The sequence below is a fragment of the Methylobacterium sp. J-030 genome (assembly GCF_022829545.1).
In the GTDB taxonomy this organism is placed as follows: domain Bacteria; phylum Pseudomonadota; class Alphaproteobacteria; order Rhizobiales; family Beijerinckiaceae; genus Methylobacterium.
The window spans coordinates 1-52,387 of record NZ_JAKSYM010000260.1 but is presented as its reverse complement, the minus strand read 5'-3'; the positions used below and the strand labels follow the sequence as shown (position 1 = coordinate 52,387).

The following is a 52,387-nucleotide window of genomic DNA, read 5'->3' as shown; positions in this document are numbered from 1 at the left end:
CCAGGCCGTGTCAAAACGCCGGGAATGGGCTTTGTGCTGGGGTGCCGCCCCACTCTTGCGAGAATAGGCCTTCCACCGCTTGGAGCGGCCTTTTGTGGTCGAGCGGCGGTCCGTTTGAGTTGAAGGCGCTGCTGGACGGCTTTTCAGCCCCTCAGTGAACGATCAAAGGCCTTTGCTCAGGCGGGGATCGCTGCCAAGAGCTTCCGGCTTCCCATGATGTTGAGAGCTCGCGTCAGATTGTAGGCCAGGACCTGGAGTGCCATCTCGGTCGAGACGCGCGGCAAGGTCTTGGTCAAGAAGTGCGTCGCCCCCATCCGCGCCTTCAGCGTGCCAAAGGGGTGCTCGACCGTCTCGCGCCGGACCCGCATGGCCCGCGGATCGCCGTCCAACCGGCGCTGCACGGCCTCCAGCACGTCCTCGTGCTCCCACCGGGTCACCCGGCGCTCCTTGCCCGTCGTGCAGGCTCCCTTCATCGCGCAGGTCGAGCAGACATTCGTCCAGTACCGATGCAGGGTCAGGCCATTCTCCACCGAGGTGTACCGATGGGACAGCGTCTGACCCGCCGGACGGTGTTGCCCTGACGACGGTAGAGGAAGTCATCCTTGCCGAAGCGCCCGACGGCCTTTGCGCCCGAGGTCATCGGCCGGGGCAGCGTCACGGCGATGCCGGCGCGTTCGCAAGCCAGGATCTGTTCGCTGGAATAGTAACCCCGGTCAGCCACCGCATCGAGCGTGTCCGCTTCCAGAGCCTCCTTGGCCCGCGCGGCCATGCCGCTGAGCTGCGCCCGGTCCGAGCCGGCATTGGTGACCGCGTGCGCGACGATCAGGTGATGCTCGGTCTCGACCGCCACCTGGACGTTGTAACCCACCACGCCCGATCCACGGCCGCTGGTGGCCATGGACCGCGCATCGGGATCGGTCAGCGAGACCTGCCGGTCGGGCGCTGCCTTCATCTGCTCCTCCAACCCCGCCAGCCGCTCCATCTCCTGCCCGAGGCGGGCGACCTTCTCCTTCAGCCGCTCCACCTTGGCTGCCAGTTCCGGCGTGGGATCCTGACGATCGGCCGTGTCGAGCTGCGAGAGGTAGCGTGACACGCTCTCCTCGATCTGCTGGCGGCGCCGGTCGAGCTTGCCTTGCGTGAAGTTGCGGTCACGATTGTTGACCGCCTTGAACTTCGAGCCGTCGATCGCGACGCAACGTCCCCGTCAGAAGGCCCATCGTGCGGCACAGGGCGACAAAGCGGGCACAGACGCGTCCGATGGCGGGGCCGTTCTGCCGGCGGAACTCGGCAATGGTCTTATGATCGGGCGACAGCTGGCCGGTCAGCCACATGACCTCGACGTTGCGGCCCGCCTCGCGCTCCAGGCATCGGCTCGACGGGACCCGGTTGAGATAGCCGTAGACGTCAGCTTCAGCAGGGCGGCCGGATGGTAGCCCGGTCGACCCGTGCGTGCCGCATCGACGCCCGCAAAGCCGAGCGCGCCGAGTTCCAGGGCCTCCACGAAGGCATCGACGACGCGGACAGGGTTGTCCTCGGCGATCCAGTCTTCCAGGCAAGGGGGAAATAGCGTCGTCTGATCGCGTTCGGCACCGACAACGAACCGTCCCATGCCGTCCTCCGGTCGTGCAGAGGAAAGCTACCACCATCAGGGTTTTGACACAGCCAGGGTCGGATGCGGGCACGACTGCAATCACGCGACGTGCGCCCACGCCGACCATGCGAAACGAAGAAGCCTCGGCGCTCGCGCTCCAGCGCTTTATGGTAAGGCTCTCAGTCGATCCGGTTCTTGCGGAACCACCGATACCAGAACACGCTACCCACCAGGAGAAACGTGATCCAGTAGAAGAACTCGGCGGCATGTCCGTATCTGGCTGGGAAGATCAAAGCCCCGATCCAAGCAAGACCAAAATAAAACAGGATCGTTGAGATCATCGCTTGATGGCTGCGGGCTTCGGGGCTTCAAAGTCTGGTGTTGAGAAGGAACGGTCCTCAGTCGATCCGGTAATTGCCGCCCCACCGATACAAGATTGCGCTACTCACCACGAGAAACATGAGCGAGAATAGAACCCCAGCATACACGGGCATCACCCAAGGGTGGAAGATGACCCATACAGCGTTGCAGATAATCAGGACAGTCCAGAACACGATCGTTAGGATCATGACTCTATGTTGCCCAGATGGCGGCAGTTTGCAACTTGGCACAATCCATATTCAGAGTTGGCCGTAGAGCGGCCGAAGCTCGTCCCAGCTACCGGTGGTGAGATGACGGGCCGGGGGGATGCGGTCGCCCGGCCATAGCCTTTGCCGAGCTTGCTTCTGTTGAAAACGCAACGTCCGCTCCGAGGCGAAGCGTCAGGGTCCGGTTTCCACCCACCCCGGACATGGGGCACCCTCGATAAAGCTGCCGGAAAGCGGACCTTCCGAGGGTCTGAGAAGGGTCGTGAGCGGGCACGGAGGCGATGTCGGCTTCTATCGATTGCTGCCCGAAAGCAGACCGGCGGAAAACCACCCCGAGCAGCCATACGGCTTCCGACGCATTGCAGACGCCCGTCCCGTTTGCCGGTAGGACGGCTCGTATGACGGATCACGTGAACATCCAGGTGCAGCGTGCCGACCATGTCGGCTTCGCGGTCGCCGTCCTCGATGATGCGCTTCGGTTCTGGGTCGATGGGCTCGGCGCGCAGCTCGTGCGGACGGGCGAGATGGGGGGCGAGTTCCTTGGTCAGGTGACCGGAGCACATGGGGCGAAGGTGCGCTTGGCGATCGTTTCGCTGGCGGGGCAGACCATCGAACTCCTGGAGTATCAGGGTTCGGACCGACCAAGCGTGCCAGCCAAGCCGTTCGACCCGGGCTTCGCGCACCTGGCCCTCGTGGTCGATGACATCGACGCGCTCCTCGTGCGGATCGCCGTCTACGGCTGGAAGGTGCAAGGCACGCCGCAGCCGATCGCGAGCGGTGCACGGGCTGGAACGCGGGTGATCTACGCCGTTGGCCCTGACGGTGCGACGATCGAGTTCATGCAGCCGCCAGCGGCATCTCAGGGTCACTGATCCCGCAGGGCAAGGGTCCGCTTTCCACCCATCTGAGACGTTCAGGCGGGCGCTTCGTGGTGGCAGTTGCTGGCCGAAAGCTGACGATCTACTTCGGAGAAAATTGCTTGGAAAAGCGGACGGCCCCCTATCGACCCGCACCAGTCGTTTGGCCTGCCGTCAGCGTCTCCAGGAAGCAGTCATCCGTCGACTGTCCGAATCATTTGGTCCGGCATGGCGGGACGTGCAATGGACGTAGGTAAACCGATCGCTAAAACCGGGTATGCAAATGCCACGCATTCCTGAGCGCGGCGACCAACTATAACCCATCATATTCTTCCATAACCATTTTGGTTAGAGGGTCAGTCATCCGGAAATACTAGTGATGAAGCAACCTCGATCGTTCATATAGGTTGTATCGGTGACAAATTGCAATCTTCGATACCGGTCCCTGTTGGCTGGGACCCTTGTGCTATCGGCCGCCTTACTCGCGCTCGGTCCCGCGCAAGCCCACCTGTCTGGCGCTATCCGAATCGTGCTGCAGAAGGGACGGCACTATGATCCCGGTGACCTTTTCCTGCACCGGGGGGATACGATCACCCTCATCAACGGCGACGAGAACGCCGTGCATCACGCCTTCATCGAGGCTGATCGGTTCGCCTTCGATGCCGGCGATCAGGAACCCGGCAGACAGGCGACCCTGATCCTTAAAGACGCTGGCGATTTCGTCATACAGTGTGGGATCCATCCGAAGATGAAGCTAACCCTTCACGTCCAGTAACTGCGCGGATCGAAAATAAATTGCAATTTCAAGATGTGTTTTTGCTTGTATCGCGCGCCATCAATCGAGAGATCGATGTCAGCTGCGGTGTGATGCATTCACGGGTGCTAGAAGAGATTAAGGCGTCATCAGCCATCTGCGCTTATGACGGCAACAGGGATGAGGGTACTAGACACATGTCGATTCGCCTCTTGGATGCACTGATGTGTTGGGCCATGAATTCGCCGGCCTACGGATGGCTGGGGAGCAGGGTGGTCGTTGTGATGGCGGGGAAGCCATCGCGTCGCGGCGAGGCGGACGACGCGGCCAGTGCGCGGGCATGGGTCCGGTAGTCAGAGGATTTGCCGGAGCTCGTTTCAAGCCGCCCGGGCAAGGTCTCCCTGGATCGAGGCGAGCGCCCGCTCCAATGCCGCGAAGCAGGCCGGGTCGAATGCTGTGCCGAGGTCCGCACGCATGATGCCCAGCGCCTTCTCAAGCGACATGGCTGATCGATAGGGTCGGTCGGCGGTCAGCGCGTCGAAGACGTCGGCCACGGAGACGATGCGGGTCTCGGGTGCGATCGCATCACCACTCAACCCACGCGGATAGCCTCGGCCGTCCAACCGCTCATGGTGACCGCCACCGATGCTGGCCATCTCGTGGAACACAGCGACGCGGGTCAGGATGGTCTCCGACAGAGCTGCGTGGTTGCGCATATCGCGCCACTCCGCATCGTTCAACTTGCCGTTCTTGTCGAGGATGGCGTTCGAAACACCGAGTTTCCCGACATCGTGGAGGAGCGCGGCACGCTTCAGCCAGCGACGTCGCTCCAACGAATAGCCGAGTTCCGCCGCGATCATATCGGCGTAGACCGCGACGCGCTCGGAGTGACCGGAGGTGAACGGGCTCTTGGCATCGATGATCTGTGCGAAAGCACGGGCGATGTCGTCGAGGTAATCCTCGTCCACGATGATCGGGCTGTCCGGCGCCAACGCGAACACCGCCGCCTCGACCGCATCTGAGGTCAAGGTGTCCCAGAATTCGGGTTTGGAAGCGATTGCCTCGAAGCAGGCGACGACCTCAGGATCGAACCAAGTGCCCGAGCGCGCCCGCACCTCGGCAATCGCGGCTGCGGGACCGGCTGCGGTGTGGAAGACGTCCACGACCTGGGCGAGCAGCGCGACGCGTGCGAAGAGCGGGATCGCGGGACCAGCGAGACGGTCCGGCCGACCGTTGCCGTTCCAGTGCTCGTCCAGGGCGTGGATGGCTTCGCAGACGCTCACCGGAAAGCGAAGCTGACGGGCGATCTGTGCACCACGTTGGCATCGCGTCTGGATGAGGTCGTCGACGATCGCGCCGCCGTTCTGCAGGATGTTGAGCACGGCGCGGAAGCGTTCGGCCAGACCGGCCTTGAGGCCCGTATGGGCGAACACGAAGCCGAGCACCTTCGGCAAGCTGTCGCTAACCGTCTTGAAGTCACGTTTGAAGCTGAGATCGTCGGATAGGTAGAGTTCGCAGATGCGCGCGGCGTTGCTGGAGCAACCAAGGTCCTTCAGCATCACCGTGTGGTAGAGTTCCCAGAGCTGCGAGTCCGACAGGCCCATCTCCCGGCCGATGTGAACGCCGATCCAGGTCGCACGCACGCAATGCCCGACCGGCTGACCTTCCGTCAGGTCGAGGGCGTGGCTCAGGGCGCCGAGCACCTCCGATAGATGGATTGTCCTGGCTTCCTCTTCCCTGACCGTCACGATCTGCACCGTTTTTGCCCAGTTTCTTGCCTTATAGGCCTCTATAAGGCGGTAAGACTGACGGAAGAACCTAAGCAAAGCGTTGCGCTGCCTCTCCCTCGCTATCCAGCCCCAAGCGGGCGTTTCCAGCATCCGCAAGGGGTCGGGAGTAAGCGCGACGGCGATGTCGGCTTCACCGCGCAGTCGCCCGAAACCGGCCCGGCAGAAAACCACCCGTATGCGACGCCTGCGGGTGATGACCAGGTGTTCCGTACGATGGTTTTGCAAGCTGGACGTCGCTGGGAACCGTTCATCACGGCGAGTTTACCCTACAGTGGCGCGATTGGCCCGATCTGCCGCTGCTGATGCGCCGGCGCGATGGAGATGGCCTTGCTACACCCGAACGCCGCTGCGGCGGCCGAAGCCTGATCTAACGCGAATGTGCATACTGTTCGGCAAGGCCTCTAGCTTTGCCGGCCGCCGACAACGGTGGCTCAGGGCGGATTGAGAAAGTTGAGGCGCTGCCCGCAAGCAGACATTCTGCAAATCGCCCATTGCGGACGGCACGATAGGATCTCAGCGCTCCCGGAAGCAGACAATAGTTTCGAGATACTGTTAGGTTGCGCCCTCACCTCAGACCAGCTTCGAACCGGAGACGCGGCTCCGCAAGAATTTTATTTTGCCGGCGCAGGAACTTGGTTATCGTCGCGCGAGTCTGCGGAGCCTGCCGGATCGCCTCCGCCCCGAGGGTGGTGGCCAGGTAGCCGCTTGCCCTGGCGACTTGGTATGACGGTGTCAGGTCGTGCGCAGCTTAACATCAGGATCAAGGGGAACGACGGAGGCACCACTACGAGTTCGGCCAGCTGGGCGGCGATCAGATCGTTCTTCGAGGCGAAGCATCTGTAGAAGTCGCCGTGGTGAGCCGGGCAGCCTTCATCGCCGCCGCGACGCTTCACGGCCTCGAAGCCGCGCTCGCGGCGCAGACGGCCCGCCGCCCAAGGATCCTCCGGTGGTTCTCCGCACCTTATTCCCGGCGACCTCAATGTGCGTAATCTCACCCACGCCCACGAAATTCGCCTTGACCGCAATCATGATGCTCACCATCTCAAAAATACATGATGACAATCATGTTTAGCAGATGGGACTTCCGACCATGAGCGATACGTCCACCGTCCTGATCACCGGCGCCTCCTCCGGCATCGGCGCCACCTATGCTGATCGTTTTGCCCGCCGCGGGTACGACCTCGTCCTCGTCGCGCGGGACAAAGCACGTCTCACTGCGTTGGCGGACCGGCTGCGCTCGGAGATGGGCGTCACCATCGATGTGCTCCCGGCCGATCTCACGGTCGAGGCCGATCTTCTGCGGGTCGAGGCACGGCTCCGGGAGGACGCGCGCATCGGCGTGCTGGTGAACAATGCCGGCGCTGCCGGCCACGGAGGATTTCTGGATCAGGATCCGGCGGCAGCGGCGGCGCTCGTCGCGCTCAACGTCACTGCGCCGACGCGACTCGCGAGCGCCGTCGCGCCGCGCTTCGTCCAGGCGGGGTCGGGGTGCATCGTGAATATCGGGTCCGTCGTCGGCCTTGCTCCCGAATTCGGCATGGCGGTGTACGGGGCGACCAAATCCTACGTGCTGTTCTTGAGCCAGGGGCTTCAGCGCGAGCTCGGTCCGAAGGGCGTCTACGTTCAGGCCGTCCTGCCGGCGGCAACCCGAACCGAAATCTGGGAGCGCTCCGGGCGGGACGTGAATGCCCTGCAGGGCGTGATGGAGGTTGGCGAACTCGTCGATGCAGCACTCCAGGGCTTCGACCGCCACGAGGACGTGACGATCCCGCCCCTTCCCGATGCCGGCCTGTGGCAGGCGTTCGAGGCGGCGCGGATCACGATGGTCCCGAATTTCGCCCAGTCCCATGCCGCGGAACGCTACCGCGCCTCCGCATGACACGGAACCAGGGCGTCGCGTCCTTTCACGCCGAGTTACTTGCATCATGCAAGCGACTCGGCCATGATGATCTGATGCAGCGCACGCCCTTCGACCAGATGCCCTGTCCCGTCGCCCGCTCCTTGGAGCGGGTCGGCGAGTGGTGGAGCATCCTCATCCTGCGGGACGCCTTCTACGGGCTGACCCGGTTCGATCAGTTCGAGCAGAGCCTTGGCATCGCGCCAAACATGCTGACGCGCCGGCTCAAGGCTCTGTGCGAAGCCGGGCTTCTGGAGCGGCGGCCCTATCAGGAGCGGCCACCCCGGTACGAATACGTCCTGACGGAGAAGGGCCGGGATTTCCGGCCGGTACTCTGGACGCTGTTCGCCTGGGGCAACAGGCATTTAGCCCCTGAGGGGGAGAGCGTCATCCTGACCGATCCGGCCACAGGCCTGCCCGTCGATCCCGTCGTGGTGGACCGACGGACGGGGCGCCCTCTGGAGGAGGGGGTCCGCGTGACGGCCGGTCCGGCCGCCAACGACAGGCTCCGGCACCGCTTCGAGCGCAAGACCACGATCTGATACGGGAGGCACGGGAATGGGCGAGGCCGCGACAGCCGATGCGTTTGTAGGGGGCGACGGCAGGGAGGGCCTCGCGGCTCCGAAACAGCGCCTGACGCGCAAGCGGGCTGCCCTCTCGGGCCTCGCCCTCCTGGCCCTGGCCGGCGGCGGCCTCTACGGCCGGTACTGGTGGGAGACCGGCCGGTTCATCGAGAGCACCGACGACGCCTATGTCGGCGGCGACGTCACGGTGATCGCGCCGCGCGTCTCCGGTTTCGTCGCCGAGGTGCTGGTCCGGGACAACCAGCGCGTCCGGACCGGCGATCTCCTCATCCGCCTCGACGACCGGGATTACCGCGCGGCGCTGGCGAAGGCGGACGCATCGGTGGCGGGCCAGGACGCCACGCTCCTCAACCTCGCCGCCACGCGGCGCCTGCAGGAAGCGGTGATCGCGCAGAACCGCGCCGAGCTGGCCGGGGTCGAGGCCGAGGCCGCCCGCACCCGGTTCGACGTCGACCGCTACCGCCAGCTCTCGGCCAAGAGCTACGCCTCCGAGCAGCGCTTCCAGCAGGCCGATGCGGACGACAAGAAGGCCGTCTCCGCCGTCGCCAAGGCCCGGGCGAGCCTCGAGGCCGCCGAGCGGCAGATCGCCGTCATCGACACGCGGAGCCGGCAGGCCGAGGCCGCCCGCGCGCAGGCCGTGGCCGAGCGCGACGCGGCCCGGCTCAACCTCGGCTACACGGAGATCCGCGCGCCGGCCGACGGCGTGGTCGGCAACCGGAGCGCGCGGACGGGCTCCTACGCCACGCCCGGCGCCGGGCTGATCGCCCTCGTGCCGACGGACGGCCTCTGGGTCGACGCGAACTTCAAGGAGAGCCAGCTCGCCGCCATGCGTCCGGGCCAGAGCGTCGGCATCGTGGCGGACGTGCTGCCGGGCGAGACCTTCACGGGCCATGTCGAGAGCCTCGCCCCGGCGACCGGCGCGCAGTTCAGCGTGCTGCCGCCCGAGAACGCCACCGGCAACTTCACCAAGATCGTCCAGCGGGTGCCCGTGCGGATCCGGCTCGACGGCGCGGGCGGGCGCCTCGGGCGCCTGCGCCCGGGCCTGTCGGTGATCGCCTCGGTCGACCGCCGGGGCGGCGCGCCGGAGGGCGACGCGCCCACGCCGGGCGATTCCGTCGTCGTCGGGGCGCTGATCCGGTGAGCGCCGCCGGCCGCACGCCGCTGAGCGAGACGCAGAAGGTCTTCGCCTTCGCGGTGATGTGCGTCGGCTTCTTCATCGCGCTCCTCGACATCCAGATCGTCTCGGCCTCCCTCAAGGAGATCGGCGGCGGCCTCTCGGCGAGCCCCGACGAGGTCGCCTGGGTGCAGACCAGCTACCTCATCGCCGAGATCATCGTGATCCCGCTGTCGGGTTTCCTAGCCCGGGTGATGTCGACCCGCTGGCTGTTCTGCGTCTCGGCGGCCGGCTTCACCGCCACCAGCCTGCTCTGCGGCTGGGCCTGGGACATCGAGAGCATGATCGCCTTCCGGGCGCTCCAGGGCTTTCTGGGCGGCTCGATGATCCCGACCGTGTTCACCACGGCCTTCGCGTTCTTCCCCGGGAAGAAGATGGTGGTGGCCGCCGCGACCATCGGGGCGCTCTCCTCGCTGGCCCCGACACTGGGGCCGACGGTGGGCGGCTGGATCACCGACAATTACTCCTGGCACTGGCTGTTCTTCGTGAACCTCGCGCCGGGGATCTTCGTCGCGATCGTGGTGCCGCTGATGGTGCGGGTCGACGAGCCCGAGCCGGCCCTCATCAGGACCGCCGACTGGCTCGGCATCGCCCTGATGGCGCTGTTCCTCGGCTGCCTCGAATACACCCTGGAAGAGGGGCCGCGCTGGAACTGGACCGAGGATGCCACGATCCGCACCACGGCGTGGATCTCGGGACTGGCCGGGCTCGGCTTCCTCTGGCGCAGCCTGACCTACGCCCACCCGATCGTCGATCTCACGGCCCTGAAGAGCCGCAACTTCGCGCTGGGCTGCCTGTTCTCCTTCGTCACCGGCATCGGCATCTTCGCCACGATCTACCTGACGCCGCTGTTCCTCGGCCGGGTGCGCGGCTTCTCGGCCCTGCAGATCGGGCTCGCCGTGTTCTCGACCGGCGTGTTTCAGGTGATGGCGATCCCGGTCTACGCGATCCTCGCCTGGCGCGTGGACCTGCGCTGGCTGATGATGTTCGGGCTCGGCCTGTTCGGCGTGAGCATGTGGTCGTTCACGCCGATCACCCACGACTGGGGCTGGCGCGAGCTGCTCTGGCCGCAGGCGATGCGGGGCTTCGCGCAGCAATTCGCCGTGGCGCCGACGGTGACGCTGACGCTCGGCGGCCTCGCCCCGGCCAAGCTGAAGCTCGCCTCCGGCCTGTTCAACCTGATGCGCAACTTGGGCGGCGCCATCGGCATCGCGGCCTGCGCGACGCTCCTCAACGACCGCACCAACCTGCATTTCCTCCGGCTCGCCGAGCACCTCAACCCGGCCAACCTGGCGATGCGCGCGAGCCTGCGCGGGATGGAAGCGCGGATGGCGACCAGCTTCGCCGGGGACCCGGCCCACGGGCACGCGGCGGCGCTCAGGCAGCTCTGGTCGCTGACCTACCGGGAGGCGCAGACCATGACCTACGCCGACGCCTTCGTGGTCATCGCCGCCTGCTTCGCCCTCGCCACCGCCCTCGTCCCGCTGATGCGCAGGGTCGGACCGCCGAAAGGACCCGTCGCCGATGCCCACTGACACCGCTCCGGAGCCTGCGCCGTCCCGCCGCCGCGTCGTGGACTGGTCCGACCCCGCCATCGTGGCGCAGGCCGGCCGGGGGCTCGACGGCCTCGCCTTCCTGCGGGCGATGATGGCGGGGGCGGTTCCGCCGCCGCCGCTGATCGCCCTGCTCGGCATCGACCTCGTCTCGGCCGAGCCCGGCCGGGTGACGATGCGGATGGAGGCAGGCGAGTACCTCTACAACCCGCTCGGCTCGGTCCATGGCGGCGCGCTCGCGTCCCTGCTCGACAGCGTGATGGGCTGCGCCGTGCATGCCACGCTGCCACAGGGCCGCGGCTACACCAAGCTGGAGATCAAGGTGAATTACCTGCGCGCCGTCACAGCCGCGTCCCGGCCGCTCACGGCGGTGGGGGAGATCGTCCACGCCGGACGCCGGCAGGCAGTGGCCGAGGCGCGGCTCACCGACGGGGCGGGACGTCTCTGTGCCACGGCGAGCACCACCTGCCTGCTCCTCGACGCATCGCCCCCGGCGCCCGATCCGGTCGTGGCGGCCTGGACGCGGATCTCGTGACGGCCGCTCGTCCCGCCCGGCCGGCGGTATCGGCGCCCGGTCTCTATTCGCCGAGCCCCGGAAGCGGGCCGCCCCCCGCGCGGGATGCCCGCACGGAACGCCTGCTCCGGGGCCCGGTCCTCGGGACGCTGCTGCGCCTCGCCGGACCCAACGTTCTGATGACCACGGCCCAGGCCTTGACCGGTCTGATCGAGACCTACTTCATCGCCCGTCTCGGCACCGACGCCCTGGCCGGCATGGCCCTGGTCTTTCCGATGCTGATGCTGGTCCAGATGATCTCGGCGGGCGCGGTCGGCGGCGGCATGCTCTCGGCCGTCTCCCGGGCGCTCGGCGGCGGACGGGTGGCGGAGGCGAACGGCCTGGTCTGGCACGCGGTGGCGATCGCCCTCGGCCTCGGCGCCCTCACCACCGTCGCGGCCCTCCTGGCGGGCCCGCACCTCTACGCCGCCATGGGCGGAAGCGGGGCCTCGCTCGCGGCGGCGCTCGCCTATTCGGACGTGGTCTTCGCCGGCGCCGGGCTGCTGTGGCTGTTCAACGCGCTCGCCGCCGTGATCCGCGGCACCGGCAACATGCTGCTCCCGGCCGGGGTGATGTGCGCGGGAACGGCGGCCCTCATCCCCCTCTCCCCCGCGCTGATCTTCGGCCTGGGTCCGCTGCCGCAGCTCGGCGTCGTCGGCGGGGCGGTCGCGGTGCTCGCCTACTACGCGGCCGGAACGATCGTCTTCGCCGTCTACCTCTGGTCCGGCCGCGGAATCCTGCATCCGCCGGTCCGGCCGCCGGCCCTGTCGCGCCGGGCGCTCGGCGCGATCCTGCGGATCGGCGCCGTCTCGGCGATCGTCAGCGCGACCACGAACGTGACCATCGCGACGGCGACCGGACTCGTCGGCGTGGCCGGGCCGGCGGCGGTCGCGGGGTACGGCACGGGGGCGCGGCTTGAATATCTCCTCGTGCCCATGGTGTTCGGCCTGGGGGCGCCGCTCGCCGCGATGGTCGGGACGGCGGTGGGGGCGGGCGACGTGGCCCGCGCCCGGCGGGCGGCCTGGACGGGGGCGGTGATCGCCGGCCTCCTCGCCGAAGCCATCGGGCTCGGTGCCGCGCTCCGGCCGGAGGTCTGGCTGCGCCTGTTCGGCACGGACGGCGGCATGCTCGCCGTGGGCGCTCAGTATCTCCGCGTCGTCGGCCCCTTCTACGGCCTCTTCGGCGTCGGGCTCGCCCTCTACTTCGCCGCCCAGGGCGCCGGACAGGTCGGCTGGCCGCTGATCGCGGGCCTGCTCCGGGTGACGGTCGCCCTCGGCTGCGGCGTGCTGGCCCTGCGGCTCGGCTACGGGCTGGACGGGTTGTTCCTGGGTCTCGGGGCGGGCCTCGCCGCCCTGGCCCTCGTCAATGCCGGCGCGCTCGCGTCGGGGGCGTGGCTGGGACAGCCCCGGAAGGCGGCGGCTCCGCCCCCGGTCCCGCTCCGAAGCTGACGGGCTGCTGGAGCGCTCTCCGCCGAAGTGGACACCGGTTCGACGTAAGCGAGCGCGCTCTAACAAAGGCTTAGAGCCGTGCCCGATCGCAAAGCGCACGGTACACGACACAAGGCTCGGAAGCTGGGATCGACCGTCCAACCCACCCCCTCATCCTGAGGTGACCGCGGAGCGGGCCTCGAAGGAGAGCTCCAGGGATCACAGTGCTATCTGGAGGGCTCCTTCGAGGCCTCCGCTGCGCTCCGGCACCTCAGGATGAGGGGGTGGGTTGGACAGCCGATGATGAAGCCTCGGTGTCGTGTACGGTGTGGCTTGCCAACGCACATCTGCTTAGAGATGCCGGCCCCTTACCCGGCGGCGGCCAGGAGGGCGGAGCGGAGTTGAGCGTCGAGATCACGGGCGACGCGCGCGACATCCGGATCCCCGAATTGTCCGAAGGTGGTGGCCGGGCTGTCGTATTCGAACACCGCGTGCCCGTCGGCCTCCGCGCGCAGCAGGACGCGGATCGGCGCGTACAGGGCCGCCGGGAGCGCGTGACGGGTCATCCGGGTGGCGGTCAGGGGATTGCCGATGTCGTACTGGATGGCCTTCCGCTCCAGCCCGGCGATCCGCAGCAGGGCCCCGTGATCCCGCGCGCCGAAGATCGAGAGCGGCGCGCCCTGCTCCAGCAGCGCGCGCGGCATCGGCCTGTCCGCTCGCGACCAGGGATGCGTAGCGGTGATCGATCGGCGGAAGCGCGGCTTCCAGCGCCGTGCGGACCGCATCGAAGGACCGGCCAGAGCGGATCACGACGTGCTCGACCGTGACGGTCGTCGATGTGGCCTGAGCGGTCATCGGGCGACCTCGCGTCTGCGCTGTGTCGATCGGTGCGTCCCGCGCCGACACCGTGTGCCCGCAGGCCATGAGCACGGTGCCGGCCAGCAGGGTGCGGCGGTGGGGATGCGGGCGTGTCCGGGTCATGCGGCGTCGATGGGGTTCGGGAGTCTCGGGGCCGAGGGCGGTGAGCCGGATCTCAAGCCGTCACCGGCTCGCCGACGCGGTGGCCGCTTCGAGCAGCTCCTTCGCCAAAGCCGCGTCATCGACGGCGCGCGCCAGGACCACGGCGCCCACGAGCGTCGAGACGGCCGCCAGGGACTGCTGGCGCCGCCGCTCCTTGGACAGGCGCGGCATCAGCCCGGCGAGGATCGCGGCGAGGCTCTCGACGCCCCGCGTGAATCGGGCCCGCACGGGGCTGCCCGGCGGCTCCCGCGCGACGTCGTTCGCCAGCGCGGCGAGCGGGCATCCCTTGCCGGGATCCTGGACATGCGCGAGCGACAGGTAGTTCGCGATGAGAGCGTCGCCGTTCCCCCGGCGCTCCTCCGCCAGGGCGGATTCGAGGGCCTCGACCGCCAGGGCGTCCTTGTTGGCGAACTGGCCGTAGAAGCCGCCATGGGTCAGCCCGGCGGAGGCCATGATGTCGGCGACCCCGACCCCGTGCAGCCCGCGCTCGCGGAACAGGGCCGCCGCGACTTCGACGACCCGCTGCCGGTTCTGTCGGGCCTGTTCCTGGGAGACGCGGGGCATGGTCGGATCCTTCGATAACGCCTCACATATAGATGCGCGGCGTCATTTAAAAAGACGCCGCGCCCGATGCTGCCTCAGTGCGCGAGGCCGGCTGGCGCTCCCGCCGCGGCGGCGACCTCGCTCGGGCGGGGCGCACGCCCCACCCGGAACCAGAGCGCGTAGAGGGCGGGCAGGAACAGCAGCGTGAGCAGCGTCCCGACGCCGACGCCGCCGATCAGCACGTAGGCCAGCGCCCCCCAGAACACCGAGTGGGTCAGCGGGATGAAGGCCAGCATCGCGGCGGCCGCCGTCAGGATCACCGGACGGGCCCGCCGCACCGTCGACTCGACGATGGCCTCGTAGTCCGACAGTCCCGCCGCACGGTCGTGGTGGATCTGGTCCACGAGGATCAGCGTGTTGCGCATCAGGATGCCCGAGAGCGCGATCAGGCCGAGGATCGCGTTGAAGCCGAAGGGCTGGTGGAAGACGAGCAGGGTCGGGACGGCGCCGACGAGGCCGAGCGGCGCGGTGGCGAACACCATGAACATCGTCGTGAACGACCGAACCTGCAGCATGATGACCGTCAGCGTCACGATCAGCATCAGCGGGAAGACCGCCACGAGCGCGTTCATCGCCTTCGCGCTCTCCTCGACCGCGCCGGCCGTGTCGATGCGGTAGCCGGTTGGCAATTTCGCCTTGATCGCGTCGAGCTCGGGGAAGATCTGCGCGTGGATGTCCGGCGGCTGTTTCCCGTCGAGCACGTCACCCTGCACCCGGATGTAGGTCTCACGGTTGTAGCGCTTGAGCACCGCGTCCTCGCTGCGGCTCTCCAGGTGCGCCACCTGCGAGACCGGGACCTGGCGACCGTCATGGGTGGTCAGGGTCAGGTCGCCGATGTCGCCGAGCGAGCGCCGCTCCGGGCCGGGACTGCGCAGCAGCACGTCCACCGAGCGTAGGTTCTCGCGGACCTGGGTCGCCGGCGTGCCGTTGAGGTAGCTCTGCAGCTGCTGGCCGGCCTCCTTAGGCGTCAGCCCGATCAGGCGCAGGCGCTCCTGGTCAAGGACGAGGTGCAGGCTCGGCGTCTTGTCGCCCCAGTCGAGATGCACCAGCCTCATGTTCGGGTTGGCCATCATGACATCCCGGACCTCTGCGGCGATGCCGCGGATGACGTCGGGGTCGGGTCCGACCACACGGAAGGCGACGGGGAAGCGGATCGGAGGGCCGAACACGATCTGCAGGACGCGCACCCGCGCCTCGGGGAACAGCCCGTCGCTCACGAGCTTGCGAAGCTTGATGCGGAGCGCGTCGCGGGACGCTGCGTCAGAGGTCTGAACGACGATCTGCGCGAAGGCCGGATCAGGCAACTCGGGGTCGAAGGACAGGACGAAGCGCGGCATCCCCTGGCCGATGTAGCTCGTGATGGCGCGCGCCTCGGGGAGTTCACGGATGGCCGCTTCGACCTTCTTGACGCTCGCCTCGGTGGTGGTGAAGGCCGAACCGGTGGGCAGCGTCACCTCGACGATCAGTTCGGGGCGCTCCGAGTTCGGGAAGAACTGCTTCTCGACCTTGCCCATGCCGACCACGGCGAGGGCGAACAGTCCGACCGTGATCCCGGCCGCCAGCCACTTGTGGTCAACGGAGGCTCGCACCATGCGGCGCAGGCGCGCGTAGTTCTTTGTGGCGTAGATCGCCTCGTGGCCGCCCTCGACCTTCTTGATGTTGGGCAGGAGCTTGACGCCCAGGTAGGGCGTGAAGGTCACCGCCACGATCCAGGAGACGATCAGCGAGAAGCCGACCACCCAGAAGATGTTGCCGGCATACTCGCCCGCCGTGGAAGCAGCGAAGCCGACCGGTAGGAAGCCCGCGATGGTGACGAGCGTGCCGGTCAGCATCGGCGCTGCGGTAGCGCTCCAGGCGTGAGTCGCCGCCTCGACGCGGTCGACACCCTCCTCCATGCGCACCACCATCATCTCGATGGCGATGATGGCGTCGTCGACGAGCAGGCCGAGCGAGATGATCAGCGCACCCAGCGTAATGCGGTCGAAGTCGCGGCCGGTGACCATCATGACCACGAACACGGCCGCGAGGGTGATCGGGACCGCGAGCGCCACGACGATGCCGACCCGGAAGCCCAGCGCCACGAGGCTGACAACGATGACCACCGAGAGGGCGGTGAAGAACTTCACCATGAACTCGCGGATGGCGTCGTCGATGACCTTCGCCTGGTCGGTGATCTTCGTGAACGTGATGCCGGTCGGGAGTTCGTGGTGGATCGCCACCTCCTCGGCGTTGAGCGCCTCGCCGAGCGCCAGGCCGTTGAAGCCCGGCTTCATCACGAGGCCCAACATCAGTGCCGGCTCGCCGTCGTTTCGGATCTCGAAGACCTTCGGGTCCTCGTAGCCGCGCTTCACCTCCGCGATGTCGCCGAGCTTGATGCTGCGGTCCCCGACCGCCACCGGCAGGTTACGGATCGCGTCGAGGCCGTCGATGGCGCCGTCGAGGCGGAGGTATACGCGCGGACCGCTGGTCTCGACGAATCCGGCCGGGGTCACGTCGTTCTGGTTGGCCAGCGCCGCTAGCAACTGCTGCCCGGTAATGCCGAGCGTCGCGAGGCGCTGATAAGAGATCTCGACGAAGATCTTCTGCGCCTGTTCGCCGAGGATGTTGATCTTCTCAACGCCCGGTACTCGCAGCAAGCGCTGGCGGAGGTCCTCGGCGCGCAGCACGAGATGCCGGTGCGGCAATCCCTGCGCCTGAAGCGCGTAGAGCGCGAAGTAGACGTCGGAGAACTCGTCGTTGAACAAGGGTCCGAGCACGCCGCGCGGGAGGGTGGAGGCCTGATCAGAGAGCTTTTTACGGGCTTGGTAGAACTCTTCCTGCAGCCTCGCCGGCGGCATGCTGTCCTTGAAGTAGACCTTCATCAGCATCAGACCGGGGCGGACCGTGGTCTCGACTCGGTCGTAGTAGACGAGTTCCTGCAGGCGCTTCTCCAGCGGGTCTGCGACTTGCCGCTGGATCTCCGAGGTGGTCGCGCCGGGCCATGCGGCGGAGACCGCCATCGTCTTGACGGTGAAGGCCGGATCCTCGGCGCGGCCGAGTTTCTGGAAGGCGAAGAAGCCCGCGGCGGTCACCGCAATGATGAGGAAGAGCGTGACGGCCCGCTCGCGGACCGCCAGGGCAGAGAGATTGAAGCCGGTCATCGCGCCGCTCCCGCCAGGCTTGAGGGGGCCTGCCGCACTGTCTGGCCGGCCTTCAGGAGGTGGGCGCCGAGCGACACGATGCGGTCGCCCGGGCTGAGGCCGGACACGACTTGAGCGCCTTCTTCCGACATGCGGGCGACCGAGACGGGCTGGGCGGTGACGGTCTTGGTGTCGGCGTTGAACTTCCAGACCGCCGACCCCTGCCCGATGTCGAACAAGGCCCCGAGCGGCACGTCGACCGACGCCGCGCGTCCGGTATCCGCCGGCGTGAGCCGGAGCGTCACCGTGGCGCCGAGCGGCGCGGCCTCGCCTCCGCCCGACAGGATGTAGCGCGCCCGGTAGGTCCGTGTGGCCGGGTCGGCGGTGGCAGAAAGCTCCCTGAGCTTGGCCGGGTAGGTCGTCTCGCCCTCGGCGTAGAGGGTTGCCGACGCTGCCCCCTTCGCGAGTTGCCGGCTGCCCTCGGGCAGGAACACCTCGGCCTCGCGGGCGCCGTCACGGGCGAGCTTGACGACCGTCTGGCCGGCGGCGACCACCTGCCCGGGCTCGGTCGGAACCTCCATCACGACGCCGTCAGCGTCGGCCTGGAGTTCGGAATACCCGGCTTGGTTGGCGACTTGGCTCGCCTGCGCTTCGGCATTGGCGAACTGGGCGATGGCGGCGTCCGCAGCGGCCTTGTTCTGGTCGTAGGTCTGCTTTGAGGTCCAGCCGTCCCCGACGAGCTTGCGGCTGCGCTCATCGTCGGCCTTCGCTTTGATCATCTGCGCCCGGGCCGCCTCGACCGACGCCCGAGCCGCATTGAGCGCCAGGGTGAAGTCGGTCCGGTCGAGGCGCATCAGCGGCTGCCCGAGCCGGACGTGATCCCCTGGGTCGACGAGGCGCTCGAAGATCTTGCCGCCAACGCGGAAGCCGAGGTTGCTCTCGGTGCGGGCCCGGATGACGCCGGTGTAGCGCGCGATGCCGGCCGTCGCCGGGGCAACCGCGACGGTCTGAACCAGCGGCGGCTCCGAAGGCACGGCGGTCTCGGCCGGCGAGCATGCCGCGAGAGCCAGTGCAGAAAGCCCAAGCAACCATCTCGCGTCCATCGCCCGCCTCCGTGGAAAGCACCTAAATATGATGATCATAATTTATATGACCGGGCTTGCCCGGTCAACGCGACCGCTCGCTGGCTGTGCGTCGTCGCACTTGGGGCGCGCTACCCTCAAAGATTGGTCACCTGTGACGGCGCGCACCGGAGTCCATCCGGGCCTCTGGCCTTACCGTTGACGATCGCCGAGTTCCCCGCCGATGCGTCCTCGTCCCAACGACCGTCCGCGGATGGTCGCAGCAGGCCTATCTGCACAGGTATGCCCGACCCGGTCGCCGACCCCACGGGGCTGCCCTGCTGTCGCCGTTCGATCCGCTCGTCTGGCACCGGCCGCGGACGGAGCGCCTCTTCGGCTTTCGGTACCGGCTGGAGATCTTCACGCCGGCGCACAAGCGCCAGCACGGCTACTACGGCCTGCCGTTCCTGCCGGACGGCGCGCTCGTCGGCCGCATCGACCTGAAGGCGGACCGCGAGGCCGGCGCGCTGACGTCCAGCGCACGCACCTAAAGACGGAGGCGCCAACGGAGACGACGGAGCGAGTGCTCGGGGAACTGCGATCGATGGCGTCGTGGCTCGGGTTGTCCGACGTCGTGGTCTGATACAGCCGTCCCCGTCGATCGCCGACGCGTCCCGACATCCCCGGCCGAATGCGGTTCAGGTCTCGCGTACGACCCGGACGAGCCCGTCGCCGTGCTCGTCCGGGTCGAGGATGAACGCTCCGGCGTCGAGGTTCGCCCGGAGAAAGGCGACATGCGCGGCGGTGATCATCTGCCCCGGCAACAGGCGGGGTATGGCCGGAGGCACGACGGCGACCGACTGTCCGGCGATGCGGCCGACGGCCTGCTCGTAGGGCACGCGGTCGAACTTCGCCGCCGCGGCCTGCGGGGGCGGGAGCGCGGGCGAAGCCAGGAATGCCGGTCCGAGCGAGGCGTAGTCCGGAGCGTCGTCGGGGACCGCATGGAAGCGGGCATCGCCCGTCCGGGCCGCGGCGGCGAGATCGCGGATACGGGCGCGCCAGACGTGCTTCTGCGGCGTGTTTCGATCCGCGACGAGTGCTTCGAGCCGCAGGCGATCCGAGCCGGAGAGCGTGAAAGAGATGCCACTGCGCATCCCGCCAGACTCGCAGGATGGGCCTCAAACCGAAACCCCACACGGACTCAACCGTCAGGGCTCAACCACTAGGACTTCAGCCAAGACTTGGGCGACATGATAATCCTCCAGCCACACAGGAAGCCACGCTTCCGGGTAGCCCAGGAGCGGGTGGAGGACCTAGCGCAAGTTCCGCGCCTCTCTCAAGTTTGCACATCCCTCGACGAGCCCAGATCAAATCCGCCGGATATTGGTGAACAGCGGCAGGCCAACCTGCATCCCGTCGAGGTCGGCCCGATAGGCCGTGGGCTGGAGGTAGGATCCCAAAGGCAGGAACGGGACGTCCTTGAAAGCCTGAACCTGCATCTGCCGCGCGATGTCGAGCCGCTGTTCTTGGTCCTTCGCGTCAATCCACGCTTGACGCTGCTGCTCGAGCTGCGCGTCCGTGGGCCAGCCGTTCCAGCCCTTCAGCCCGATGCCGCGCAGCAGCAGGTGCCCCGCCGGGTTCAGCATGTCGTAGCCGCCCCAGAACGAGCCGAACACGTTCCAGCCGCCCGCGTCGATCGGCTGTTGGCGCGTGGCGCGCTGCACCACGGTGCCCCAGTCGGTGGCGACCTCGTCGACGTTGAGACCGAGCTGCCGCATCATCGCGACGCCGACGCTGCAGATCGCGTTGATGCGCGGGACATCCGTCGCCGACAGGAACACGACCCGTTCGCCCTTGTAGCCGGCCGCCGCGATGTCGCGCTTGAGCGTGGCGAGGTCGTGTGTCCCGCTCAGGGCCTCCATCCCGGCATCGTTGGCCATGGGCAGGCCGGCGGGGCCGAACACGCCGACCCGGGTGTCCACGGCGGCGTTGTCGCCCGCGACCGCCTGCATGAACTCGGTCTGATTGACGGCGCGGAGCACGGCGCGCCGGATCGCCGGATTGTCGAAGGGCGGGTAGAGGAAGTTGAAGCGCAAGACACCGATCAGGCCCTTGTCCTCCACGACCTGCAGCTTGATCGCCCGGTTCGCGCGCAGGCTCGGCACGAGATCCATGAGCGGCTGCTCGACCCAATCAACCTCGCCGGCCTGGAGGGCGGCGACCTGCGTGCCCGGGTCCGGGTTCGTCAGCCACTCGACGCGGTCGAAATGGGCGATGCGGGGGCCGGCACAGAAGCTCGGCGGCCCGTCGGTCCGAGGCACGTAGCCCTCGAAGCGGCGATACACGTTGCGCGCCCCTGGCACGCGCTCGTCGGCGACGAAGCGGAACGGGCCCGAGCCCACCATCTCGGTCAGCCGGGTCGTGGGCGGCGTCGCGGCCAGCCGCTCCGGCATGATGGCGGCCATGAGGTTCGTCGGCTTGGCCAGGGCGTTCGGCAGGAGCGGGAAGGCGCGCTTGAGGCGGAACTCGACCACCCTGTCGGATGGCGCCGAGAGGTCGTCGGTGGCGGCCATCAGCGCCTGGCCGAAGGAATCGGTGGTCGCCCATCGCTTGAGGCTGGCGACGACATCCCGCCCAAGAACGGGGGTGCCGTCGTGGAACCGCAACCCGTCGCGCAGGATGAGGCGCACGCGCCGGCCACTGTCCTCGACGCTCTCACCCCCGACCATCTGCGGCCGGGGCACGCCGGCGGCATCGAGGGCGTAGAGTGTGTCGAACACCATCATCACGTGGTTGCGGGTGACGAAGGCGCTGACCAGCGGATCGAGCAGGGCGAGGTCGGCGTAGGGGACGAACTTGAGGGTTGTGGCAGCCTGCGCGCGCACTAGGCTTGGCGCCGCGATGAGGGAGGCGGTGACGCCAGCAAGGACATCGCGTCGTCTCATCGAGCAACTCCAATCTGACGGGTGGCGTCCATCGTGCAGATGGCATGCCACGGAGATTGAGGAAGCGGATGGAGCGATCAACTAGGCGGATCCTGTCGCGATGGGCGTCCGCTTCTGCGCCTCATCCATTCAAAACCGCCGTTCCGCTCTCGGCCAGATTACGCCATGCTAGATCGCCGATGAGCGCAAAAGCGGCCGTTCGGCTTCGCGCCCATCCCGGTCATTCTGAAGCGCATAAGCGTCCGCTACGAGCAGACATGGTCGTGGAAGCTCTCGGCCTGAGAACCGCCAGTCGCCTCAGCTGAAGCCGTAGAGATCAGCCGGATTGTCGACGCGAACCCGAGACTTCGCTTCATCCGGCACCCGTTCGGCCAGGAGGTCGAGCAGCCGGGCATCGTCGCGCATATGCGTCTCGCCCCTGTGCGGCCAGTCGCTGCCCCAGACCATCCGCTTCGGGGCTGCCGCCGCGAAGGAGTTCGCGACCGCCGTGGCGTCGCCATAGGCGGGCGGTCCGCTCGCGGTGTCGAGGTACGCGCCCAACAACTTCAGCCACGTCCTGCCACCATCGAGCGGCCTGCGCACGAGGGCGCAGGCCGGATGGCTCACGCCCTGATCGGGCGGGAGCCGTGCGAGGTGGTCGATGACGAGGGGCGTCGGCAGACGCCGCAGCACGGGATCCAATCCGACGATCTGGTCGCCGGTCGCATAGAATCGCATAGATCTGAACGTGCCAGCCGAGGGGCTCGACCTTGCGGGCCATCGCCTCCAGGCGCTCGGCGGTGACAGGCCCCCAGGATTGCGGCGTGCCGAAGTTCACCCGGAGGCCCACCGCGTCCTGAGCCGCCATCGCCCGGAGCGCGGCATCGGCGATCGCGCGATCGACCACGACCACCGCGCGGGCCGAAGGACCGAACTGCGCCACGGCGTCGAGGGTCGCGCGGTTGTCCGTGCCGTAAGTCGAAGGCGTCACCACCACCCGGCTCGTCTCGCGGCGCATGCAGACGGCGATCGGCGGCGACATCGCTGTCGCGCAACGGCTGGCCCCTCGTTTGGGGTTACGCCGGGAAGCGGGTCGACAGGATGTGGGTGTGGCAGTCGCAGGCCTTGGGCGGCACGGCGATCGAGGCCCCCCTCCGTGCCTGCGGAGAGCGAAATGCCGTCCGCCGCGTCCCCAGGCCGGCTCCAGAGCCCGAACGCTGCGGTGAGGGCGAGGGCGCCGCCCTTCCTCAGAATGGTCCGCCGGGTCCCTGCGGTCTTGGGATCCATCGTCGGATTCCTTCACACGTCCGCGCGGTCAGAAGCCGTAGAGCTTGGCCGGATTGGCGACGAGGATCCGGTTCCGCACCGCTTCATCGGGGGCCCAATCCGCCAGGAGGTCGAGGAGCACGGCATCGTCCGGCTTCGCGTCGGCCGGGGCGGTCGGGTGCGGCCAGTCGCTGCCCCAGACGAGGCGCTCGGGGGCACGTTGCACGTAGGCGCGGGCGAGGCGGCTCCGGTCGGCGTAGGTCGGCGGCCCGACCTTCGAGAGAATGTAGGCGCCGGTGAGCTTCACCCAGGCACCGTGCTTCTCGATCAGGTCGGCGATCACCGTGAAGCCCGGATGGTCGGGGCCGGCGGGCTCGGGCAAGTGCGCCATATGGTCGAACACGACCGGGACCGGCAGGCCCTTCAGGGTATCGGCCAAATCCACGATCTTGTCGCCGTCGGAGACCAGCTGGATGTGCCAGCCGAGGTCGGCGATCTTGCGGGCCACCGGCACCAGGTCGGTAAAAGGCGCCCCGCCGGGCAGGCGCGTCCCGAAGCGCACGCCGCGGATACCGGCCCCGTCGAGGCGCTTCAGTTCCTCGGGCGTCACCGAGGCGTCGAGCATCGCGATGCCCCGGGCGGTGGGCCCGAACTCCTCGAGGGACTGGACGAGGAGGCTGTTGTCGACCCCGTAGGTCGAGGGCTGCACCACGACGTGCCGGCTGAGGCCGAGCCGGCGCATCAGCAGGCGGTAATCCGCGACGCTAGCATCCGGCGGCCGCAGGGTCGCGCCGGACGCGGCGGGAAAGCGCGCATCGTAGATATGGTGGTGGCAGTCGGTGGCGCCTGGCGGCACGGCAAAGGTCGGACGCTCCGTGCCCGCGGACCAGGGCACGGTCTGCGCCGCGGCGGGCCGCAGCCCGGCACCGAGGGCGGCGCCGGCCATGAGGGCCGCGAGATGCGCGCGGCGGGTGATCGGGGTGGTCATCCGTCCGGTCCGTTCAATGGTGCGAGAAGAGGGTCTGGCCGGGGGCCGGCATCCGCGCCGTCAGGATGCTGCCGGTCTGGGATTCGGTGATGAACAGGGTCGCCCCGTCCGGGCCGCCATAGGCGACGTTGGTGGTCGAGATCCCGGCGGGGGATTTCACCCGCAGCAGCGGCTCGGCGACCGGCGACAGGCGCCAGATCGAGCCGAAGCCGGTATGGGCGACGATCAGGCAGCCCTCGGCATCGAGCGCGATGCCGTCGGGGCCGCCGAGCCCGCCGTGCAGTTGCGCGAACACGCCGACCTTGGCGACGAGGCCGCTGGCGTTCAGGGGGATGCGCCAGATCTGCTGGGCGCGGGTCACGGCGATGAACAGGCTGCCCATGGCATCGTCGATGACGATGCCGTTCGGGCTCGGCACCGTGTCGACCAAGCAGGTCAGCTCGCCGGAGGGACGCAGGCGGTAGACCCGGCCGGTCGGGTCCTGAAGCCCGGTCTGGCCCTGATCGGTGAAGTAGAGGTCGCCGTTTGCCGCGAAGGTCAGGTCGTTGACCCCGCGAAAGCCCTCCGAGCCCGCCGTTTCCAGGAACGGCGTCACCGCCCCCGTATCCGGGTCGAGGAGCATCAGGCCGCGCTTGTAGCAGGTGATGAAGACCCGCCCGTCCCGGTGGATCTTCATGCCGTTCGGCCAGCCGTCGTATTCGGCGACGAGCGCCCATGCGCCGGCCTGGTCGATGCGGAAGATCCGGCCGAAGGGAATATCCGTCACGTAGAGGCGGCCGGCCCGATCGAAGACAGGCCCTTCGAGGAAGGAGTCGATCGCGTGTCCGCCCCGGTTGGCATGCGCCCAAGCGGTCGGCCGGGCGTTGCGGAAGCGGTCGGGCAGGCGCGTGAAGAGTTCGGCAGTCACGGTGGGTGGGGGAGCGAAGAACGACATCGCTTATCCTCGGACGTGGAGCGTGGACGGTGGCTCAGGCCGGCAGCGCCGCCCCTTGAGCCTCGCGGGCATGGGCGCGGCTGATCAGGATCACGCTGATCGCAGCGGCGGCATCGAGCGCGGCGACGGGGAGCATGCCGAGGGGGAAGCTGCCGGTGGCGTCCTTCACGAGGCCGACCACGTTCACCATCAGGCCGCCGCCGATCAGGTTCGAGATCGCGTTGATCCCGGCGAGCCCGGCCGCCAGCGTCCCCGGCGACAGCCATCCGGCCGAGAGCGCCCAGAACGGCCCCTTAAAGGAATAGGCGCCGACGAGGGCGAAGGTCACGGCCAGGACGGCCGTCGCGATGCCGCCGGTGAGGTTAAGGTACGACAGGCCGAAGGCCGCGAGCAGCAGCGGGACCGCGGTGTGCCAGCGCCGCTCGCCCTGGCGGTCGGAGTGGCGGCCCCAGAGCACCATCAGCACCGTGGCGATGCCGTAGGGGATCGCGTTGACGAAGCCGGTCTGGAGGTTGGTCAGGCCGAAGGACTTGATCATCTGCGGCTGCCAGACCGACAGGACGCTCCCCGTCGCCGAGGCGCCGGAGCAGACCAGCGCCATGGTCAGGAAATACTTGTTGCGGGCGAGCTGCCAGAGGGAGATGTGGCCGATCGGCTTGCGCCGGGCCGCCTCCTCGTCGAGGCGTCCGACCAGCCAGGCGCGCTGGTCGTTGCCGAGCCACTTCGCGTCGCGGGGCCGGTCCGTCAGCACGAACAGGCAGGCGATTCCGAGGAGGATTGTGGGAATCCCCTCCAGCACGAACAGCCACTGCCAGCCCTTGAGACCGAGCGCGCCGTCGAGTTCGAGGAGCGTCACCGACAGCGGCGAGCCGAGGAAGGTCGCGAGCGGGATCGAGACCGTGAAGGTCGCCATGATCCGCGCCCGGTATTCGCTCGGCAGCCAGTAGGTCAGGTAGAGGATCGCCCCGGGGAAGAACCCGGCCTCCGCCGCGCCCAGGATGAAGCGCATCACGTAGAGGGAATGGGGACCGGTCACGAGGGCCATGCCCATGGTGACGAAGCCCCAGGTGATCATGATCCGGGCGATCCAGCGCCGTGCGCCGACCTTCTGCAGGGCGAGATTGCTCGGCACCTCGACCAGGAAGTACGAGACGAAGAACAGGCTCGCCCCGAAGCCGAACATGGCGGGCGTGAGCCCGAGATCCTTGTTCATCTGCAGGGCGGCGAAGCCCACGTTCACCCGGTCGAGCAGGGCGCAGAAGTAGCAGAGCATCAGGAACGGCACGAGCCGGAGGATGACCCGGCGCATGGTCGCCGCCTCGAGCGGATGCTTGGTGTGCTCTAGGGTGCTCACGGTCCGTCCTCCCTGTTGTCGTGGTGCGTCGTCGTTGCGCGCGTGCGCGACGCCATCCCGGGCAGCGGGCCGGTCCCGGACATGGCGCGTCCCTGGATGGCTTCGCTGCGCTTGCGAGGACGGCGACGCCGGTCAGATCCCCTCGCAGCCCGACTCGGCGAGGGCGCGCTCGACCCAGGAGCGGTCGACGGTGCCGGCCGCGATCGCCGCCATGGTCTTGGCCTCGCCCTGCTGCTTCTTGTCGGCGGCGGCGAAGACCGCCTCGGTCTGGTCGAAGGGCACGCAGACGAAGCCGTCGTCGTCGCCAACGATCAGGTCGCCGGGCTCGATCACCATGCCCGCGATGGCGATGGTGGCGTTCATCTCGCCCGGCCCGTTCTTGTAGGGGCCGCGATGGGTGACGCCGGCGGCGAAGACGGGGAAGGCGTTCGTGCGGATCCAGCCGTAATCGCGCACCGCACCGTTCAGGACGACGCCGGCCACGCCGATCTGCTGTGCGTGGGAGAGCATGAGCTCGCCCATCAGCGCGTTCGTCAGGTCGCCGTCGCCATCGACGACGAGCACGTCGCCGGGCTTCGCGCGGTTGAGGGCTGCGTGGATCATCAGGTTGTCGCCGGGGCGCACCCGCACGGTCAGGGCGGCGCCGCAGAGCACGCCGCCGGCATGGAGCGGGCGGATGCGCGCGCCGCCGTGGCTCATGCGGCTCATGGAGTCGCTGATGTTGGCGACCGCGATCGCCTTGAACTTCTCGACGGTGGCGGGCTCGACCGTGCGGGTGCGCGGGTGGATCTTGAAACCGATGGCCATGGCTGTTCGTCCTTCGATGCGGGGGATGGGCGGTGTCAGGCGACGGGCTTGAGGCCGGCCTTGAGCACCATGGCGTCGAGGGCCTCCTGGTAGGTCCGGGGGACGACGCCCTTGAAGTGATCCTTGAGGCCGAGGCTCTCCTTCCAGCGCAGGCGCTGGGCGACGGCGCGGGCCATGATCGGCTCGACCCCGGCATCGGCGACGGCATCCGCCGACATCTCCAGCTCCTCGGCGCGGCGCTTGGCGTGGATCACCCCCGACGGGGTCAGGCTCTGGACCGTGTCCATCCACGGCCGGGCCAGCGTCTTGGAGGCCGAGGCGAGGACGACCTCGTCGATCCCGTATTGCCGGGCGGCGAGCAGCATCTCGTCGGTGAGCGCCTCGATCCCCTTGATGAGGACCGAGCGGATGATCTTGATCCCCGAGGCGGTGCCGAGCACCGGGCCGGTGAACTCGATCTGCATGCCCCACGGCACGAGGAGGTCACGCACCCGCTCGCCGGCCGGGCCGCTCGACAGCATCCGCATGGCATAGCCGTGCAGCGGAGTGCCCTCGATCGAGCCGTCGCCGAGGAGCGCGCCGGTCGCTTCAAGCTTACTCGCGACACCCTGCTTGATCTTCGGCGTGGCCGAGGCGAAGTCGAGGAAGGTATGACGTGCGGTGAGCACCGGCGCGAAGGCGTCGGCGCTCTCCAGCGAGGCGGCGCCGGGCGTGACGCTGACGATCAGGTCGGCCGCCTCGGCGAGCTCCGCGTTCGAGCGGACGAGGGTGACGCCCACCTCCTTGGCCCGCGCTTGGATGAGGTCCGCGTAGGGGCCCTCGAACGCGTACTTGTCGTAGCAGGCGATGGACTCGAGGCCGGCACCGCGCAGGCCGGAGCCCAGCGTGCTGCCGATCTCGCCGTAGCCGACGAGGCCGAGACGGAACTGCGTGCGATCTGCCATGGTGTGCTCCTGAGGGTCTATGCGGTGAGGGTGGTGGTCCGCGGGTCCGAAAGCGGGCTGGCGGCGAGGTGGTCGCGGAGGATCTCGACGGGGTGGGGCAGCCGCAGCCCATCGATGAGCTTCACCTGCGCGCGGCAGGAATAGCCGTCGGCGAGCAGGCGGCCCGAACGGCCCTTCCCGGCGACGTGCCCGGCCCAGCTCAGGTCGTAGATCCGCTCCGACATCGCCCGGTGCTCGGCCTCGTGGCCGTAGGTTCCGGCCATGCCGCAGCAGCCGGAGGGCAGCACCGACAGGTGCAGGCCCAGGGCGGCGAAGACCTTGGTCCAATCTGCCAGCGCCGGCAGCGCCGTCGCCCGCTCGGTGCAGTGGGGCAGCAGCCAGTAGGTCTCGGCCTCGGACACCGGGCGGACGCTATCGAGGCGGCCGGCCAGCCATTCCTGGACGAGGTGGACCTTCGGCACGTCCCGCCCCGGCAGGGCCTGCCGGTACTCGGAGCGGTAGGTGAGCGTCATCGACGGATCGAGGCCGATCAGGGCGACGCCCGTCGCGGCGAGCCGGCCGAGATCGTCGGCATTGGACGCTGCCAGCCGTTCGAACCGGCCGAGGAAGCCGTGGACGTGCAGTGGCTTGCCGTTGGGGCGGTAGGGCGCGAGCCAGGGCCGCAGCCCGAGCCCGATCAGCAGATCGAGGAGGGCGAGGAGGACGGGCGTGTCGTAGTGGCTGGTGAAAGCGTCCTGCACGACGACGACGCTGGTCAGGCGCTCGGCCTCCGGGAGGCGGGCCAGGGCGTCGGCGCTGGCGAGCGCCACGCCGCGCGCGCCGAGTTCCTTGCGCAGGTCGAGACCCGACAGCTTCGGGACGTGGACGAGCCCGATCTTTTCGGAGAGGCCGAGGGAGGTCGCGGCATTCACGAGCCTCGGCGCCTTGGCCAGCAGGGGCACGGCGGCCTCCAGGGCGGCGACGGCGTGGTGGCGCAGGGGCCGCAGGTAACGGCCGTGGTAGAGTTCCAGAAACTTCGCCCGGAAGGTCGGCACGTCGATCTTGATCGGGCAGGACCCCGTGCAGGACTTGCAGGCGAGGCAGCCGGCCATCGCCTCGTGGACGTCGTGCGAGAAATCGTCTCGCCGCCGCAGGGTCGCAGCGAAACGGGCCGGAAACGTCAGCCAGCCCGGCCGGGTGCGCAGGCGCTGGGCTTCCGCGAGGGGATCATGGCCCTCGACGGCCAGACGGCGCAGCCATTCGCGCATCAGCTGGGCGCGGCCCTTGGGCGAGTGACGGCGCTCGCGGGTGCCCTTCCAGGACGGGCACATCGCCTCGTCCGGGTCCCAGGTGAAGCAGGCGCCGTTGCCGTTGCAGTGGAGCGCCTCGTCGTAGCCGACCCGAACGGGCTCCGGGATCGCCCGGTCCCGCTGCCCCTTGGTCGGCACGCCGTCGACGGTCAGCAGAGCGGCCCCTGCGGGAGCGGCGATCTTGCCCGGGTTGAACTGGTTGCGCGGGTCGAAGGCGGCCTTCACCGCCTGCAGCACGGGATAGAGCGGGCCGAAGAAGCGCGGCGAGAATTCGGAGCGCACGCCCTTGCCGTGCTCGCCCCAGAGCAGCCCGCCGTAGCGCTGCGTCAGGGCGACGACATCCTCGGTGACGGCGCGGACCAGCGCCTCGGCACCGGGGGCCTTCATGTCGATCGCCGGGCGGACATGGAGCACGCCGGCATCGACATGGCCGAACATGCCGTAATCGAGCCCGCGCCGGTCGAGGGCGCCGCGGAATTCCGCGATGTAGTCGGCGAGGTGGTCCGGCGGGACGGCGGTGTCCTCCACGAAGGCGATGGGCCGCCGGTCACCCTTGGTGTTGCCGAGGAGGCCGACGGCCTTCTTCCGCATCGCCCAGAGGCGGTCGACCTCCGCCTCGCCCCGGGCCACCGTGTAGCCGCGCCGGCCATGAGCCGGGCCATCCGCGTCCAGGGCCGCCGTGAGGCGGGCGAGCGCGGCCTCGACCGCCTCCCCGCCGTCGCCGACGAACTCGATCAGGTTGACGCCCCGTGCCCGCTCGCCTGCATCCTCCGGGAAGTAAGCGGCGACGCCCTCCCAGACGGGATCCTCCTGGGCGAGCCCCAGAACCTTGGAATCCACCGTCTCGACCGAGGCCGCCCCGAAGGCCACGAGGGTGCGGGCATCCCGCAGGGCCGCGTCAAAACTGTCGTAGCGGAGGTTCAACAGCGCCACGTGGCTCGGCAGCGGCAGGACGTTGAGCGTCGCCTCTGCGAGGAAGCCCAGCATGCCCTCCGAGCCGCACAGGACCGCGTTGAGATCAAAGCGCCCGTCGGCGCGACGCAAATGCGCGAGGTCGTAGCCGGTGAGGCACCGGTTCAACGGCGGGAAGGTTTTCGCGATGAGCCCGGCGTTCTCACGCTGGAGCCTGTCCACCTCCCGGTGGATGGCACCCGCGAGATCGGGACGGCTCTGAGCCGCCTCCAGCCCGGCCGCGTCGAGGGGTTCGGAGTGCCAGACCGTCCCGTCGGCCAGCACCGTGGTGAGGGCGAGCACGTGGTCGCGGGTCTTGCCGTAAAGGCAGGACCCCTGGCCGCAGGCATCCGTCGAGATCATCCCGCCGATGGTGGCGCGGTTCGAGGTCGAGAGTTCCGGCGCGAAGAACAGGCCGTGCGCGGCCAGGGCCGCGTTGAGCTGGTCCTTCACCACCCCCGCCTCGACCCGTGCCGTGCGGCGCAGAGGGTCGATGGCGAGGATGCGGTTCATGTGCCGCGACAGGTCGACCACCAACCCGTCCGTGAGGGACTGGCCGTTGGTCCCGGTCCCGCCGCCCCGCGGGGCGATCCGCACCGTGGCGAACCGCTCCTCGGCCAGCAGCGTCGCGATGCGCACGAGGTCGTCGCGGTTCCGCGGGAAGGCGATGGCCTGCGGCGTGATCTGGTAGATCGAGTTGTCCGTGGCGAGCACGGTGCGGTCGGCCTCGGCCAGGGTGAGGTCGCCCGCGAAGCCCCGCGCGCGCAGCTCCGCGCAGAAGGCCGCGTAGAGCGACGGCACCTTCGGTCCGGGGGAGAGATGGGGGATCATGGCAGTCAGGCCGGGATCGCGGCCGGGAGGGCGTCCCGGCGGATCTGCCGGCCGAAGGCCAGCATCGTCAGGGCGCCGACGAGCAGGATACCCCCGACCATGAGGAGCGGCGCGGTGAAGCCGCCCGAGAGATCGCGCACGAGGCCGATCAGGTAGGGGCCGGCAAACCCGCCGAGATTGCCGATCGAGACGATCATCGCGATCCCGCCCGCCGCCGCGCGACCGGTGAGGAAGCCCGAGGGCACGGCCCAGAAGGTCGCCACGAAGGCGTTGATGCCCATCACCGCGACGCAGAGCGCCGCGATGGTCAGGAGCGGCGTCGGCGTGAGCGCGCTCGCCGTGAGCGCGGCGGCGCCAAGGAAGAGCGCGATCGCCGGATAGAACGTGCGGTCCCGGCCCCGGTCCGACAGGCGGCCCCACACCACCATCGCCACTGCGCCGCAGAGGTAGGGGATCGCCGTCACGACCCCGACAAGCGCGGTCGCGAGCCCGAGTTGCTTGATGATCTGCGGCAGCCACAGGCCGATGCCCAGAGAGCCGATGATCGCACAGAAATTGATCGCCGCGAGCATCAGCACCCGCCGGTTCCGCAGGGCCTGGGCCAGGGTCATCGGATGCTTCTTCTCGATGGCCGCCTTCTCGTCGGCGAGCGTGGCAACGAGGACCTCGCGCTCGGCGGGCGTGAGCCACTGCGCCTTCTCCGGCCGGTCAGTGAGCACGAAGAGGCAAACGATGCCCAGAATGACGGCCGGAATGGCTTCCAGGATGAGGAGCCACTGCCAGCCCGCCAAGCCGAAGCCCTCGACCTGCACCAGCGCCCCGGAGATCGGCGATCCGATGATGTTGGCGACGGGGATGCCGAGCAGGAACAGGGCGGTCGCCCGCGCTCGCACCGCCGAGGGGAACCACAGGCTGAGATAGAGGAAGACGCCGGGCACGAACCCCGCCTCGCCGAGGCCGAGGAGGAACCGGGCGATGCCGAACTGGATCGGGCCGGTCACGAAGGCGGTCGCCGCCGAGACGAGGCCCCAGGTGATCATGATCCGCGCGATCCAGAGCCGGGCTCCGACGCGCATCATGATCAGGTTGCTGGGGATCTCGGCGAGGAAGTAGCCGAGGAAGAACAGTCCCGCGCCGATGCCGAAGGACGTCGCGGTGAGCCCGATATGCGCGTTCATCGTGAGCGCGGCGAAGCCGACATTCACGCGGTCCAGGTAGCTGACCACGTAGCACACGAAGAGAAACGGCAGGATCCGCCGCATCATCTTGCGGTGGAGGTTTCGCTCATCGACCGCGTGGGCCGGAGCCTGGGCCTGTTGCCCCTGCGCCATGACGTCCACTCCCGAATCGCCGATTTTGAAACGGCGTTTCGTTTTAAATGGCGCACATAGCCGGTGCTGTCAACGAGGGCGTGGGCAAGGCGGCGTCACGGCTTGGTGCCCGGAAGGCTGATGGCTATGGATCGCGCGTCCCTACCCAAGCGAAATCGGAACGCGAGCGAAGAGATGGCGAAGGAGGCGCGTTCGCGGCCCAACCTGGAAGGGGTGGCTTCGGCCGATCGTGTGCTGACCGTGCTCACCGCCTTCCGGCGGGGCGACGACGCCCTGGAGCTCTCCGAGCTCGCGCGCCGCACGTCGCTCGTGAAGAGCACGATCATGCGGCTGTGCATCTCGCTGGAGAAGTTCGACCTGATCGAGCGCCTGGATGACGGGCGCTACCGCCTCGGTGTCGAGGCGGCCCGGATCGGCTCGGTCTACCAGCAATCCTTCGCCCTGGAGGAGCGGATCGTCCCCGTGCTGGAGCGGCTCGCGGCCGAGTCCCTGGAGACGGCCTCGTTCTACATTCGCCGGGGCAACCAGCGGCTCTGCCTGTTCCGGGCGGATTCGCCGTCGCCGCTTCGGATGAACGTCCGCCCCGGCGACATGCGGCCGATGGACGAATCCGCCATCGCTCAGATCTTGCGGACGTTCAGCGACGTGGGGGCGTCGCGGAAGGTCCCGGTCGAGGTCCCGCTCTACACGTCGGGGATCACCGATCCCCACGTCTCGTCGGTCGCGATGCCGGTCTTCGGGACCGAGCGGCGGCTGATCGGCGCCCTCGCGCTCTCGGGCCCATCCTCCAGGCTCACGGCGGAGCGAGCCGAGACCCTCAAGCCGCAGTTGCGCGAGGCGGGCGAGCGCCTGTCCTCGGAACTGGGCGCCCAGCTCTGACGCGGTTTACAGCACGTCGCGAGCGGTCCTGGTGACGCGCTCAAGCGAGCCGGCGAAGCCGGATATCGGGCTCCGCCCCGCATGCGAGAGAGATCGAAGATCTTCGGACAACTCTGATCTTCGGACAGCCACTCAGATGTTTGCGCCGCTGATCCGCGTCGCTCCGGCCTGGCTGCGCGGCCGTGAGAGGCGCCATTCGAGAAGGCGCGCGCAGGACGTGAGCGCGAAGCACAGCGTGAAATAGGTCAGCGCGAGAAGCCCGTAGACCTCGAAGGGCTGGGTCAGCAGCAGGTTGTTGACCTGCGCAGCCGCGAAGGTCACCTCGTGGGCGCTGATCACGTAGCCGAGGGACGTCTCCTTGATGGTCGAGACGAACTGGCTGACCATGCTCGGCAGCATAGTGTGGAGCGCCTGCGGCAGGACGATCGACAAAGTCGTCGGCCAGTAGCCGAGCCCCAGGGCGGTCGCCGCCTGCACCTGCCCCTTGGGCAGGCCCTCGATCCCGGCCCGGATGACCTCGGACAGGTAGGCGGCCTCGTACACGACGAGGGTGATGATCAGCGTCTCGACGCCGCCGACCGGGCGCCCCACCACCAGGGGCGACAGGAAGTACGCCCAGAAGACGAACATGATCAGGGGCAGGCCCCGCACGATGGTGACGATCGCGGTCGCTGGCAGGCGCAGCCAGGGGTACGGGCTGAGGCGCGCCAGGGCCAGCCCGACCGCGAAGGGGAAGCAGAGCGCGAGCGACGCGATCGCCATGAACAGCGTCATGGCGAGGCCGCCGAGTGGCCCGTAGGGATACTGCCCGATCAGGAAGAGGAGCCAGTTGTCCTTCAGGATCTCCAGCATCAGCGTGTCCCGACCCGAAGGCGTCGGGCACAGGCGGCCCCGAGCAGCATGATCCCGAGGGAGACGGCGAGATAGATCCCGGTGGCGACCGCGAAGGCGTCGAAGGTCTGGAACGTGTCGCTTTCGACCGCGCGGGCGCGATACGTCAGTTCGCCGACGCCGATCGCCATGGCGAGGCTGGTGTTCTTGAACAGCAGCAGGGTCTGGTTGATCAGCGGCGGGATCGCGTGCCGCAGGGCCTGCGGCAGCACGACGTTGCGCATCGCGCCGAGGTATCCGAAGCCGAGGGAGAGCGCGGCCTGATACTGGCCCTTCGGGATGGAGCGGATGCCGCTGCGGATGTCCTCGGCGACATAGGCCGCGGCCGCGAGCCCGAGCGCCGTGGCGGCGAGCAGGAACTGGCCGTCATGGGCGTTGAGCCACTGGCGCGCGGGGCGCGGCAGGAGCGACGGCACGCCGAAGTACCACAGGAAGATCTGCACCAGGAGCGGCACGTTGCGGTGGTATTCGACGTAAGCCCCGACGAGCCACGCGCAGGGGCGCGCCGGAAGCATCCGGATCAGGGTCAGCAGGATCCCGACCGTGAGGGCGAGGCACCACGCCGCCGCGGTCAGGACGAGCGTCGTCCCGATGCCGAGGGCGAACCAGTCGAGATAGCGACCCTCGAGCACGCCGCCCGGTTCGAACAGGTGGATCATCGGGTTCTGCCCGGGTTCCTGCCCGGGTCCGCCGCGCCAGCTCAGTCCTTGATCGGGGCGACCGCGAAGTCGCGCTTGATCTTGTAGGGCGTGCCTTCGCCGAGCCATTTGGCAAAGATCGCGTCGAGTTCGCCGGACTCGGCGAGCTTGGCCAGGGTGGCGTTCACCGCGTGGGTGAAGGCCGGCTCATCCTTGCGCATGCCGAGCCCCCAGGGCTCCACGAACAGCGCCTTCTCGATGATGTGCATCGGCACCTTGGACTGGTGCTGGAGCTTCACGAGGATCAGTTCAGAGGCGCACAGGGCGTCGACCTTGTCCTGAGCCAGGGCCAGGAAGGCCGACGACGTGTCCTGAAAGGTCACCGTCTCGGCGGTCGGGATCAGGCGGCGCACGCCCTGTTCGGAGGAGGAGCCTTTCAGGGCGGTGATCTTCTTGCCGGCGAGCTGATCGATCGTGGTGAGGCCGGAGTCGTTCGTGGTCATCAGCTTCTGCTGGCTGACGAAATAGGTATCGGAAAACTGGATCTGCTTGCCGCGCTCGGCCGTATATCCGAGGTTGGCGGCGAGGATGTCGACGCGCCCCTGAGTCAGTTCGGGGATCCGCGCCTCGACCGCGATGGTCTTGAGTTCGAGCGGTACGCCGATCGCGTCGGCGACCTTCTGGCAGATATCGACATCGTAGCCGACGATCTGGCGCGATTGCGGATGCTGGAACGAGAAGGGCTCGACGGTCCCGAGTGTCCCGCAGACCAGCTTGCCCCGGGCCTTGACGTCGGCGAGCTGGTCGGCCCGGGCGGTACCGACGACGGCGACGAGCGCCGTCAACGCCGCGAGGAGCGACCTCAGCCCGAGTGGTATCTGCCTCATGGAATGGCCACCGTCTGATCGTGCGTGCGAAGTGTCGACCGCGCCGTCGCCGGGCGGACCTGTAACCTGAGGATCCCGGCACGCGCCGTCCGTTGGAACCGGCGTCTTGCCCGTGGAGGGACGTCGGTCGGCATGGGAGCCTGCCGCGAAAGAATCATGCACGTTGTGATGGAGCTTAGCCGCCATGAAAGAAAGCGAAGAAAATTCGCTTTCAACATCGCCTTCCTTCGTGGGCCGCGCGACTGGCCGGGACGCGAGATGGCAGCGAGCATCAAGCAGCTCGCACCGTTCGACTGGGCGGCGACGCTGGGTGGCCTCACGGGGGACCCGCGATGCCAGCGCAAGACAGTCGAAATGCTGTTTGCCCGCTGCAAGCGCATCCTGACGCTGGATCGAGTCTACGGACGCTCTCCGGTGAGCGGAGCCATACGCCCTCGCGCGTGGGCATTGATGATGGCGGCGTAGAAGGTGTTGACGAGTGAGATCCGCGCACCGCGCCGATAGAGGATGCCGATGGATCTGTCATAAGCACGGTCTGCGATGGCCACCTTCCGGAATCGCCGCTCCGCGCTCGACCGGAAGCCGTAATCCGGTAGGAGCGAGATACCGAGGCCCTGCGAGACCAGCACGAGGATGACTTCGGCCGCCTCGATCTCGAAGAGCTCCTTCGCAACGATCTTCTTATCCTGCAGGAATCTCTCTGCGATCCGCCCGGTCGGCGAGTTCCTGTACATGCTGATCATCGATGCGGAGGACAGGCACGCCTCCACCCCCGCGAAGGTGAGGTCGGCCGGGCACACCAGGGTCAAAGGCTCCTCGCGGATCAGATGCCAGCCGAACTCCTTGGCGGTCTCGATGGTCGGCCTGACCGTGATCGCGCAGTCGATCTCGCTGCTCTCCAGCATGAATTGCAGCTGGGAGGAGGTGCCGGGTACGATCTTGAGAGCGATCTCCGGATGATGCTCGGCCATGTGTCTCAAGGCCGGCGGCACGACCGACATCAGGGCGGTCGAGACCGATCCGATCCGCAGGGTGCCGCTCAGCCGCCCGAGTTGGGCGACCTGCGTCAAGTCCGCGACCCGCGTCAGGATCTCCCGTCCCGCGCCCACGACGGCGCGCCCCTCGTCCGTCAGGGTCACGGCGCGTCCGAGGCGGGTGACCAGCCGGACGCCGAGCTCGCGTTCGAGGGCCTGGATCTGTTCGGCGACGGCGGCGCTCGAGAGCCTGACCGCGCGCCCCGCCCCGGCCAACGAGCCGGTATCGGCCACGGCGCAGAGTGTGCCCAGGAAACGCGTGTTCAAGGCTCAGATTCTCCTGCTGTAGAAGCAGGGGAAACACGGGTTTTCCCGTTCCCTCAAGCCTGTACGCTCACCGGTCAAAGAAAACGGAGGAATACCGTGGCGCATGTCAGCCTCAACCCGCCCGCCCCGGCGGTCGACCCGGCCATCATCGCGGCGTTCCGCGACGCCACGACGCCGTCGATCAGCGACAACCTTGACCGTATGCCCGGCCTCGTCGGCCTCCGCCCGTTCCATCGTGGCGGCAAGCTCGTCGGCACGGCCTTCACCGTGCAGGTCCGCTCCGGCGACAACCTCGCGATCCATCAAGCGCTCAACGCGGTCCGCCCCGGTGACGTCCTGGTCGTCGCAGGCGGCGGCGATACGACCCGGGCCCTGGTCGGCGACATCATGAAGGCCATCGCCGAGAGCCGGGGCTGCGCCGGCTTCGTCATCGACGGGGCGATCCGAGACTCGGGCGTTTTCGCCGCGTCCGACTTCCCCTGCTACGCCCGGGCGGCGATCCATCGCGGGCCGTACAAGCTGGGGCCGGGCGCGACCAACATACCGGTCGCCATCGGCGGCTGGACCGTCAATCCCGGCGACGTGGTGGTCGGCGACGAAGACGGTGTCGTGACCTTCCCGGCCTCGATCGCACACACCCTGATCGAAGCGGTGCGCGCACAGGACGCGCGCGAGGCCGAGGTTCTCCAGATGATCCGCGAGGGTCGCTACGACGGCCGCTACGGCAAGGTCTCCGCCGGTTGAGTGGGACGGCCCCGGGCCGTCCAAAGATGGCCAGGAGACGGTTCGCGGCGCATGCGGCGCGGGCAGCCGACCGACAAGGCCCCCGGAGAGGGGCGCCGGCGATGGCACCGAGCCTCTCGCCGCCCAGGAGGAGACACCACCCGTGAGCCCAATCCCGAATCGAATGCGCGTGCTCGTCACGCCGCGGGGCTTCGACCCAGGGGCGCGGGCCTATCTCGAAGATCAGGGCTTCGAGGTGCGCCAGCCAGACCTCAACAACACGGATCCCGCGCCCGACGCGCTGCCGGACCTGCTGGAGGATGTCGACGCGTGGATCCTCGGCAGTACCTTCGTCCGCCACGACCTGCTGGTGCGCTTTCCCAGGCTCAAGGTGCTGGCCCGCCGCGGCGTCGGATTTGAGCAGATCGACCATCTCGCCGCGGCGCGACTCGGCAAGGTCGTCACCATCGCCGCCGGCGGCAACAGCGCGTCGGTCGCCGACCACACGATCGGCCTGATGCTGGCGGTGGCCAAGCGGCTGGCGACCTTTCCGCTCGCTCTTCGGGCGGGCGACTGGACCTACCGCATCGGCGAGGAGCTGACCGGCAGCACGGTCGGCATCGTCGGGCTCGGGCGCATCGGCCGCTGCGTCGCCCGCCGCCTCGCCGGCTTCGATGTCAGGATCCTCGCCACCGACATTGCGGCGGATGACGGCTTCGCCGCCGCCCACAAGGTCGCGCGGGTCGATCTGGGGACGCTGCTGCGCGAATCGGACTTCGTCACCCTGCACGCGCCCCTCGACGCCGCAACAGCGGACCTGATCGACAGGAGCGCCCTGGCCCGGATGAAGCCGGGAGCAATCCTCATCAACACCGCCCGCGGCGGCCTGGTGAACGAGCGGGACCTCTACGAGGCGATCGTCTCTGGTCACCTTGCCGGAGCGGGTCTCGACGTGTTCGAGGCCGAGAAGAACCCCGCGGCCAGCCAGGCCGCCAAGGCGCTGATCGGGCTGGAGCGCGTCGTCGCAACGCCGCACACCGCCGCCGCCACCGAGGGCGGCCTCGCCCGCACCAATCTCATCGCGGCCAGGACCGTGGTCGCCGTCCTCACCGGCCGATCCCCGCCCGCCGACTGCATCATCGCCGACGGCCGTGCCGCGCTGGAGGTGTGCTGACATGCGTGCCGACCTCGCCCTGGCCCCGCCCGCCACGGCCGCGGCCCGGCCGGCCAAGAGCGGCTTTCGCTGGGTCGTGCTGACCCTGTGCTTCCTCATCTACCTCATCGCGGGAGCCGATCGCGCCAATATCGGCGTCGTCGCCCCCTATATGAAGAAGGAATTTGAACTCTCGAATACAGATATTGGCGCACTTGCGAGTCTATTTTACTTAGGATACGCCATCATCCAGGTGCCGTTCAGCCTGATCTATCAGCGCTTCGGTGTGCGCTGGCCGTTCAGCCTGGCGATGATCGCGACCTCGATCGCGACCTTCTTCATGGGCTTTGCCGGCAGCGCCCTGCAACTCAAGATCGGACGCGCCGCCCTGGGCGTCGCCGAGGGACCGATCAATATCGGCATCCTCACCATCATCAACCGCTGGTTCCCGCCCCAGGAGAAGGGCACGGCCACCGGCGTGTTCATGGCCTCGATCAAGGCCGCCCCCGCGCTCGTGCCGCCACTCTGCGCGCTCATCATCTACCAGTTCGGCTGGCGGGAGGTGTTCTTCCTCTTCGCGGTGCCCGGCTTCGTGCTGGCTGCGGCGTGGCTGCTGCTGGTGCGCGACACCCCGGAGGGCAGCCGGTTCGTCTCCGAGATCGAACGCGTGCGCATCGAGACGGGGCGCGACGCGGCGGCGGCGGGCAGCCCTGTCCCGGTGCGGAGGGACATGCCCGTCCTCGACAGGCTGATCCGGGCTCGCACCTGCGCACCGCTCGCCACCACCCGCGAGGTCTTGCGCTCGTGGGACATCTGGGCCTGCGCGATCGGATATTTCTTCCTGGTCGGCATTGCCTACGCGATCATGACCTGGGTGCCGACCTATCTGGTCACCGTGAAGAAGTACCCGCTATTCGCGATGGGCTTTGTCGCCTCGACGCCGTGGATCGGCGCGATCATCGGCAATGTGCTCGGCGGCCTGATCTCCGACAAGCTCCTCGGGGGCCGGCGCAAGCCGATGATGCTTCTGACCTCGGCGGCGACGATCGTCACGATGTACGGTCTCATCTACGCCCCGGCCGACCCGTGGCTGCTCGCGCTTCTGTTCTCCGCGACGGGTCTTCTGCTCAACCTCGGCTACTCGACGTTCCTCGTCTATCCGATGGGGCTGACCGCCAAGGAGAAGACACCGCTGGCGGCGGCGATCGTCAACACCGGCGGCTCGCTGGGCGGCGCCTTCGCGCCCTTCGTGGTCGGCGTGGTGCTCGACTGGGCGAACTGGGACGCGGTGTTTCTGTTCCTCGCCTCGACCTCGCTCCTGACCTTCCTCACCGTGGTCAGTATGCGGGAGCCGATCCTCCGCACCGCCGCGGCGGAGCCCCCGCGACACTGAGATGGCGCAGCCCGGCGGCTCCTGCGGGCACCGCCGGCGAAGGACGGAGCGCGCTCACCGTGCTTGAGCGAGGCGCGGCGCGCGATCGGAGGAAACCGACATGGCCAGAGGCGCAGCCACCGCGGGGGCGGTTCCCGCGACGGAGCGGATGACCCGATATCGCTGGGTCGTCATGGGTCTCATCTTCGTCGTCTACACCTTGGCTGCTGCCGACCGGGCCAACATCGGGATCGTGCTCCCCTTTGTGAAGAAAGCGTTCGCGATGACCAACACGGAGGCGGGCGCGGTCGTCAGCCTGTTCTTCGTGGGCTATTCGGTCATGCAGATCCCAGCAGGCCTGCTGGTGAAGCGCCTCGGCACACGGATCGTCTTCCCGATCTTCATGATCCTGACCTCGCTGTTCACGGGACTTCTGGGAACGACGGGCTCGGCGGTGGCGATGAAGCTGAATCGGCTCGCCCTCGGCTTTGCCGAGGCGCCCCTGCCGGTCACCATGCTCTCGACCATGAACCGGTGGTTCCCGGACCAGGAGAAGGGAACCGCGGTCGGCCTGTTCCTCGCGGCCGCCAAGTTCGGACCCGTCGTCGTGCCGCCGCTCGGGGCGCTGATCATCGCCACGCTCGGCTGGCAGTATGTCTTCTTCATCTGCGCGCTGCCGGGGTTGGTTTTCGCCGTGCTCTGGTACGTCCTCGTGGCGGACGAGCCCGCGCGTAGCCGGTTCGTGTCCCCCGCCGAGGCGGCCCATATCGGCAGCGGGCGCGCGGCCACGCCCGCCGGCCGCGCGCCCCCGGCGAGCCCGACCTCGCCCATCGCGCCGCGCTTCGACCGCCTCGATCGCGTCATACGGGGGCGGTCGGTCCGACCCATCGCCACGGCCCGGGAGACGTTCGCCTCCGGCAATATCTGGGGTCTTGCCATCGGCTACCTGATGATGACCGGCATCATCAACGTCATTCTCGCCTGGCTGCCGACTTACCTGACCACCGTCAAACACTTCTCGCTGATGAATGTCGGGTTCGTCGCCTCGGCTCCCTTCGTGGGGGGCGTGCTCGGCAACATCATGGGTGGCCTGTTCTCCGACCGCCTCGTCGGCAAGCGGCGCAAGCCGACCATCCTGATCAGCACGGTCTCGACCGTGTTCATGATGGTCGCGCTCGTCCACGCCCCGAACGAGCCGGTCACCCTCGCGATCCTGCTGTTTCTCACGGGCTTCCTGCTGAACGTCGGGTACTCGTCGTTCACGGTCTACCCCGCGGAGCTGACGACGAAGGACGCCTATCCGTTGGCCGTGTCGGTGGTGAACACCGGCGGCCAGGCCGGAGGCGCGCTGTTTCCCTTCCTGACCGGGCTGCTTCTGGACGCCTACAACTGGGACGCCGTGTTCCTGTTCCTCGGCGCCTCGTCGCTCCTGGCGATGGGGGTGATACTGCTGGTGGTCGAGCCGGTCGAACGCGACGGCCCGGTCCCGCGATGATATCCACACATGCCGAAGTCTTGGGTGGGCGATAGGGGTTCATCCGCTCCTTCGACGAAGCTGCACCAAAGCAGCCATTCCGCTTCCGGCCGGGCTACGGCATGTCGGATCGCTATCGCGCGCAGAACCGGACGTTCGGCTAGGCGCCCTGTGCAGACATGCGGAACACTTCGAACTTTTCTCCCGAGCGGACGTCGACCGGACGGGGTCAGGCCGGACAGGAATCCCATTTATACGGGGCAGAACAATTGCCCATTCGGCATTGGCGGCCGGCAGGCGCTTATTGGGCCGGGGACCGGCAGCGTCTGGCGCGGTGCCTGCAAGCAGTCGAAAGTCGTCAACGACCGCTGAGGAGCCGTGTCAAGGATGAGGCCTCGGCGCGTAGGGACGCACTGAGCAGGTCGATCCGCTCACCCGCGAAGCGGCTTCGCAATCCCACAATGCCGAGCGCGCCGAGGAATATCCCGTGGTTGCCATGGACTGCTGTTGCGATTGCGGCGGTCTCCAAGTCGCGCTCGCCGAGCGATATGGCAAGCCCGCGCTCCCGGATCGCCACGCTGTCCGGATCCGTCGCGCCGGTGTAGGCCAGGAGCACACGCCCGCCCGCGCCCCTGTCGAGCGGAAGTTGTGCGCCTTCTTCGAGATGGTGACGGATCATCCGCGGCGCGTGGTGACGGTAGAGGCAGATCCGCTTGTCGCCATCCCGAACGTAGAACGCCGCGGTTTCGCCCGTCGCCTCGGAAAGACGAGCGAGGGCTGGACGCACGTAGTCAGTTAGATCGAACGTCTGCCGATAGAGTTGACCCAACCGCAGCGGCGTTGGCCCGAGACGATACTGTCCGTTATCGTCACGATGCAGGTAGCCGAAACGAGAAAGCGATCCCGCCAGCCGCAGGACGGTGCTCGGATAGAGCTGGGTCCGTTGTGCAATCTCCGCCAACGTCAGCCGCACCCGATCCTCGCTGAAGGCGTCGAGGATGGCGAGGGCGCGCTCGACCGCATCCACGCGCGGCAGTTCGATGCCTCCTTTGCGCAATGCCTCGATCTTGTGCTGGCCCGGCGGGCGCCCGCGGCGGCGCGCTAGATTCCCCATGTCGGATGACATCTCATGCACTCCGACTCGTCCAGCCGTTGACGCAGGCGAAATAATACGCGAGAATTTCTATAGAGTAGAAAATTATTCTGTCTAGTAGAATTATTGCAAGACCCTGTGTAGGTCTTGGCAGGAGGAGACATGCAGGAGACCGACGTCGTCGTCAGCGAGGTGGGCCCGCGCGACGGCCTGCAGAGCATCGCGCGGACGATGCCGACCGCGGCGAAGCTTCACTGGATCACCGCGCTGGCAGCCGCCGGTTTGCCGGAGATCGAAGTTGGCTCCTTTGTTCACCCCGGACGTCTCCCGCAGATGGCGGATACGGCCGAGGTCGTGCAGGCGGCGGGAGATTTGCGGGATGTCACCATCCTCGCCCTCGTGCCCAATATAAGAGGTGCACAGCGCGCGTTTGCAGCCGGCACGCCCAAGCTTACGGTGCCGGTCTCGGCATCCCGGCTGCACAGCCAGTCGAACGTCGGCATGACGCCCGAGCAGGCTGTCGAGGACGTTGCGCGTATGTGCGTGCTCCGCGACAGCCTGCCTGCGGGCCAACGCCCGGGCATCGAGGTCGGCATCTCGACCGCCTTCGGCTGCACCCAGGAGGGGCCGGTGGATGAGGCCTGGGTGATCCAGCTCGCCGAGATGGCTGCCCGGGCCGGTGCCGACAGCGTCGGCTTGTCCGACACCACCGGTTCCGGCAACCCGGCGCAGGTGCGGCGCATGTTCAAGGCGCTCAAGCGCGCCCTGGGTGATCGTGCGGGGGGCGGTCACTTCCACAACACGCGCGGGCAGGGACTCGCCAACGTGGTCGCGGCGCTGGAGGCGGATGTCACGACGTTCGATGCCTCTCAGGGCGGCCTCGGCGGCTGCCCCTACGCCCCGGGCGCCACCGGCAACGTCGTCACCGAGGACCTCGTCTTCCTGCTGGAGGCGATGGGTCTGCGCACCGGGATCGACCTCGACCGGCTGATCGCGGCGCGGGCCGTCATCAGGGAAGCGCTGCCCGGCGAACCCCTCTACGGCCATGTGCCCGATGCTGGGCTGCCCAAGGGTTTCCGCTCCGCCAGCGATCGAAGGAACGCCTCATGACGGGCACCCTCGGAGACGATCCGGTACAGACCACCGTGAAGCCCTTACCTCTAGCCGGTATCCGCGTCGTCGAGTTCTCGCACATGGTGATGGGGCCGACCTGCGGCCTCGTGCTGGGCGACCTCGGCGCGGACGTGATCAAGATTGAGCCGGTCGGGGCGGGCGACAACACCCGGCGCCTGCCGGGCTCTGGCGCGGGCTTCTTCCCAACCTACAACCGGAACAAGCGCAGCCTCGCCGTCGACCTGAAGTCGGCCGAAGGCCTCGCCTTGGTCAAGCGTCTGATCGCGGGCGCCGACGTGGTCACGGAGAACTTCCGGCCCGGCGCCCTGGACCGGCAAGGTCTCGGGGCCGAGGCGCTCTGCGCGGCCCACCCGCGCCTGATCTACTGCTCGCTCAAAGGCTTCCTTGCCGGGCCCTACGAGCAGCGCACCGCGTTGGACGAGGTCGTCCAGATGATGGGCGGTCTCGCTTACATGACCGGACCACCCGGTCGGCCGCTGCGCGCCGGCGCCTCGGTGAACGACGTAATGGGCGGGATGTTCGCCGCCATCGGCATCCTCGCCGCCCTGCAGCAGCGGCACACGACCGGTCGCGGCCAGGTGGTTCGCAGCGGCCTGTTCGAAAACAACATGTTCCTCGTGGCCCAGCACATGGCGCAGTTCGCCGTGACCGGGAAGGCAGCGGCGCCGATGCCGGCCCGCATCTCGGCCTGGGCGGTCTACGACGTGTTCGAGACCGCCGACGACGACCAGATCTTTGTCGGCGTCGTCACCGACACGCAGTGGCAGCTGTTCTGCGAGGCGTTCGGGTGCAGCGACCTCGCCGGGGATCCCGACCTCGCGACCAACCCACAGCGGGTGCACGCGCGCGAGCGTTTCATGCCGCGGTTGCGCGAGATCCTCAGACAGCACGACCGCGCCGCGATCATGCAGGTCTGCGAGCGCGCCGGCCTGCCGTTCGCGCCGATAACTCGGCCGGACGAGATGTTCGACGATCCGCACCTTAACCATCCCGGCGCGATGGTCGGGGTGACGCTCTCCGACGGTCGAACGACTGCGGTCCCGGCCCTGCCGCTGGAGCTGAACGGCGTCCGACCCGGCCTGCGCCTGGACTTGCCCGAGGCAGGCGAGCACGGCGCCGAGATCCTGACCGAACTTGGCCTCGACTCAACCGAGATCGAGGATCTCACCAGCCGCGGCATCGTCAGTGGTCCGACCCGTCTCCGGACCCGCGCCGACGCGGCCTGAGGTCCCACTCCGATCCCGGCGCGCGGCCTCGACGCTGCGCTGAGCCCGAAGAAACCGCACCCGACCGGAAACGCCTCAAGAGGATCTGCACCATGTCGAGCCACGCCCTGGTCGGGGCCGCCGCAGCCGGCGCCGACCCCACCATCAAGGCGGCCGAGGACGCCGCGATCCGCAAGGCGATGTGGCGCCTCGTGCCGATCCTGATGCTCGGGTACTTCTTCAACTACATCGACCGGACCAGCGTCGGCTTCGCCGCCTTGCAGATGAACCGCGAACTCGGCTTGACCGCGACACAGTTCGGTTGGGGCGCGGGCATCATGTTCGCGAGCTACTGCCTGCTCGAAGTGCCGAGCAACCTCGCCATGTACCGCTTCGGCGCGCGACGCTGGCTCGCCCGCATCATGATCACCTGGGGGCTCGCCGCCGCGGCGACCGCCTTCGCGGTCGGCCCTTTGAGCTTCTACGGCCTGCGCTTCCTGCTCGGTGTGTTTGAAGCCGGCTTCTTCCCCGGGGTGATCTGGTACCTGTCGGTCTGGTTTCCCGCTCGCTCGCGCACCCGTGTGCTGGCGTGGTTCATGGCCGCCACCCCACTCTCGTCTCTGATCGGCGGCCCGGTCTCGTCGGCGCTTCTCGGGATGCATGGCGTGCTCGGCATGTCCGGCTGGCAATGGATGTTCATCGTCGAGGGGCTGCCCGCCTGCATTCTCGGCGTGCTATGCCTCGTTATTCTCTCGGATGCGCCGAAGGACGCGGCGTGGCTGTGCGTCGAGGAACGGGCGGCGTTGACTGATGCTCTGGAGCGCGAGCGGCGCGAGCGTCCGCAGCACAGGCTCGGCGCGGCGCTGCGGGACCGCCGCGTCTTGGTGCTGGCCGGCATCACCTTCGCCTTCACGATCGGATCCTACGGCGTCGGCATCTGGCTGCCCCTGATCCTCAAGGGTCACGGACTGCCGACCCTGACCATCGGGTTCGTCTCGGCGATCCCGTACTTCTTCGCTACGATTGCGATGCTGCTGTGGGCCCGGGTGGCCGACAAGACCGGGCGCAAGATCCTCAACATGGCTTTCGCGCTCACCTGCGGTGTCATCGGCCTCGTGATCTCGGTCGTGTTTAGCGCCCTGGTGCCGGCGCTTTTCGGCCTAACCTTGGCACTGATCGGCACGATCTCGGCCAGAACGGTATTCTACACTATCCCGCAATCCTTCCTCACTGGCGCGGCCGCTGCGGGCGGCCTCGCCTTCATCAATTCGGTCGGCGCAGCGGGCGGCTTCGTCGGGCCGTTCATGGTCGGTTGGTTGAAGGATGCGACCGGATCCTACGATGCCGGCATGCTAGGCATGGCGTTTATCCTTGTGCTCGCGATTGGGCTGAGCGGCCTGCTGTTCCTGTTCATGCGCGGTACCCCCCGGGTCACCCCCGTGAGCCTGACGGTCCAGAAGACCGTCTGAGTGAGGCCGACCGTCCGCGCCGCTGTTCGCACCGCGCGATCGGTCCCTGATCCGGATCGAAGGAAATTATGATGCTGTCACGCCGGATAGTCGTGGGCGCGCTCCTAGGCGTCTCTCTCGCACCGCTCACGCCCTGCGGCGAGGCGGCGGGCCTCGACGCGGAGGCACCGCTGCGTCTCATGACGGCCGACGTATACACGGCGATGCCGGAGGCACTGCGCCGGACAGACACCGCCTCCGAATGGTCCACTGTCAACAAGGTCGGCCAGCCGCCGGTAGACAGCTTCCTCGAGGGGCTCTTCGCCGACGCCGACGGGACCCTGTACTGCGTCGACATCCCGTTCGGCCGCCTGTTCCGGATCGCACCCGATCGAACCTGGACACAACTGGCCGAGTGGGACGGCGAGCCCAACGGCATGACCCGCCATCCGGATGGCCGCTTCTTCATCGCCGACTACAAGCAGGGCCTGCTCACCTTCGACCCGGTCACCGGCAAAATCGCCACGTTCCTCGGGCGGCGCGACAGCGAGCGGTTCAAGGGCCTCAATGACCTCACCTTCGCGCTGAACGGCGACCTGTACTTCACCGACCAGGGCCAGACCGGGTTGCAGGACCCGACCGGCCGGGTATACCGCCTCCGCGCAGACGGCCGGCTCGACACGATTCTGGCGACGGGCGTCAGCCCGAACGGACTGGTCCTGCACCCGAACGAGCATGTGCTGTTCGTATCGATGACGCGGGACAACGCCGTCTGGCGCGTGCCCCTGTTCCCGGACGGCAGCACCGGCAAGGTCGGGCGCTTCGTCTCGTTCCACGGTGTCAGTGGCCCCGATAGCCTGACGATCGACTCCGAGGGTACGCTCTGGTACCGCACGCCTCGCTCGGCTCCGTGTTCGCAGTCGATCCTGACGGGGAGATCGTCGCCCGCATCCGCGCTCCGCGGGGCAAGACCGTGACGAACGCCAAGCTCGGCGGTCCGGATCGCAAGACGCTGTACTTCACCGAGTCGTCGACCGGCACCATCCTGACCGCGCCATGGGGCGTGGCTGCCCGCCGGCAGTACGCCGACAAGGCTTGAGCCATGAACTGGTACCCGGCCCCCGAGACCATCGAGACCGAGGTTTTCACCTCAATGCCGCAGGATCTGCGCAGGCCGGTCGTCACCGACTGGGCGCAGGCCAACAAGGGCGGTCACCCTGTCGACTGCTTCCTGGAGGGGCCGTGCTTCGACGCGGCCGGCAACTTCCACGTCACCGACATTCCGCACGGACGCATCTTCCGGATCGCGCCGGACGGGACGTGGACACAGCTTGCGGAGTGGGACGGCGAGCCCAACGGCCTCGCATTCCATCCGGACGGGCGATTGCTGATCGCCGACTACAAGAACGGCATCCTCAGCCTCGCCCCCGGCGATGATAGACCCGAGCCCCTCCTCGCCCGGCGCAACAGCGAGCGCTTCAAGGGCGTCAACGACTTGATCCTCTCGCGTGCCGGTGATCTCTACTTCACCGACCAGGGCCAGACTGGGCTGCAAGACCCGACCGGGCGCGTCTATCGCCTCAGCCCCTCCGGCCGCCTCGATTGTCTGCTCTCGACCGGGGTGAGCCCCAACGGTCTCGTGCTCTCAGCCGACGAAAGCGTGTTGTTCGTAGCGATGACGCGCGACAACGCGGTTTGGCGTGTGCCGCTTCAGCGCGACGGCAGCGTCTCCAAGGCCGGGCGCTTCGCGAGTTTCCACGGCACCAGCGGTCCGGACGGAATGGTGATGGATGAGGGCGGTAACCTGCTCGTCGCCCACGCCTCGCTCGGCGCCGTGTTCGCGCTGGGGCCGCAGGGAGAGCCACTCGCCCGCATCCAGTCCTGCCGCGGGCAGACAGTGACGAACCTCACCTTCGGCCGGGCTGATCGCAGCGCGCTTTACATGACGGAATCACAGACCGGCACCGTTCTGCGCGCACGCTGGCGGCGTCAGGGCCTGCCAGTCATCCACCGCTGAGTGGACCGGACGGTCCACACTCCGCGGCACGTTCACCTGAGCCCAATCGATCACACGTTCTGCGGGAGGCCGAGTTGAGCCGCACGATCTTGGTCGAATACCACACGAGTTGGGCCCGCATCCGCATCGCGCGGCCGGAGAAGCGCAACGCCCTGGACCGGGGCACACGGCGCGCGCTCGGTACGGCCATTGCCGACCTCGAGCCGGGCACGCGCGCCGTCGTCCTGACCGGAACAGATACGAGCTTCTGCGCCGGCCTCGATCTCAAAGAGCGTGCGACCGAGATCGCCGCGGGTCGGTCCGATACCGCCGGCGAGGAGGCCATTGCGCTCAACATGGTGATGCGCTCGCACCCAGCTGTGTTCATCGCGGGCGTGAACGGCCTGGCTCTCGGCGGCGGGATGACCCTTGTCAATTCCTGCGACCTCGCGATCGCCGCCGAGGACGCCGAGTTCGGAACCCCTGAAATCAGCTTCGCCACCTATGCGAGTATGGCGGGACCGACCGCGAGGCTGTTGCTGAATCGCAAACGCGCCGGCTGGTTGCTTCTGACCGGGGAACGGATCAGCGCCTCCACCGCTCACAATTGGGGCCTCGTCAATGAGGTGGTGACCGCAGATCACCTTGAGGCGCGTTGCGCCGAACTTGCCGCGCGCATCGCTGGGTTCGACGCCACGGCGCTGTCTATGATCAAGGCTACCCTTGACGCGGTGCCGGGTGCCGCAACGGATTGGCGGGAGGTGCTCATCTACGGCCAGGGCGTCAACGCCGCGATCCGCAACGCGCGAGGGCGGCCAGGAGACGCGGCATGAGCACGAGTTTTCCCAAAGCCTTCACCGAACTGATGGCAGCGCGCGGACGCGGCGATCCGGCATTTGGCGCGGTGTTGATCACCGGCATCGATCCATTTTTCCGCACGCCGTTCCGAGCCGGTGAGACAGTTGAGGCCGACCTGGCATCGATCGGCGTTACAGCTGACGATCTTTGCGAGGCTCGTACCGGACGTCGCCAGAAGATAAGCATATCCGTACGCGCGGCGGCTGCTACATCGCGCATCGTGGACTATACGCAGGTTAGAGGTCCTATGGTCGGTTTTGGACCAGGCAGTAATTCGAGCCGATCTTACCCTGGACCGTCATCGGCCTTGTTGTTTCACCAGGATATTCAGCAGCTATCATTAACTAATACGCGTTGCTTGTGCGACTCAAGATCATGACAAAAACTCGCGTGCAGCTTGTGGAAACGATTAAGCCCCGGAATTAAAGTTGCCCGATCACCTAATCGCAGTGCATTCAATCGACCCTGGATATGATCCAGATCTACGCCTGAGCGCACCTCATCGGGTGTCATCGCGCCGGGCAAATCAATTCGTTTATTTTGACAATCCTAGTGCCCGAAGCCATCGTCGCCATCGAATATGATTTGCGGGCGGTCGGCGGTCGGCAGTCGGTCCAAAATACCGACCTGAATGGCGCTGTAAAACGTCATCAGTACCATAGTTGTTTGCGGTTTACAATGTAAGCGAAGTTATTTTAAAGGATATGCGCTATGCTCTACATGGTTTACATGAAGGTGAATTTTCCAGCCACCTTACAGAAGGACGAAATCGATCGCCTCAAGGTGGAAGCGAAGGCGCATTCGCAGAAGCTGCAGCGTGACGGCAAATGGCGGCACCTGTGGCGCGTTGCCGGGCAGTACGCGAATTTTAGCGTCTTTGAGGCGTCAGGCAACGACGAAATTCATGAAATTCTGATGTCTGTGCCTATTTTTCCATACACATCAATCGAAGTTACTCCTCTTGCGCAGCACCCTTCAGCAATTTCACTCGACTGAGTAAGAATAGTCCGTGACGGGCGTCGTCGATAGGTTCTTTGAGGCCAGTGGGCTAGGGTCTTTCGATTCGGGGGGCACGCGAACCGCATCGTAGGACGAGCGATCGTGCATTGCTGGATTTCAGGCTACTTACCGAAGCTCCTTCTATTCAAGCCAGAACCAGCGCGTGACGATGGTGGGCGTTCTGGTTGGCGTTCAACCTTGGACCCAGCGTATGGTCCACGCGTCGATGTGCAGGATTTCCGACGCGGTTGTCGAGGTGTGCCGCTTGGCCCCGGCCTTGATGGTTCGCAGCGGTTATCTTGGTAAGGGAGATCATGATGCGGCGGCGTGAACTGCTTCTGGGCATGGCGAGTTTCGCCTCGATCTCGCCTGCACAGGCTCAAAAGCCCGACGCTGTTCTTCGTCTGACTTTGGGGACTGCGACGCCGGGCGGTTCGTTCCCAGCCTTCGGCCGAGCGCTCATCGCGGCGGTTCACGAGGTCGACCCAGGGTTGGCGATCGAGCCGAGGGTCACGAAGGGCTCGACGGAAAACCTGCAGTTGCTCAAATCGGCTCAGCTCGACCTCGCTCTCGTGCAGGGTGAGTACGCCTACGAGGCTTTATCCAGCCAGCGTTCCGACGGCGTTGGTTTGAAGGTCGTAGCACCCATCGACGCCTCGCCTGGCATGTTCGTGGTCCCAGCCGCTAGTCCGGTTCGGAACATCCCGGATCTGCGCGGCCGTGCCGTCGCGCTCGGCACACGCGGCTCGGGCTTCACGATCATGGGGCGGACTGTCCTACAAGGCTCCGGCATCGATCCTGACCACGACATCACGCCGGTCCTCCTCGATGATGCCGGCGACGGCGCTACACAGGTTCTCGACGGTCGAGCGGCTGCCCTGTGGGGTGCGAGTCTCGGCTGGCCAGGCTTCAAGAGCCTCGCGGATGCGCCCGGTGGCGCCCGCTTCTTCGGCCCGGCGCCCGAGGCGATCCCGGACATCCTGGCCCTGCGCACCTCGATGCGTCGCCTGACTGTCCCGGCCGGCTCCTTCCGCGGACAGGACGCGGTGATCGAGACCGTCGGGTCGTGGAGCTTCATCCTGGCGCGACCTGGCCTCGACACCGCCAGTGTCACCCGGCTGGTGCGGGCGATCGACCAGGGCCGGAACACGTTGGCTCGACTCTATCCTCAGGGACGCGAGAGCGACCCGCGCAACTTGGTCTCGAACGTACCGACCACATGGCTGCATCCGGCGACTGCGGTGTATCTCCGTGAATTCGGGACCGATCCGAATTGATTAGCGAGCGGCGGCGGCTTTTGGGCCGCAGCGTTTCGAGCTAAACCGGTGCGGCTAAGCTCGGCGTTTGAACCAACTGGCCCGTGAGGAAGCCCGCGATGATCCGGTCCTTGTGCGTTGCCGCGGGCGCGCTTGCCCTCATGCTGCCCGCCGCGCGCGCCGACGAGATCAAGCCGAGCGAAGCACCGCCCGTGTCAGCAGCGCCATCCTCGGCCCCCACGACGCAGGCCCCCGAAATCGCGTTCGACTCGGTCCCAGACTTCCTGAAGCTGCCGCCGGACATCCATTTCGGCGAGGTGGCGGGCATCGCTCTGAACTCGAAGGGGCATATTTTCATCCTGTCACGCGGGGCGACACAGGGGCCGGCCTACGGCGCCGCTGCCGCCCAACTCCTGGAGTTCAATCCAGACGGCACCTTCATCCGGGAGATCGGCCACGGCCTCTACGCGTGGTCCTTCGCCCACGTCGTGCGCGTCGACCGCGAGGACAACATCTGGGTCCTGGACAAGGGCTCGGACATGGTGGTGAAGTTCACCCCCGAGGGCCGCGTCGCCATGGTCTGGGGCCGCAGGACCGAAGCTGCCGACGAGACGGCCGAGCCCTGGAAGCATCCCATGCCGCCGCTGCCGCCCGTGCAGGGCCAGTTCCGGCAGGTCACCGACGTGGCCTGGGACAAGGCCGGCAACGCCTACATCAGCGACGGCTACATCAACTCACGCGTGGCCAAGGTCGACAAGGACGGCAACTGGGTCGACTCCTACGGCAGCTACGGCACCGAGCCGGGTCAGTTTCGCACCCTGCACTCGATCGCCTCGGACGCGAACGACAACATCTACATCGCCGACCGTGGCAACGCCCGCATCCAGGTGA

44 protein-coding genes and 4 pseudogenes are annotated in these 52,387 nt (G+C 67.7%); 24 read left to right on the top strand and 24 right to left on the bottom strand.

Features of this window, described 5'->3' with window-relative positions:
- Nucleotides 1-176: 176 nt before the first annotated feature.
- Nucleotides 177-1,609 (bottom strand): annotated as a pseudogene (locus MKK75_RS18960) (IS1182 family transposase).
- A 967-nt stretch (nt 1,610-2,576) separates the two neighbouring features.
- Between MKK75_RS18960 and MKK75_RS18955 the strand changes: the two are divergent.
- Nucleotides 2,577-3,050: a VOC family protein gene (locus tag MKK75_RS18955; RefSeq protein WP_244044076.1), complete on the top strand. Its 474-nt coding sequence runs from the start codon at nt 2,577-2,579 to the stop codon at nt 3,048-3,050.
- A gap of 463 nt (nt 3,051-3,513) precedes the next feature.
- Here MKK75_RS18955 and MKK75_RS18950 read toward each other — a convergent pair whose 3' ends face one another.
- Together MKK75_RS18950 and MKK75_RS18945 are read right to left on the bottom strand one after the other, a co-directional pair.
- Nucleotides 3,514-3,777 carry a hypothetical protein gene (locus MKK75_RS18950; RefSeq protein WP_244044075.1) on the bottom strand — a complete coding sequence of 88 codons (264 nt, stop codon included), beginning with the start codon at nt 3,775-3,777 and terminating at the stop codon, nt 3,514-3,516.
- Between the two features lie 389 nt (nt 3,778-4,166).
- Nucleotides 4,167-5,804: an HD domain-containing phosphohydrolase gene (locus tag MKK75_RS18945; RefSeq protein WP_279593990.1), complete on the bottom strand. Its 1,638-nt coding sequence runs from the start codon at nt 5,802-5,804 to the stop codon at nt 4,167-4,169.
- A gap of 865 nt (nt 5,805-6,669) precedes the next feature.
- On the opposite strand from MKK75_RS18945, the gene MKK75_RS18940 reads away from it, so the two are divergent.
- From MKK75_RS18940 to MKK75_RS18915, 6 genes are all read left to right on the top strand, one after another.
- Complete coding sequence (locus MKK75_RS18940) at nt 6,670-7,458, top strand: SDR family NAD(P)-dependent oxidoreductase (RefSeq protein ID WP_244044074.1); 789 nt, start codon at nt 6,670-6,672, stop codon at nt 7,456-7,458.
- A 74-nt stretch (nt 7,459-7,532) separates the two neighbouring features.
- The gene (locus MKK75_RS18935) at nt 7,533-8,018 is read left to right on the top strand and encodes a winged helix-turn-helix transcriptional regulator (protein WP_244044073.1); all 486 of its coding nucleotides are present in this window, start codon (nt 7,533-7,535) and stop codon (nt 8,016-8,018) included.
- A gap of 16 nt (nt 8,019-8,034) precedes the next feature.
- Nucleotides 8,035-9,201 (top strand): HlyD family secretion protein, encoded by a 1,167-nt coding sequence (locus MKK75_RS18930; RefSeq protein ID WP_244044072.1) that lies wholly within the window; start codon nt 8,035-8,037, stop codon nt 9,199-9,201.
- Nucleotides 9,198-10,769 (top strand): DHA2 family efflux MFS transporter permease subunit, encoded by a 1,572-nt coding sequence (locus MKK75_RS18925; protein ID WP_244044071.1) that lies wholly within the window; start codon nt 9,198-9,200, stop codon nt 10,767-10,769. The genes MKK75_RS18930 and MKK75_RS18925 overlap by 4 nt, the downstream gene beginning before the upstream one ends.
- Complete coding sequence (locus tag MKK75_RS18920) at nt 10,759-11,322, top strand: PaaI family thioesterase (protein ID WP_244044070.1); 564 nt, start codon at nt 10,759-10,761, stop codon at nt 11,320-11,322. Before MKK75_RS18925 ends, MKK75_RS18920 begins: the two co-directional genes overlap by 11 nt.
- 128 nt (nt 11,323-11,450) lie before the next feature.
- A complete protein-coding gene (locus MKK75_RS18915; RefSeq protein WP_244044079.1) occupies nt 11,451-12,788 on the top strand; it encodes an MATE family efflux transporter in 1,338 nt (445 codons plus the stop codon).
- A gap of 347 nt (nt 12,789-13,135) precedes the next feature.
- Here the strand turns inward: MKK75_RS18915 and MKK75_RS18910 are convergent, their stop codons facing one another.
- From MKK75_RS18910 to MKK75_RS18895, 4 genes are all read right to left on the bottom strand, one after another.
- Nucleotides 13,136-13,471, bottom strand: coding sequence for a DUF302 domain-containing protein (locus MKK75_RS18910; protein ID WP_244044069.1), 336 nt, complete (start codon nt 13,469-13,471; stop codon nt 13,136-13,138).
- A 337-nt stretch (nt 13,472-13,808) separates the two neighbouring features.
- Nucleotides 13,809-14,351 (bottom strand): TetR/AcrR family transcriptional regulator, encoded by a 543-nt coding sequence (locus MKK75_RS18905; protein WP_244044068.1) that lies wholly within the window; start codon nt 14,349-14,351, stop codon nt 13,809-13,811.
- Between the two features lie 74 nt (nt 14,352-14,425).
- Complete coding sequence (locus tag MKK75_RS18900; protein WP_244044067.1) at nt 14,426-17,530, bottom strand: efflux RND transporter permease subunit; 3,105 nt, start codon at nt 17,528-17,530, stop codon at nt 14,426-14,428.
- Nucleotides 17,527-18,612, bottom strand: coding sequence for an efflux RND transporter periplasmic adaptor subunit (locus MKK75_RS18895; RefSeq protein ID WP_244044066.1), 1,086 nt, complete (start codon nt 18,610-18,612; stop codon nt 17,527-17,529). Before MKK75_RS18895 ends, MKK75_RS18900 begins: the two co-directional genes overlap by 4 nt.
- 155 nt (nt 18,613-18,767) lie before the next feature.
- On the opposite strand from MKK75_RS18895, the gene MKK75_RS18890 reads away from it, so the two are divergent.
- Nucleotides 18,768-19,121, top strand: a complete 354-nt coding sequence (locus tag MKK75_RS18890; protein WP_313901875.1) for a DNA glycosylase AlkZ-like family protein — start codon at nt 18,768-18,770, stop codon at nt 19,119-19,121.
- A 147-nt stretch (nt 19,122-19,268) separates the two neighbouring features.
- On the opposite strand, the gene MKK75_RS18885 is transcribed toward MKK75_RS18890, so the two are convergent.
- The 12 genes and pseudogenes from MKK75_RS18885 to MKK75_RS18835 form a co-directional block, all read right to left on the bottom strand.
- Nucleotides 19,269-19,523 (bottom strand): hypothetical protein, encoded by a 255-nt coding sequence (locus MKK75_RS18885; RefSeq protein WP_279593993.1) that lies wholly within the window; start codon nt 19,521-19,523, stop codon nt 19,269-19,271.
- Nucleotides 19,524-19,601: 78 nt separating this feature from the next.
- Nucleotides 19,602-19,724 (bottom strand): annotated as a pseudogene (locus tag MKK75_RS18880) (IS630 family transposase); the annotation flags it as partial.
- A 213-nt stretch (nt 19,725-19,937) separates the two neighbouring features.
- Nucleotides 19,938-21,515, bottom strand: a complete 1,578-nt coding sequence (locus tag MKK75_RS18875) for an ABC transporter substrate-binding protein (protein WP_244044065.1) — start codon at nt 21,513-21,515, stop codon at nt 19,938-19,940.
- 297 nt (nt 21,516-21,812) lie between these two features.
- Nucleotides 21,813-22,232, bottom strand: a complete 420-nt coding sequence (locus tag MKK75_RS35800; RefSeq protein ID WP_279593989.1) for an amidohydrolase family protein — start codon at nt 22,230-22,232, stop codon at nt 21,813-21,815.
- A 58-nt stretch (nt 22,233-22,290) separates the two neighbouring features.
- Nucleotides 22,291-22,512 (bottom strand): annotated as a pseudogene (locus tag MKK75_RS35795) (amidohydrolase family protein); the annotation flags it as partial.
- Between the two features lie 297 nt (nt 22,513-22,809).
- Nucleotides 22,810-23,748, bottom strand: a complete 939-nt coding sequence (locus MKK75_RS18865) for an amidohydrolase family protein (protein WP_244044064.1) — start codon at nt 23,746-23,748, stop codon at nt 22,810-22,812.
- 13 nt (nt 23,749-23,761) lie between these two features.
- Nucleotides 23,762-24,682 carry an SMP-30/gluconolactonase/LRE family protein gene (locus tag MKK75_RS18860; protein WP_244044063.1) on the bottom strand — a complete coding sequence of 307 codons (921 nt, stop codon included), beginning with the start codon at nt 24,680-24,682 and terminating at the stop codon, nt 23,762-23,764.
- A 34-nt stretch (nt 24,683-24,716) separates the two neighbouring features.
- A complete protein-coding gene (locus MKK75_RS18855; protein WP_279593992.1) occupies nt 24,717-25,991 on the bottom strand; it encodes an MFS transporter in 1,275 nt (424 codons plus the stop codon).
- A gap of 177 nt (nt 25,992-26,168) precedes the next feature.
- Complete coding sequence (locus MKK75_RS18850; protein WP_244044061.1) at nt 26,169-26,843, bottom strand: RraA family protein; 675 nt, start codon at nt 26,841-26,843, stop codon at nt 26,169-26,171.
- 35 nt (nt 26,844-26,878) lie between these two features.
- A complete protein-coding gene (locus MKK75_RS18845) occupies nt 26,879-27,787 on the bottom strand; it encodes a DUF1932 domain-containing protein (protein WP_244044060.1) in 909 nt (302 codons plus the stop codon).
- Between the two features lie 17 nt (nt 27,788-27,804).
- Nucleotides 27,805-30,858 (bottom strand): FAD-binding and (Fe-S)-binding domain-containing protein, encoded by a 3,054-nt coding sequence (locus tag MKK75_RS18840; RefSeq protein ID WP_244044059.1) that lies wholly within the window; start codon nt 30,856-30,858, stop codon nt 27,805-27,807.
- Nucleotides 30,859-30,863: 5 nt separating this feature from the next.
- Complete coding sequence (locus tag MKK75_RS18835; protein ID WP_244044058.1) at nt 30,864-32,189, bottom strand: MFS transporter; 1,326 nt, start codon at nt 32,187-32,189, stop codon at nt 30,864-30,866.
- A 174-nt stretch (nt 32,190-32,363) separates the two neighbouring features.
- Between MKK75_RS18835 and MKK75_RS18830 the strand changes: the two genes are divergently transcribed.
- Nucleotides 32,364-33,068 (top strand): IclR family transcriptional regulator, encoded by a 705-nt coding sequence (locus MKK75_RS18830; protein ID WP_244044057.1) that lies wholly within the window; start codon nt 32,364-32,366, stop codon nt 33,066-33,068.
- Between the two features lie 132 nt (nt 33,069-33,200).
- On the opposite strand, the gene MKK75_RS18825 is transcribed toward MKK75_RS18830, so the two are convergent.
- The 4 genes from MKK75_RS18825 to MKK75_RS18810 all read right to left on the bottom strand — a co-directional run bounded on the left by MKK75_RS18825 (nt 33,201) and on the right by MKK75_RS18810 (nt 36,785).
- Nucleotides 33,201-33,920, bottom strand: coding sequence for an amino acid ABC transporter permease (locus MKK75_RS18825; protein WP_244044056.1), 720 nt, complete (start codon nt 33,918-33,920; stop codon nt 33,201-33,203).
- The gene (locus MKK75_RS18820; RefSeq protein ID WP_244044055.1) at nt 33,920-34,618 is read right to left on the bottom strand and encodes an amino acid ABC transporter permease; all 699 of its coding nucleotides are present in this window, start codon (nt 34,616-34,618) and stop codon (nt 33,920-33,922) included. The genes MKK75_RS18825 and MKK75_RS18820 overlap by 1 nt, the downstream gene beginning before the upstream one ends.
- A 41-nt stretch (nt 34,619-34,659) precedes the next feature.
- Complete coding sequence (locus MKK75_RS18815; RefSeq protein ID WP_244044054.1) at nt 34,660-35,484, bottom strand: ABC transporter substrate-binding protein; 825 nt, start codon at nt 35,482-35,484, stop codon at nt 34,660-34,662.
- A 398-nt stretch (nt 35,485-35,882) separates the two neighbouring features.
- The gene (locus MKK75_RS18810; protein ID WP_244044053.1) at nt 35,883-36,785 is read right to left on the bottom strand and encodes a LysR family transcriptional regulator; all 903 of its coding nucleotides are present in this window, start codon (nt 36,783-36,785) and stop codon (nt 35,883-35,885) included.
- Nucleotides 36,786-36,881: 96 nt separating this feature from the next.
- Here MKK75_RS18810 and MKK75_RS18805 point away from each other — a divergent pair, with 96 nt between their 5' ends.
- The 4 genes from MKK75_RS18805 (at nt 36,882) to MKK75_RS18790 (ending at nt 41,528) form a co-directional block, all read left to right on the top strand.
- On the top strand, nt 36,882-37,529 hold the full coding sequence (locus tag MKK75_RS18805) for an RraA family protein (protein ID WP_244044052.1): 648 nt from the start codon (nt 36,882-36,884) through the stop codon (nt 37,527-37,529).
- A gap of 142 nt (nt 37,530-37,671) precedes the next feature.
- Nucleotides 37,672-38,682 carry a phosphoglycerate dehydrogenase gene (locus MKK75_RS18800; RefSeq protein WP_244044051.1) on the top strand — a complete coding sequence of 337 codons (1,011 nt, stop codon included), beginning with the start codon at nt 37,672-37,674 and terminating at the stop codon, nt 38,680-38,682.
- Nucleotide 38,683: 1 nt separating this feature from the next.
- The gene (locus tag MKK75_RS18795; protein ID WP_244044050.1) at nt 38,684-40,054 is read left to right on the top strand and encodes an MFS transporter; all 1,371 of its coding nucleotides are present in this window, start codon (nt 38,684-38,686) and stop codon (nt 40,052-40,054) included.
- Between the two features lie 100 nt (nt 40,055-40,154).
- Nucleotides 40,155-41,528, top strand: coding sequence for an MFS transporter (locus tag MKK75_RS18790; protein ID WP_244044049.1), 1,374 nt, complete (start codon nt 40,155-40,157; stop codon nt 41,526-41,528).
- Between the two features lie 337 nt (nt 41,529-41,865).
- On the opposite strand, the gene MKK75_RS18785 is transcribed toward MKK75_RS18790, so the two are convergent.
- A complete protein-coding gene (locus MKK75_RS18785) occupies nt 41,866-42,633 on the bottom strand; it encodes an IclR family transcriptional regulator (RefSeq protein WP_244044048.1) in 768 nt (255 codons plus the stop codon).
- A gap of 129 nt (nt 42,634-42,762) precedes the next feature.
- On the opposite strand from MKK75_RS18785, the gene MKK75_RS18780 reads away from it, so the two are divergent.
- From MKK75_RS18780 to MKK75_RS18735, 11 genes and pseudogenes are all read left to right on the top strand, one after another.
- Nucleotides 42,763-43,710 carry a hydroxymethylglutaryl-CoA lyase gene (locus tag MKK75_RS18780; protein WP_244044047.1) on the top strand — a complete coding sequence of 316 codons (948 nt, stop codon included), beginning with the start codon at nt 42,763-42,765 and terminating at the stop codon, nt 43,708-43,710.
- On the top strand, nt 43,707-44,960 hold the full coding sequence (locus MKK75_RS18775; protein ID WP_244044046.1) for a CaiB/BaiF CoA transferase family protein: 1,254 nt from the start codon (nt 43,707-43,709) through the stop codon (nt 44,958-44,960). Before MKK75_RS18780 ends, MKK75_RS18775 begins: the two co-directional genes overlap by 4 nt.
- A gap of 92 nt (nt 44,961-45,052) precedes the next feature.
- The gene (locus MKK75_RS18770; protein ID WP_244044045.1) at nt 45,053-46,408 is read left to right on the top strand and encodes an MFS transporter; all 1,356 of its coding nucleotides are present in this window, start codon (nt 45,053-45,055) and stop codon (nt 46,406-46,408) included.
- 68 nt (nt 46,409-46,476) lie between these two features.
- Nucleotides 46,477-47,354: pseudogene (locus tag MKK75_RS18765) on the top strand (SMP-30/gluconolactonase/LRE family protein); the annotation flags it as partial.
- 6 nt (nt 47,355-47,360) lie between these two features.
- Nucleotides 47,361-47,486: a hypothetical protein gene (locus tag MKK75_RS36140; RefSeq protein WP_409567594.1), complete on the top strand. Its 126-nt coding sequence runs from the start codon at nt 47,361-47,363 to the stop codon at nt 47,484-47,486.
- A 3-nt stretch (nt 47,487-47,489) separates the two neighbouring features.
- Nucleotides 47,490-48,404 (top strand): SMP-30/gluconolactonase/LRE family protein, encoded by a 915-nt coding sequence (locus MKK75_RS18760; protein WP_244044044.1) that lies wholly within the window; start codon nt 47,490-47,492, stop codon nt 48,402-48,404.
- Nucleotides 48,405-48,478: 74 nt separating this feature from the next.
- Nucleotides 48,479-49,216 (top strand): enoyl-CoA hydratase/isomerase family protein, encoded by a 738-nt coding sequence (locus MKK75_RS18755; protein WP_244044043.1) that lies wholly within the window; start codon nt 48,479-48,481, stop codon nt 49,214-49,216.
- Nucleotides 49,213-49,620 (top strand): hypothetical protein, encoded by a 408-nt coding sequence (locus tag MKK75_RS18750; protein ID WP_244044042.1) that lies wholly within the window; start codon nt 49,213-49,215, stop codon nt 49,618-49,620. The genes MKK75_RS18755 and MKK75_RS18750 overlap by 4 nt, the downstream gene beginning before the upstream one ends.
- A gap of 332 nt (nt 49,621-49,952) precedes the next feature.
- Nucleotides 49,953-50,237 carry a muconolactone Delta-isomerase family protein gene (locus MKK75_RS18745; RefSeq protein WP_244044041.1) on the top strand — a complete coding sequence of 95 codons (285 nt, stop codon included), beginning with the start codon at nt 49,953-49,955 and terminating at the stop codon, nt 50,235-50,237.
- Between the two features lie 317 nt (nt 50,238-50,554).
- Nucleotides 50,555-51,517, top strand: a complete 963-nt coding sequence (locus tag MKK75_RS18740; protein ID WP_244044040.1) for a TAXI family TRAP transporter solute-binding subunit — start codon at nt 50,555-50,557, stop codon at nt 51,515-51,517.
- 98 nt (nt 51,518-51,615) lie between these two features.
- On the top strand, nt 51,616-52,387 hold a 772-nt coding region (locus MKK75_RS18735; protein WP_244044039.1), incomplete at its 3' end, for a 6-bladed beta-propeller.

Bases quoted from the DNA above. Each gene is read 5' to 3' on its own strand.
- MKK75_RS18825 (WP_244044056.1), bottom strand. From the start codon at position 33,920: ATGCTGGAGATCCTGAAGGACAACTGGCTCCTCTTCCTGATCGGGCAG.
- MKK75_RS18940 (WP_244044074.1), top strand. From the start codon at position 6,670: ATGAGCGATACGTCCACCGTCCTGATCACCGGCGCCTCCTCCGGCATC.
- MKK75_RS18745 (WP_244044041.1), top strand. From the start codon at position 49,953: ATGCTCTACATGGTTTACATGAAGGTGAATTTTCCAGCCACCTTACAG.
- MKK75_RS18770 (WP_244044045.1), top strand. From the start codon at position 45,053: ATGTCGAGCCACGCCCTGGTCGGGGCCGCCGCAGCCGGCGCCGACCCC.
- MKK75_RS18935 (WP_244044073.1), top strand. From the start codon at position 7,533: ATGCAGCGCACGCCCTTCGACCAGATGCCCTGTCCCGTCGCCCGCTCC.
- MKK75_RS18875 (WP_244044065.1), bottom strand. From the start codon at position 21,515: ATGAGACGACGCGATGTCCTTGCTGGCGTCACCGCCTCCCTCATCGCG.
- MKK75_RS18835 (WP_244044058.1), bottom strand. From the start codon at position 32,189: ATGGCGCAGGGGCAACAGGCCCAGGCTCCGGCCCACGCGGTCGATGAG.
- MKK75_RS18760 (WP_244044044.1), top strand. From the start codon at position 47,490: ATGAACTGGTACCCGGCCCCCGAGACCATCGAGACCGAGGTTTTCACC.
- MKK75_RS18895 (WP_244044066.1), bottom strand. From the start codon at position 18,612: ATGGACGCGAGATGGTTGCTTGGGCTTTCTGCACTGGCTCTCGCGGCA.
- MKK75_RS18850 (WP_244044061.1), bottom strand. From the start codon at position 26,843: ATGGCCATCGGTTTCAAGATCCACCCGCGCACCCGCACGGTCGAGCCC.
- MKK75_RS18830 (WP_244044057.1), top strand. From the start codon at position 32,364: ATGGCGAAGGAGGCGCGTTCGCGGCCCAACCTGGAAGGGGTGGCTTCG.
- MKK75_RS18845 (WP_244044060.1), bottom strand. From the start codon at position 27,787: ATGGCAGATCGCACGCAGTTCCGTCTCGGCCTCGTCGGCTACGGCGAG.
- MKK75_RS18905 (WP_244044068.1), bottom strand. From the start codon at position 14,351: ATGCCCCGCGTCTCCCAGGAACAGGCCCGACAGAACCGGCAGCGGGTC.
- MKK75_RS18820 (WP_244044055.1), bottom strand. From the start codon at position 34,618: ATGATCCACCTGTTCGAACCGGGCGGCGTGCTCGAGGGTCGCTATCTC.
- MKK75_RS18740 (WP_244044040.1), top strand. From the start codon at position 50,555: ATGATGCGGCGGCGTGAACTGCTTCTGGGCATGGCGAGTTTCGCCTCG.
- MKK75_RS18920 (WP_244044070.1), top strand. From the start codon at position 10,759: ATGCCCACTGACACCGCTCCGGAGCCTGCGCCGTCCCGCCGCCGCGTC.
- MKK75_RS18900 (WP_244044067.1), bottom strand. From the start codon at position 17,530: ATGACCGGCTTCAATCTCTCTGCCCTGGCGGTCCGCGAGCGGGCCGTC.
- MKK75_RS35800 (WP_279593989.1), bottom strand. From the start codon at position 22,232: ATGCGATTCTATGCGACCGGCGACCAGATCGTCGGATTGGATCCCGTG.
- MKK75_RS18775 (WP_244044046.1), top strand. From the start codon at position 43,707: ATGACGGGCACCCTCGGAGACGATCCGGTACAGACCACCGTGAAGCCC.
- MKK75_RS18815 (WP_244044054.1), bottom strand. From the start codon at position 35,484: ATGAGGCAGATACCACTCGGGCTGAGGTCGCTCCTCGCGGCGTTGACG.
- MKK75_RS18795 (WP_244044050.1), top strand. From the start codon at position 38,684: ATGCGTGCCGACCTCGCCCTGGCCCCGCCCGCCACGGCCGCGGCCCGG.
- MKK75_RS18750 (WP_244044042.1), top strand. From the start codon at position 49,213: ATGAGCACGAGTTTTCCCAAAGCCTTCACCGAACTGATGGCAGCGCGC.
- MKK75_RS18860 (WP_244044063.1), bottom strand. From the start codon at position 24,682: ATGTCGTTCTTCGCTCCCCCACCCACCGTGACTGCCGAACTCTTCACG.
- MKK75_RS18955 (WP_244044076.1), top strand. From the start codon at position 2,577: ATGACGGATCACGTGAACATCCAGGTGCAGCGTGCCGACCATGTCGGC.
- MKK75_RS18855 (WP_279593992.1), bottom strand. From the start codon at position 25,991: ATGCGCCGGGTCATCCTCCGGCTCGTGCCGTTCCTGATGCTCTGCTAC.
- MKK75_RS18790 (WP_244044049.1), top strand. From the start codon at position 40,155: ATGGCCAGAGGCGCAGCCACCGCGGGGGCGGTTCCCGCGACGGAGCGG.
- MKK75_RS18840 (WP_244044059.1), bottom strand. From the start codon at position 30,858: ATGATCCCCCATCTCTCCCCCGGACCGAAGGTGCCGTCGCTCTACGCG.
- MKK75_RS18910 (WP_244044069.1), bottom strand. From the start codon at position 13,471: ATGCCGCGCGCGCTGCTGGAGCAGGGCGCGCCGCTCTCGATCTTCGGC.
- MKK75_RS18950 (WP_244044075.1), bottom strand. From the start codon at position 3,777: ATGGATCCCACACTGTATGACGAAATCGCCAGCGTCTTTAAGGATCAG.
- MKK75_RS18930 (WP_244044072.1), top strand. From the start codon at position 8,035: ATGGGCGAGGCCGCGACAGCCGATGCGTTTGTAGGGGGCGACGGCAGG.
- MKK75_RS18780 (WP_244044047.1), top strand. From the start codon at position 42,763: ATGCAGGAGACCGACGTCGTCGTCAGCGAGGTGGGCCCGCGCGACGGC.
- MKK75_RS18865 (WP_244044064.1), bottom strand. From the start codon at position 23,748: ATGACCACCCCGATCACCCGCCGCGCGCATCTCGCGGCCCTCATGGCC.
- MKK75_RS18785 (WP_244044048.1), bottom strand. From the start codon at position 42,633: ATGTCATCCGACATGGGGAATCTAGCGCGCCGCCGCGGGCGCCCGCCG.